The organism is Subtercola endophyticus (genome assembly GCF_021044565.1).
In the GTDB taxonomy this organism is placed as follows: Bacteria; Actinomycetota; Actinomycetes; order Actinomycetales; family Microbacteriaceae; genus Subtercola; species Subtercola endophyticus.
In genome coordinates, this window is record NZ_CP087997.1 from 1,089,327 (window position 1) to 1,146,997 (window position 57,671).

Genomic DNA, 57,671 nt, shown 5'->3' on the forward strand with positions numbered 1-57,671 from the left:
GCGGTGAAGGCCGCAACAGCTCCGGCCTCGTTGATGCCGACGTGCACGATCTGGCCCTGCGGGCTCTCTTTGTACGCCAGCAGCAGGTCGCGGTCGACACTGGTGTAGTGCTGGCCGTTCGGGTTGTAGATCTTCGCACTCGGGAAGAAGGCATCCATACCGAAGGTGCGGGCCTCGTCGGGGATGACCGGAACCACGCGGTTGCCGAAGTCTTTCGACCGCGTCATCTCTTTGAGCAGACGCACGAAGGCCATGGTGCTGGCGATCTGCTGCGTGCCCGAGCCCTTCTTCATGATGGCGTATGCCGAGTCGTCGGGCAGCGTGATGGCCGTGTGCTTCGTGCGGCGCTCTGGCACGTAGCCGCCGAGCGCGCGGCGGCGCTCGTGCATGTACTCGATGGCCTCGTCGCCCTCGCCCGGGTGGTAGTAGGGCGGGCTCCAGTGGTCGTTCGCCTCGAGCTGCGCGTCGGTGATCGGCACGCGCATCTCGTCGCGGAACGCCTTGAGGTCAGGCAGCGACATCTTCTTCATCTGGTGCGTCGCGTTTCGGCCGGCGAACGACTTGCCGAGGCCGTACCCCTTGATGGTGTGCGCCAGGATGACCGTGGGCTGGCCTTTGTGCTCGCTGGCGGCTTTGAACGCGGCATACACCTTGTTGTAGTCGTGGCCGCCGCGCTTCAGGCCCCAGACCTGGTCGTCGGTGTAGTTCTCGATGAGCTTCAGCGCCCGCGGGTCGCGGCCGAAGAAGTTCTCGCGAACGTAGGCGCCGTCTTCGGTCTTGTAGGTCTGAAAGTCGCCGTCGGGCGTCTGGTTCATGAGGTTGAGCAGGGCGCCGTCTTTGTCGTTGGCGAGCAGCTCATCCCATTCGCGGCCCCAGATGACCTTGATGACGTTCCAGCCGGCTCCGCGGAAGAAGCTCTCGAGCTCCTGAATGATCTTGCCGTTGCCGCGCACGGGGCCGTCGAGACGCTGCAGGTTGCAGTTGATGACGAAGTTGAGGTTGTCGAGGCCTTCGTTCGCGGCAACCTGCAGTTGACCGCGGCTTTCGACCTCATCCATCTCGCCGTCGCCGAGAAACGCCCAGACCTGCTGGTCGCTCGCGTCTTTGATGCCGCGGTTGGTGAGGTACTTGTTCGACTGCGCCTGGTAGATGGCGTTGATCGGGCCGATGCCCATCGACACGGTAGGGAACTGCCAGAACTCGGGCATGAGGCGCGGGTGCGGGTACGAGCTCAGCCCGCCGCCGGGATGCGACTTCTCTTGGCGAAAGCCGTCGAGCTGGTCGGCGCTCAGCCGGCCCTCGAGAAAGGCGCGGGCATAGGTGCCGGGGGAGGCGTGGCCCTGCACGAAGATCTGGTCGCCACCGCCCGGGTGGTCTTGGCCGCGAAAGAAGTGGTTGAAGCCGACTTCGTAGAGGCTGGCGCTCGACGCGTAGGTCGAGATGTGGCCGCCGACGGCGATTCCGGGGCGCTGGGCGCGGTGCACGAGCATCGCGGCATTCCAGCGGATCCAAGCGCGGTAGCGGCGCTCGATGTCTTCGTTGCCGGGAAACTCGGGCTCGTTCTCGGGGGCGATGGTGTTGATGTAGTCGGTGGTCGGAACCATCGGAACACCCAGGTGCAACTCTTTGCTGCGCTTCAGCAGGCTCAGCATGATCTCTCGTGCGCGCCCGTGGCCGCGTTCGGCCACCAGTGCGTCGAGAGACTCTGACCATTCGGCGGTTTCATCTGGATCGGAATCGATGTTCGTGACCGAATACGGGTCTTGGTCGTTGACAGCCAACGTCAACCTCTCTCTTTGGGGTTGTAGAGATCATTCAACTTCAGTGGCTCCGGTTCACGGATTCCACACCGTCGTCCAGCCTACTGAATCCCACTGGCCACAATCGCCCGCGGGGGGAAGTCACGGTCTGTTGGAGGAATACACTAGCTACTTGGGTCTGACGGGCACGGTACTCGCAGACCGAAAGGAAACCGCCACAATGGCACTCGAAAACGACACCTGGGCTCCCGACTTCGAACTGTCGAACCAGTACGGCGAGAAGATTCGCCTCAGCCAGTTCCGCGGAGTCAAGCCCGTCGTACTCGTCTTCTACCCCCTCGCCTTCTCCGGTGTCTGCACCGGCGAGCTCTGCACGCTCGAAGACAACATCGCGATGTTCCGCGACAAGAGCGTCGAGCTCATCGGCATCTCGGTCGACTCGAAGTCCACGCTGCGCGCCTGGAGCGAGCTGAAGGGCTTCGACTTCAACCTGCTCGCCGACTTCTGGCCGCACGGCGACGTCGCCAAAGACTACGGCGTCTTTCTCGAGAGCAAGGGCTTCTCGAACCGCGCGACGTTCGTCATCGACACCAAGGGCATCATTCGCGCTTCGTTCATCACTGCACCGGGCGAGCCTCGCTCGATCGAGGCGTATCGCGCGGCTCTCGAAGAGCTCGAGCCGCTCGCCGTCTGACCCGCTGGCCGTCTGAGCTCGGGGCGATCGCGGCGATCGCGATCAGTGCCTTATGACGAAAGTGTGACTAGCCTCGAGGCTTAGTAACGCTTTCTGAAGTAAGTGTTACTAAGATAGAGGCGTGGTCACACATCGAGAGGATCGGATCGCCGTCACTCCTGTCGCGGGTGTCCCGAATACCTGGCGGACGCACGATCCGCGGCTGTTCTCGAATGCCGAAGTGCGTCGGCAGACCGGTTCATACGAATCGATCTCAACACCGACAATCGCCGACTGGGTACCTATGCTCGGCAATGCCGTGATCGCCGACGTCATCGAGGCGTCAAGTGTGCTCGCTGCCTTCGATGAATATGCCCTCGCTCGGCTCGGAGCCGAAAACCCAGCACTCGGCCCGATGTCTGCCATTCTGCTACGAACCGAAAGTGCGTCGAGTTCGCAGATCGAGCAGCTGACCGCGTCGGCGAAGCAACTCGCGCTTGCCGAATTAGACGAGGGTGGCAAGGCGAACGCGACGACTGTTGTGGCTAACGTTCGCGCAATGGAAGCAGCGATTCGGTTGTCAGATCACATCGATGAGCAGAGCATCCTCGAAATGCATCGCCAGCTGCTGTCGAGACAACCGGGCTGGGAACACGAAGCCGGGCGTTTCCGCGAGGAATTGGTGTGGATCGGCAATCGTGACACCGCTGGGCCGATCGGGGCAGCCTTCATTGCTCCGCAACACGGTCTCGTACCCGGAGCGATTGCCGACGTTCTGACATTCGCGCGACGCGACGACATTCCTGTACTGGTGCAGATTGCCGTCGCCCACGCTCAGTTCGAGACGATTCATCCATTCGTCGACGGCAACGGTCGTACCGGTCGCGCGCTCGCACAGGCGATGTTACGCAACAAAGGATTGGTGACTCACACGACGGTTCCTCTCTCGGCGGGCCTACTGGTCGATACCGAAGGATACTTCGGGGCCTTGGCTGAATACCGTGCCGGAGACGCGGGCCCGATCGTACGACGATTCACCGATGCGGCCCGATTCGCGTCGGTCACAGGCAAGAAACTTGTCGACGATCTCGACGTCGAGCTTGAGCGATCACGCATCAAAATGACGCGAGTTCGCTCGCAGTCAGCTGCATGGCTCGTTCTGCCGAGGCTGGTCGGCCAGCCCGTTGTGAACGCCCAATACCTCAAGAAGACCCTTGGGCTGAGCACCGTGACGGCTCTGCGCGCCATCGACGCGCTTGTCGAACACGGGGTGCTGGTCGAACGCACTGGGCAGGCGCGCAATCGCGTGTGGCAGCATCCAGGCATTCTCAGTGTGCTCGATGGCTACGCCGACGGTATCCGGCGTGCGACAGCACCGAAGGGGGTTTCAGCATGAGCGTGCTGGTGTGGGTGTGCTTCGGTGTCGGCGCGGTCTGCCTGCTCGCCACGTGGGCGAGTGTCATCGGATCGCTGATCGTGCCCCGCGCGCTACACAGCAACCTTTCGCGGCTCACGGCCGGCGCCACCTCTGTCGTGTTCGGGCTGCTGACGAAACCGAAGCTGTCGTATGTGGCGCGCGACCGTATTCTCGCGTGGCAATCGCCGATGTCGCTCTTGGTTCGGCTCGTCGTGTGGGTCGCGCTCTTCGACTTTTCGTTTACGCTCATGCTGCTGCCGTTCGTCGACGGCGATCTCTGGCGCGCCGGCAGCGAGGCGGGGTCGGCGATGTTCACGCTCGGCTACGCGGCCCCGACCAACCTCGGCAACACCATCCTCGTGTACGCCGCCGCCTACACCGGTCTCGTCGTGGTCGCGCTGCAGATCGGATACCTGCCCACGCTCTATGCTGCGTTCAACAAGCGCGAAGAAGAAGTGACGCTGCTGGTGTCGCGCGCCGGGTCACCGTCGTGGGGGCCGGAGCTGCTTGTTCGCACCCGCTTCGGCATGGCCACTCAAGACAGCTCCAACGAACTCGCCGAGCTCTACCAGCACTGGGAGCGCTGGGCCGCCGCGGTGGCCGAATCGCACAGCGCGTACCTCACGCTCGTGTGGTTTCGTTCACCGGCACCGTATTCGAACTGGCTCATCTCGCTGATCAGTGTGATGGATGCTGCCGCGCTGCAACTCTCCCTCAGCCCGAGCACGGTGCCGAACACTCGGGCCCGGCTCGTGCTGCGCATGGGCTTCACCTGCCTCAACCAGGTAGCCCGGGCCGTGGGAATCGCCGTCGACGAAGACGCGGATCCCGATGCGCCCCTCGACATCACCTTCGACGAATTCGCGGCTGCCGTGGTGTTACTCGAGTCCGTCGACTTTCCGGTCGAGGTGACCGCCGAGCAGGCGTGGCCGCACTTCCGCGGCTGGCGTGTCAACTATGAACGGGTCGCCTACCAGCTCGCCTACGCCATTGACGCGCCGCCGGCGAAGTGGAGCGGATCCCGCCGGTTCGCTGCAGAACCGATCGTGCCGTTCCGTCCTCAGAACCGCACTGCTTCGGGTGTTCGGCCCGACGACCCGCAGATGATCGGTCGCCGCACCCGTGCGCCAGATGCTGACTCCGGGTCGGCGGGGTCGACGGGGCAACCGGAGTCCGCGGGGCAAGCGTCGGGGCCGGCGGGGCCGGGGTCAGCGGCGGCGTCGGGGCCGGCGTAGGGCTGAAGGATGCCCGGCGGGGCTGTCTGGCCCGGGCATCCGTTCTGGTACTGTTGTGACGCGCCGTTGGGCGTGAGGGGCCTTTAGCTCAGCTGGTAGAGCGCCACGTTTACACCGTGGATGTCATCGGTTCGATCCCGGTAGGGCCCACTCACAAAGACGCAGCCGCCGTTTATTCGGGCGCACTCACGTCGATTCCCAGAAATGCGTGGGGATCGTCCGGGCCAACGAAGAAACCGTGGACGATTCCGTTGTCGACGAAGGGGCAGCCCTGCAGCGCACGCGAAACCTGAACTTTCTCGCTCGCATTGCTCAAGTACACATCCACAACCGCCCCTTGATCGCGTGGGCAGAAGTAATTCTGGCCGTACGGTATGAGTTCTATCGAGAGATTGAGGCTCGTCGCAAATTCCTCCACTTGAGAACTTCCCACGCGCGCGAACGAAACAAGGCTTCGATCTGGAAATGAGCCGTATCTGCAGATCAGCGCACTCGTCGGAGCGAACGGTACCAGCTGTTTCTCGGTTGACGGCGCCTTCAATGGTGCCGTTGAGAAGGGGACAGTAGGGCAGGTGGAGAGAGCGACTACCGAATTGAACGGAGGATCGCTGACCGTTCCCTGGCATGCACTCAACAGCACGATTGACAAGAGAGCGAGCACGAACGCCGCGGCCTTGCGAGGTCTGCTCACCGCCGGTTTCCCTTCTCGGAGTGATTTTTCCTGCCCACAACGATAGTGCTACAGAGCGCCTCCTCCATCGCCGGACTGGTGCCGATTGAGCCGACCTAAGTGCTCGTTCACAACGACTCCGATGTCTGCCGGCGCGCGGCCTAAGAGCTCGGCGAGATCAGGGCTCTCGAGCGTGAACACGCCGCGCCGAATGAGCGGAAAGAGCGTGGCGAACGGGTCCGGTTATCGCTCCGCCTGCGCTGGCCTGGGTGATTGCACGGTCGACGAAAGCATCCGTGTAGAGCGCGTTTCGCAGAACTACATGACGGATACCGCTTTCGGCGAGCGCGTCTTCGGCGGCGGAATGTCCCGGATCGTGCCGCGCTCCTGTTGCGCTCGTGTATACCATGTGACGCACCCCGGCGGTGACGGCCGACTCGACAACGGTGCGATGCTGCTCGGTGCGCACCGAAGGATCCAGAACCGGGCTCGATACGAAGATCGCACGGTGCACTCCCGTGAGGGCGGCGACGACGGAAGTTGTCATTACACACTCCAGGTGAGGGATTTTGTGCGGGTCGAATCGAACGGGAACCCGAAGCCGGGCTCCCGTTCGATTGCACACAAAATCGCCATCCCGGGGCGGTGTAGCGAATTACTACTGCGAGAGAGGATGCCGGTCAGGCAATACGAAGAAAGAGCATTCGCCTCACTCTATGGCCTCTGCAGTCCCGCCGGGGCGCCCGATCCTCTCGGCGCGCCCCACTTCTGTTCCCTCCGCCACAGTGAGACGTTCGGCCGCGGGCGTTAGGCGACGTAGATGAAGGAACTCGTTGCGGTGGAGTCGGCGCCTGTTTGGAGGACGCCTGGGGAGACGTTGTTGGTTCCGTCTGTGTCGCCGAGCATGACGGTTTGGTATGCGCCGTAGGTGATGAGCTGTATCCCGTTGGGTCGGCCGCCTGGGATGGTTGTTCCGGTGTAGCCTGGCTGACCGATCGGGCCTGTCTTGAGAGTCAGATCGATGGTCACTCCAGCGGGGATCTCGGCTGGGAAGGTGATTGCGTTGACGGAGTGAATCTGATTGCTCGTCGAGCTGTAGGAATCGTCGTAGGTGAAGGGATATGCCGCTGGGCCGGTGATGGTGAAGGGTTCTGACCATGCGCCGGTGGTGTTGCCGTAGCCGGGTAGCACTTGGATCAGAACGGCGAAGAGGGCGCCGGCGGGGATGGGGTCTGGTCCGTGGTTGCCGAGCTGGAATGTCGCGGTGAGTGTCGTTCCGGGGTAGTAGGCCGGGGAGCTGTAGGGGTACCCGTTCGACGGCGGGAGGGTTGTGTCCGGGGGCGTCACGAAGGTGACGTCGGAGAACCAGGCATCCCACGCGGCGGCTGGTGGCGTGGTCGAAGCTGCCGCGGCAGGTGCTGCGATGGCGATCGCGACGATCGGTGCTGACCAGGCTGCGCCTTTCACGATCGTGCGACGGTCTATGCCTTTTTTCAAGAGTTCTTCGTTCATGTGCTGGTATCCATTTCGGGTAGAGACGTGTTTTCGGGTGTTGTGGAGTTCAGACACGTCCGCGGCGGAATCCGTGCGCGAGGGTCAGGTCTGAAGAGTCGCGTCACTAATAAATGAGACGGATGATCGGTCAGAAAGTGACGCGACCCAAAGCGTGTTCACCCGATAAATCACCCTGATCGCGTTCGATGACAGGCTCGCGCCCGCCGCGCAGATCAGCCGTGCTCGCGACCCCCGATAGGCACGTTCCCGCCCGTGGCGTAGCCGTCGACGTCGAGCAGATGCCCCATGTGCTTGACCGTGCGGAGCACCACCGAACGGTCGACGATCACCACACCGGGCATGCGCTCCTCGATCGTGGCCTCGAGCTTCTGCACGTCGCCCAGAGTGCGGAGCCAGACGGACATCATCATGTTGCTCGCGCCGATCGTGTTCGCGAGAAACCGCACCTCCTCCATTCGGCCCAGTTGGGCCGCCACCCGCCCCACAGCGCTCCCCGGCACCCGGAGGAAGTACCAGGCGGCGATGGGCCACGCCGTGCGGGAACGGGCGACATCCACGCGGATGACGAGGTTTCCCGACGCTCGCATCGCCGAGATCGTCTCGCGCACCTTCCGCACCGGGATGCCCGTCTCGGCGGCGATCGCGGCGGCAGAAACGCGGCCGTCGGCACCGAGCGCCGCCAGGAACGCCGACATCTGTTCGGGAAGCAGCCGCGGCGCCGGTGCCGTCGAGGGCGAGTCGATCGCCTGAACGGCCGCCACCTCACCGGCGGTGAGGGAGCGCATCCGCCAGTTCCGAGCATCCGTGATCACCTGGGAGACGATATTGGTTCGCATCGAACGCACGCGGTGCAGAGGCTGCACCCGTTCGAACGTCCACTCGGCCAGCGATTTCAGATCCGCTGCGCCCAGCGTCACCACGATGTCCCGCCCACCGGCCGTGAGCTCGATCGTGAACGCCTCGCGATCGAGCGCGAGCTCGTCGGCGAGCGCTGTCGTCTCTCCGGGAGCGCACTCGATCTCCACGAAGGCCAGGGTCGCGCCCACGATGGAATCGCGGTGTCCGGTGACATAGACCAAGCCTTCCGCCCGGAGTCTGTCCCATCTCCGGGCGAGCGTGACGGAATCGGCGCCGACGATGGGCGCGAGCGCCGACCAGGAGGCTCGTGGGCTGATCTGGACCGCGTGCACCAGTCGTTCATCGATCGGATCAAGCACCGGATGCTGCACGTTCATGATCATTCGTGTCCCTTTGCTGCATGTCGGACATCCTAATCGGCGGAATCCATAACATCAGAACACATTTCCGCACACCTTCCGTTTTCCTCCTCGACCCAGGGACGTCTCCTTATGGCATCGACTGCACCAGCCGCATCTGCAAGCAGCACCCGACGCGGTGTCGTCGGCTTCCTGGTGGTGATGGAGTTCGGCAGCGGGATGCTGCAGGGCTGGTACCCCGTACTGCTCACCGGCATCGGCACCGAATTCAGCGTCAGCGCCGCCCAGCTCAACTGGGTGAACGTGATCTATCTGCTCACCACCGTTCTGTTCGTGCCGATCGTCGCCAAGCTCGGCGACCGTTACGGCCACAAGCGGATGCTCACTATCGCGGCCTCCGTCGTGGCGGCCGGATGCATCATCGTCGCGCTCGCCCCCGACTTCACCTGGCTCCTTGTCGGCCGCGCCCTGCAAGGAGCCCTGGCTTCCTTTCTGCCGCTCGAATTCGCCATCGTGCGCGACCGCGACGAGAAGAGGGCGGGCCGCTCGATCGGCAAGCTGATCGGCGCGCTCACCTTCGGCGGCGCCGTGGGGTCGCTGTCGGCCGGCATCCTCTACTCCGTCATCGGCTCGCTGCGGCCGGTGCTCTGGGTTCCCGCCGTGTTCCTCACCCTCTGCGTGCCGGTCGTCGCCTTCCTGGTGCCCGAGTCGAAATCCCGGGCGCACGGCCGCATCGACTGGCTGGGGGCGGGCCTGCTCGGAGTCGGACTGCTGATCGCCCTCGTCGGTATCTCGAACGCGGCCACCTGGGGCTGGGGCAACCCCATCACCTGGGCCGCGATCCTCGGCGGCATTGCCTTGCTGTTCATCTGGCTGCAGGTGGAACGACGCGTGAAGGCGCCCCTGATCGACATCGGATTCCTGCGGCACGGCGGCGTGGGCCTGCCCCTGGTCATGGCCGTGCTGCTCGGCGCCCAGTTGTTCGGCAGCCAGACTGCGTCGATGCTCTACCTGCTCACCGACCCGGCCGTGGCCGGATTCGGACTGGGCGTGCCCGCCGGAGCCGTGGGCGTGATCGCCTTGGTGGCGGCCCTGTCGATGTTCGTGGCCTCCGTCTTGTCGGATCGCATCGTGCGGCGGATCGGCATCCGTGCGACCCTCCTCGTGGGCGGCTCGCTCACGACGCTCGGCTTCCTGGTGCTGATTTTCGCAGCGGCATCGTTCCCCGCTGTGCTGGTGTCTCTGGTGGTGTCGGGCCTCGGCAACGGGCTCCTGATCTCGGTGCTGGCGACCCTCATCGTGAACCGCGCGCCCGCCGATTCGGTGGGCATCGCCTCGGCCATGTACAACACCTCCCGCACGGTGGCCGGAGCGGTGGCGGGAGCGGTCTTCGCCCTCGTGATGGCGAGCTTCGTGGTGACCATCGGCACCGGCGAGGCCCAGACCACGGTCACCTCCTTCACCGGCTACCTCGTGGTGTGGATCATCTGTGCCGCCGCCACGCTCGCCCTGGTCGTGGTGGCCTGGCTCTTCACGTCTTCGCCCGCTCCGACCGAGACCATCCGAACCACAACGACCGAACCGACGACATCCGACATCGAACTGAGAGAAACCCGATGACCCTGACCGATCCCACCCCGACCACTCCCGCGACGACAGCCCCGACTTCGGCGGCACTGCGCGCCGGTTCGTTCTTCGACGACGCCCAGAGGCTGCTGCCCGACCTGGTGCGCCTGCGACGCAGCATCCACGCCGATCCCGAGGTCGGCCTCGATCTGCCGCGCACCCAGCGGCGCGTGCTCGACGCTCTCGGCGGCCTCGGGCTCGAGATCAGCACCGGCATCCGCACGACCTCGGTGATCGCCGTGCTGCGGGGCGGACGCCCCGGCCCTGTCGTGCTCCTGCGCGGCGACATGGATGCACTCCCCGTCGTGGAGCAGACAGGGCTCGAGTTCGCCTCCACCAATGGCGCCATGCACGCGTGCGGGCACGACCTGCACACTGCGGCGCTGGTGGGCGCCGCACGACTCCTGGCCGACCGGCGGGAGGAACTCGCCGGAGACGTGCTCTTCATGTTCCAGCCCGGAGAGGAGGGTGCCGGCGGCGCCCAGGTGATGCTCGAGGAGGGCCTGCTCGACGCGGCCGGGCAGAAGCCGATCGCTGCCTACGCCCTGCACGTCGGGCCCGGTCCGCGCGGCCTCTTCGCCACGAAGCCGGGGGCGTTCATGGCTGGCTCCAGCGAGCTGAGGGTGGCGGTGCAGGGGCGTGGCGGCCACGGTTCCCAGCCGCAAGCGGCTCTCGACCCGGTGCCGGTTGCCGCCGAGATCGTGCTCGCACTGCAGACCTTCGCGACCCGACGGTTCAACGCCTTCGATCCGGTGGTGATCACGGTCACCCAGCTCAACGCAGGATCGGAGGCGATCAACGTGATCCCCGAGACCGCGACGCTGGCGGCCACCATCCGCACCATCTCGGCGGCCTCGGTCGAGGTGATGCAGGCGGAGCTGCCGCGACTGATCGGCGGCATCGCCGAGGCCCACGGATGCAGTGCGACCGTCGAGTTCGAGGTGCACTACCCGGTTGCCGTCAACGACCCGGCCACGACGGCCGGCACCGTCGAGGTGCTGCGGGAGGTGTTCGGTGACCAGCGGGTGATTGTCGCTCCCACTCCGGCTATGTCGTCGGAGGACTTCGCCTACGTGCTCGACGAGGTGCCGGGGAGCTATGTGTTCCTCTTGGCGAGCCCGGCGGGTCTGGAGGCGTCACCGGAGATCAACCACTCGCCCCGCGTGATGTTCGATGACGCCGTTCTCGCCGACGCGGCCACTGCTCTCGCCCAACTCGCCTGGAGCAAGCTCGGCACCGCCTGAACGGACCGGGCGGTAGCTCGTTGCCGCCCGACGGCAGATCATCGTGGGCGACGTTCTGCGGCCGACGTCTCGGCGTGCCACGATGATCGGCGCTGGCGCAGTAATTTCCGCCGTCGTAATACGGGGCGTTCATCTCGGCGATGCCGAAAGGCGATCCGGCTGACCGAAAGGCGACCCGGCTGACCGAGAGGCCCTCGGCATGATCCGGCTACCGAACGCAATCGAATCACCTAAGAGACACGTGTTTGTTAATGGGCGATTCCGGCGTAGGATCTCACCGGAAGGAAGGCGAGGTGGAGATGTCGGCACGCGCAGCAATGGTGGAGAACGACGATCCACGGGCAGTGCGAACCCGGCAGAGGCTGACGGTGGCCTATCGCGACCTCGTCGCAGGCGGTGCCGCTCCGAAGAGTGTGAGCGACGTCACGGCGCGGGCGAAAGTGAACAGGCCGACCTTCTATGCGCATTTCGCGAACATCGACGAGCTCGCTCTCTATTCGCTGGATTCGTTCCTCGCTGAGCTGGTGGAACGCGACCGCATCATCCGCGAGCAGTTGTCGGCCACAGCGGCCGTCCGTGCATCCATGAGCGAGTTCGTGGCGCACGTAGAAAAGGAGCGAGCCACGTACAGCCACGTGCTCGACATTCGAAGCGGCGGAGTCGCTTATGCCAGCATCGTGGAGTTGCTCACGTCGACGTATCGAAACCTGTTCGCCGAGATCGCAGTCGACGCTCAGCCCGTCGTCTTAGAGATGACGGCACGATTCACGGCCGCCGGCATTTGTGGTGCACTCGCTGCCTGGCTCGCCGACGACCCTCAGTCGCTGTCGGCGGAGGGTGTGGTCGATCGACTTCTGACACTTCTACCCGACTGGGCGACTTCTTCCGCGGCATCCGCAGCGGATCCTGATCGCGAACCGCGATCGACATCAGGAAAGTAGGAAATACCGCAATGGGAAAACTCGAGGGCAAGGTCGCCGTCATCACCGGGGGAGCCAGCGGAATGGGAGCCGCGCACGCCAAGGTCTTGCATGACGAAGGCGCAAAGGTCGTGATCACCGACGTTCAAGACAACGAGGGAGAAGCTCTTGCCCTGGAGATCGGGGCGGGTTCTGTGTACCTGCACCACGACGTCACCGACCCTGAATCGTGGGCTTCCTTGGTCGCACAGGTGACCGAAACATTCGGGCCGATCACGATTCTCGTGAACAACGCCGGGGTCGCCGGTCCAGAGGCGACCACCGTCAGCATGACGTCCGACGCGTACCTGAAGACGATTGCGGTCGATCAGCACGGCGTCTTTTTCGGCATGCAGGCCGTTATTCCGGGAATGGTCTCGGCCGGAGGCGGATCGATCATCAACATCTCTTCGGTCGCCGGATTCGCCCATGTTGTGGGAGTTCCGAACCCTGCCTACACGGCAGCAAAGTTCGCGGTTCGAGGGCTCACGAAGGCGGCGGCGGCCGAATTCGGCCCAGACAAAGTGCGTGTCAATTCGATTCATCCCGGTACCGTGCTGACGCCGATGGTCGCGGCATCGGTGCCGGAGCACGTCTTGACTCAGGTCACTTCGACTGTTCCGCTTCGTCGGGCCGCGCAGCCAGAAGAGATCTCTCAGCTCGTCGTCTTTCTCGCCTCCGACGACGCCGCGTTCATCACGGGAGCCGAGCACGTCATCGATGGCGGTCAGCTCGCCGTCTGAGCGTCGAGACTGCCGAACATCCCGTTCGGCCCTAGGCCCTGCACTCCGTGGGGCCCGATTCAGTGCAACGAAGTGTTAGGAAGCATCATGCAAGCCTGGAGAAAAATGGAAGCCGGCGGAGGCCTGGTTCTCGAGAACGTGCCGGAGCCCGTGGCCGGTGCCGGAGAAGTCGTGGTCGACGTCGTGAACGTCGGCCTGTGCCACAGCGATGTCGGCATCGTCGAAGGCCCGGGGGAGGCCTGGGTGTCGCAGATACCGATCACGCTGGGCCACGAAGTCGCCGGAACCATCTCTTCCCTCGGCGCGGGAGTGACCGATTTCGCCGTCGGTGACAAGGTGTCGATTCTCTGCTTGGACTTCGACAATTGTCCCGGCATCTCTCGCGATGGAGGGTATGCCGCGAAGACCATCGGCCGGGCCGACAGTCTGGTGAGGATTCCCGACGGCATCTCTTTCGCGCAAGCAGCGGTCGGAACAGACGCGGGCATGACGTCGCACCACGCCGTGAAGGTAGCCGCAGGAGTGACGGAAGGCACCCGACTCGGAATCATCGGACTCGGTGGGCTCGGTGCCCTGGGCGCCCGCATCGGTGTTCTCCTCGGGGCAGGTGTGTACGCGGCAGAACCCCGAGAAGAAGCACGAGAAGCCGCCGCCGCCCTCGGCATCATCGAAACCTTCGAAGACGCATCCGGATTCGCCGGCCTGAACCTCGACGTCATCATCGACTTCGCCGGATTCGGAACCACCACGGCGCAAGCGATCGAGACGGTTCGCCGGCGCGGCCGCGTGGTGCAGGTAGGCCTCGGAAAGCTCGAATCGTTGATCTCCACCAACACGATCGTCACCAATGAGATCACCCTCGTCGGATCTGTCGGCGGGGTTCGAGAAGACGTTGAGGCGGTGTACGCCCTGATGGCTGAAAAAGGGCTCGAATCCGCGGTCGAGATGATCTCCTTCGACGGCATCGGAGCCGGCATCGAGAGACTGCAGGCCGGAGATGTGCGTGGCCGCCTCGTCGCCGCCGTGCGCGAATAGCGTACTCACCCGCCTGAATCCGCGCCTACGGGCGCGCACGACTACGCGCCTTCGGGCGCGCACCACAAAAGGAAAGAAGGAAGAACAATGGGACGTTTAGACGGAAAAGTCGCCCTTATCACGGGCGCCGCAAAAGGCATGGGTGCCCGGCACGCTGAAGTCTTCGTGCGGGAAGGGGCCAAAGTCATCGTCGCCGATCTCGACGTCGATGCCGGCACCGCCCTGGTCGAACGGCTCGGAGAAGCGGCCATCTTCGCGAGGCTCGATGTCACCGACCCCGGGTCGTGGGCATCCGTCGTGGCCGACGCCACCGAGCGTCTCGGCCACATCGATGTGCTCGTCAACAACGCGGGAGTCTCGGGAACGGCGACGCAGACGGCGGAGCTGACGGATCGGGAGTGGGACACCACGATCAACATCGACCTGAACGGCACCTTCTATGGTGTGCGGGCGGTCATCCCGCAGATGATCGAGAACGGTGGCGGATCCATCGTCAACATCTCTTCCGCTGCGGGGCTCGTCGGCACAGCCGGGGTCAACGTCGGCTACGTGGCGGCGAAATTCGCGGTACGAGGCATCGCAAAACAGGTCGCAATCGAATACGGCGGGCAGGGCATCCGTGCAAACTCGGTGCACCCTGGCGCGGTTCGTACCGACATGACGCAGGCGCTCATCGATCAGCTCGGGCCAGAATGGGAAGAGGGGTTCTACTCCGGCGTGCCCATGCACCGCATCGCGGAACTCGATGAAGTTTCGAACGCCGTGCTGTTCCTCGCCTCAGACGAATCCTCGTTCATCACGGGCACCGAACTCGTCGTCGACGGCGGTCTCGTCGCGCAATAGCGCGCTGACGCACTCACCCTGGACTCGGTTTCGCGGCAGGCGCTCACCTATTCGTCGGCGCACTATCCGCGACCGTCGTGCTGGACCCGGCCTGGTCGGTCGGGTCTGGCGGGTCGGGTGGCTCACCTACTTCGCGGAGGGGTCAGGGTCGCCCTTGTTGACAAAGGTGACCGAGCCGTCGTCACGGGAGCCATCGGCGCCGACCGCAGCGAAACTGTAGGTGTGCGGGCCGTAACAGCTGAACGGCACCACAACCGATCCTGTCGCGGGCAGAGGCCCCTCGAATGGGTTCGCCACAGGATCGTCGGTGTCGACGCCGATGTACACCGCAGTGGTATCGCGTGCCGAGTAGTCGAACGAGAGATCAAAATTCAACTGGGCAGGCACGGCGTCGGTGCCGGTCACGCAGACGACCTGAACGCCGTGGGTGTTGAACACCTGCATCAACGGCTTTTTCACCTCGGTCGGGGTCGGAGATGGCGCGCTCTCGCCTGAGCCACCTGCGCTGGAGCCGCCCCCGTCGGAGCCGCCCGCTCCGGAGCCGCCTCCCGAGTTCGTGCCGGAGTCGGTACCCGAATCCACTCCGGATGCAGCGCCGCTCGACTCCGTCGATGAAGACGTCGCGCGGGGTGTCGCCGTCGGGGCAGACGTCACCGTACTCGACGGCGTCGCGGTCACAGGTGCGCTTGCGGTCACGGTCGACGGGCTGAAGAGGATGAACGCCAGCAGCACGACTATTGCGAGCAGCAGAACCCCGATCGCGCAGAGAACCACCAGCAGCGGCACGTTTCGTGAGCGGGGCCCGGGTTGGGTCGAGTAGGGCTCGCTCACAGGCGACTCCTTGCACAGATCACGGTCGATGTCGGCAGAATTTGCAGGATGCACGGAAGGTCGTGGGTTCCCGCCGGAAGAGCGTCATCGATCTATCTGATTCGCAGATTACCAGTCGACCTGGTGCGGCGAAAGCTCGGGTGTCGGCAGCGCAAGCGGTAGCGGTAGCCTTGAGGCACTCATGGCAGACAACACCGAACACCCCGTCTCTACGACCGATTCTCTCGAAGCCCGGCTCGACGCCGAACAGGAGCGTTCGGGCGCAGCCAGCGTCGTGCGCCGGGCGGTGTCGCTGCTCTCGGGCGGGTACGAAGGCGAAGACTTCTTACGCGTGGTGGGCGGCGACCACGCTGAGGGCATTCTGGGTGGCGCTCCCGCGCTGTACTGGCCCGAGGTGTGGGGCGCTCGTGCTCTGCTCTACGTGTGGGACGACTCGGCGGCTCCGGCCGTGATCGCCGGCCTACGCAACCAGGCGTGGCGTGTGCGCGAGATGTGCGCCAAGGTCTGCGCTGAACGCAGAATCGGCACAGCCGCAGAGCTTTCCAGGCTCACCACCGACGAACGCCCTCGGGTGCGCTCGGCCGGCGCACACGCCCTCGCCGCGGTCGGCGACGCCGGCACCGGCGACGGCACTGCAGAGAGACTCACGGCCATGCTGCGAGATCCCGACAAGAATGTGCGCCGATCCGCGCAGCAGGCCCTGGCCGCCTTCACCGAACGTTCTGCGTGATGGCGTGCGGCAACGCCGGGGGCTTTCGTCGGAGCTGACGCCGCATCCCTGCAATACGCGGCCATGACGCGTCAGCTCCGACCGGAGCGACGAGAACTCTCCGCGAGCAGCTTCTGCCGGGCCGCCTACGTCGACCGCTGGGCTTGTCGACCGCTGAGCTAGTCGACCGCTCGGCTTGTCGACCGCTGGGCTACGTCAGCGGCTCGAGCTTGGTCGCGCCCACGACCAGAGTCACGCGGTCGAGTTCGCCATCGGGCGTTATGGCGAGAACCCTCGTCTGCGTCTCCTTCTTGCGGGCGCGCACCGCCCAGGCGATCGTCCAGAGGAAGGCCGTCATGAAAACGAGCAGCACGTTCAGGCACAGTGGTATCGAGTTGCGTTTCTCGAGCACAACCTGGCGTGAGTCGGCCACGGTCACGACCCAGCCGCGGCGTTCCCACGACTGCATCTCGGTGCGCACCGAATTGCTATAGACGGGAAAGCCGGTGGCAGGCACGTCGATCGCCTCCGTCTTCAGAAAGACACAGGAGCAGTGCGCGGCGAATCGGCACGAAGCCGCTCGATCCGCGTGATCCGATCTCGCAGCCTCAATCGACCGCTCGGGATGATTCGACCGCCCCGCATCGTTCGGCCGCCCAGCATCGTTCGGCCCCTCAGACAGATCTGGCTGGTCGCGCTCCGACCGACGAGTGGGGCTGAGAACGAGCTGCGTCTGACTCATGGTGTCAGTCTATTTCACCGAAGCAGACTCGTTCGGCGGTCACGAGACAACACTCGACTCACAGATGGCCATGGCGCTACGGTGTCGTCATGGCCTCATCAGCACACAACTCAGACGCCCAAGCCCGCGACGACGAGGTAGCCGGCCTCCGACCCGGTGTAGAACGAAAACATCTGCGTACGACACTGCCCGCCAGGGTGGTACTGCGCGGCATCGGGCGCGAGCACAACTCCGAAGACGGGGAATACGAGGAACCCGAGGTGCGGCTGATCGGCGAATCGTACGTCGTGGCGGTCGTAGACGGCGGCACCATCGACATCTACGCGGGAGCCTCGCCCGTGCATCACACCGCATCGATTCCCACGGATCGCGTCGTGGGCGTCGAGACGGCCCGTAATTTCGACTACACCCCGCCGCGCATCAACCCCACTCTGCGGCTGAAGCTCGCCGAGGAGGGCACCGAGCCCCTCGACCTCGACCTTGAGATTTTCGACCTCGAGGGTGGCGAGCTGCAGCAGAAGACCGACATCACAGCGGATGTCGCGTGGTGGGTTTCGGCGACCGGTTCGCCGTCGGCCGGCACCGAGTAGCGTACGAGAAAGGTTGGAGCCCGTAATGTCGAACAAGACGCCCGAAGAAGAACGCATTCAGAAAGAACAGGAAGCCCGCGACAGAGAGAAGGCGCGCGAGGAGGAGGCTGAAGAGCGCCGACTCGAATAGATGACGTGGATGAGGTCTGGGCCGCCCCGGCTCAGCTGTTGAGCACGTAGGCCTGGTCTGACCAGCCGCTGCCGACGCCGACGTTGACGAAGATCTGCTGGTCGGCCTCCAGAATCTGCACAGTGAACGTCTGCAGATATCCGGTCGCAGGGTCGACGCCGACCGACGACGGCCCGCTGACGGAGCCGATGGGGTCGTAGGTGACCGGCAGGGTGGCGGGAAAGTCGCTGGGATCTCGCGACGTGCTGACGGAGTTGGTGCTGCTCGGCGTCGAGTTCAGCGTGAACGGGCCGACCGGGATGACGTGTCCGAAGAAGTCGTTGATCACGACCTGACCGAGATTGACCTGAAAGACGGTTGCCACGCCCATCGTGTAACCCGGCGACGTGGCGGTGATGACGGCACTCTCGCCGAGCGCCAAGAAATCGCTGAGTGCGTTGCCGGTACCTGTTCCGTCATCGAGAAAGAAGGTGCCGTCGGGGTAGAGCGAGATCGTCGAACTCGTTGTGATGCCGTTCGGCGCCGTGATGCTGATGAACGACGGGTACGAGCCATCCGGTGCCGCGCTCACCTCACCGCTGATGTCGACCACGATGCCGCCGTCGGTGCTGTAGGGGGAGTGGTCGAAAGTGATGGCGCCGAGCACGGTCGAGGCGGCTGCGGCGGGCGCAGCGAGAGCGAGACCGACAACAGGCGCCGACCACGCCGCACCTTTGACGACGGAGCGACGGCTGAGGCGCGGTCGGGCTTCGGGGGCAGAGTCGACGGCTTCGTTCTGAGTCACGGCGGGTACCTTGCGCTGGGCGATGCGGGAACCGCTCGTCAGGAGTCTGAGCGACGTGATGCACGGCACCGTTACGAATGGTGCACTGAATTGCTGTCGCACCACGTGCGCGCCAACGAACTCATGATCAGACTACAGGCGCGCGGGAGCGGCTGAGGTCGTCGGCGGCTCCACGTCGTTGCACCGACGAAGGGCTGCCGCACGTGTACCAACTGATGCTCGGCTGAAGAAGCGTCAAAACGCAAGCGTTCAGTTCTTGCGCCAGAACAGGAGCTGAGCTGATGATTCCGCATCCGCATCCGCATCGGCGTCACCGTCGCATCGATTGCCCGCGATCTCCGACTCATCCTTCGGCATCGTGGGCGGCCTCTGGCTGTCAGTCGCCCTGCTCGCGGTCGCCGGCATCGTCGTCTTGTTTCAGCGCCATCCGGGGCGCGGCGGGTGACACGACGCGCGGTGCCGCCGTCGGGCCGACGGTCTTGCCCGCAACGCTCCCCGTGCCGGTGCCTGACGACAGGCCCCAGCGGGTGAGCGGCAGAAAGCCGTCGATCTCCTCGTCTTCGAGTTCTTCGTCGGTGAACGGCTTGCGTGCACGCTTACGCATGCGTGCGGATGCCCGCTCCCTCTCTTCCGGGTCGTCGGAGTTCAGCTCGCGGTGCACTTTGCGCGCGGCCAGACCGAGCGCAAAGAAGCCGAGCAGCGCGAAGAACAGCCATTGCACCATGTACGAGATGTGTGTGCCCACGTCTTCGACGGGCATCGAGGTCTGCGTATTCGTGAGCCCAGCTTCAGCGGCAGGAGCCTGGCTGTTCAACAAGCCGTAGGCCCCGGTATAGAGGTCTCCGCCCGTCGTCTGCTGAATGCGGGGCAGCGTGATCGACTGGATCTGGTTTCCCGTCGTCGAGCCGGTACCGAGCGGTGCCTCGCTGGGCCTCAGCTGCACGACCACGCTCACGGTGCCCGACGTCGGTCGAGGTATCGAATCCGGATTCAGCGCGTCGGTGGGCGACGGCTGCACCCAGCCCCGGTCGACGAGAAAAACGGAGCCGTCGCTCAGCTGCAGGGGAGTGACCACCTCGAAGCCATTAGTTCCGCTGTTCGAACGGTTGCGCACGACGAGTTCTTCGTTCGCGAGGTACACGCCCGTCACGCTGACCCGCTGCCAGTTCTGGCTGGCGTCGTAGGAGCCGAGGGTCGGCAGCGCCAGCTCGATCGGTACCGGCTCAGCCGAGAAGTTCGCGGCGACGACGGCGTTGTCGGCCGACGCCTGCTGGCCGCGGTCGAATTGCCAATTCGCCAGAAAGAGGCAGATGATCGCGAAGAGAATGGCGGCCGCGGTATAGGCCAGCCAGCGACCCGTGCGCAGAAACTGCCACCCGGTCATGCCGTCGGTGACGGTGTCGTACACGGCGATCGGACCCGCAGGCCGGGTGAGGGGTCGCGCGAGCTCACCGGCGCGCCGACGTTCGACCTCAGCCGAACGCTGAGTCGTCGTCGGTGGCTCTTCGATCACCCGTACAGCTTATGACGCGGCGCCTGAGGAGTCGGTCAGCCTTCCGAAACAGAGGGATGCCCAGCCTTCAGCCGGTAGAACAAGAACGGCACCGCCGACACGAGACAGCTGATCGCGGGCACGATCGTGATCGAGAGAAAAATCGTGTTCTGCATCGCGGGAGTCACTGTGACGCCGTCTTGGTACCCGGCGAGAACGACGAAGAACCCGAACACGAGAACGGCCAGCGCATTCATGATCTTCGAGACGAAGGTCAGCGACGCGAACGAGATGCCGTCGTTGCGCACACCGGTGCGCGCCTCGGCATCGTCGACTGCGTCGGCGATCATGGTCGCCTGCACCACGCCGAAGATTCCCAGCGTCAGCCCGGTCAGAAAGATGAAGACAGCAAGGGCGACGAGGCTCTGAAATCCGACGAGATACATGGCCACGTAGAACACCGCGCCGGCGATGGAGCTGCTCACCATCAGGCGCCGGGCCGACATCAGTCGCAGCAGTCGTGGCGTGAAGAACGACGCAATGACAAGCCCGAGGATGATCGCGGCCCCGATGAACGTGAAGTACCCCGCGTTTCCGTACGCGATGACGACGAACACCGCCCCGCCCGCCTGCACGATGAACCGCCCGAAGCCGAGCACCGAGCCGATCAGCACCATCAGCAGGGGAGTGTTGTGAAAGAGCTCGCGGAACAGCTGCCGGAACTTCAGGCGCGGCTTGCCGATCTCTTGCGGCCGCTCGCGCCCGAATACGAACGCGAACAGATACAGCCCCATGCCGACGATGGCGATCGCGAACACCGCCCGCGACCATCCGCTCGCCGTGGTCTGTTCCGCCGCGCCCGCGGGCGCGAAGCTCAGCGCCTGGGCCAGCCAGGGCATGCCGAGCGTTGCCAGCCCCAGCGAGATGGCTCCGAAGGCGCGAACCCGCGAAATGACGCGGTTGCGGGCGACAGGGTCGCTGAACGCCGAGCCGATGAGCCCCCAGAGCGGCACGTCGCACACGGTGTAAGCGAATCCCCAGAGCACGTAGACGACCCCGAAGTAGACGAGCTGTGTCGACTCGTCAGCGGCCGGAACGGTGAACAGCAGCCCGGTCAGCAGGGCGACGGGTGCTGCGGAGAACAGGATGAACGGGCGCATCTTGCCCCAGCGCGTGCGGGTCATGTCGATGATGCTGCCCATCACCGGGTCGCTGATCGCATCGAGAATCTTCGCGAGCGCGATGATCGTGGTGACGACCGCGATGCCGGCGGTGGAAAGGTGCGCGTACTGCAGCAGGTACACCAGCAAGAACGTGGTGACCGTGGTGAGAATCGCGTTCTGCCCGAAACCCGCCGTCACGATGGCCCTGCTCTGCGTTCGAGCGGAGGGGGTTCGTGTCGCCGGCGGCGGTGCAGACGGCGCTGTCTGCGTGCTCATGGCTCAGCCTCTCTGTGTCTTCATCGGTCAGCGCTCCAGCAGAATCGTCTTGATCTCGAACGGTGTGAACTCGAGGCGGTCGAGATCGGCCGGCCCGGTGGCTCGCTCGATGAGATCTGTCTCGCTCGCCCGGGAGTGTTCGAGAGTAGTTCGGAGCGCGGTCGTCGTCGGTTCGCCCAGACTCTCGTACAGGCGCACGATAACGCCGCGCCCGCCTTCGGCCGGCTTGAGGGTTTCGATGACGACGCCCGGGTGGTCGACTGACGCGACGCTGTCGAACGAGACACCGGCCGTGGTGAGCAGAGGGTTGTTCAGGCGGTATCCGTCGCGGATCACGTCGGTCAGAGCATCCGGAGCGAACGGACGGAACGCGTAGGTGAAGCTGTGCGACCCGCGGTCGGCGGTCTTGTCGGGAAAGGTGGGGGAGCGCAGCAGGTTCAGGCTGATCAGACCGCTCTTGGCCCGGTGCCCGTATTTGCCGTCGTTGAGCAGCGCGAAACCGCCGCTCTCGTTCGAGGTGGCCAGCCACTTGTGCGCGCACACCTCGAACTGGGCCGTCGAGGGAGCATCGAGCTCGGTCGTGGCACGCTCGATGTGGCCGAACTGGATCTCGCACGTGGCAACGGGCCCATAGTGCGCGGGCCAGAAGTCGGCACGCAGCATGTGGTGCTTCTCGTGCCAGTCGATTCGGGTCTCGAACCGAACCAGTTCGCTGCCGCTCTCGAGCACGATGCGTTGCTCGATCTCACCGTGCTTCCAGGTGTAGGTCTGGCTCCGGATGATCTGGGGTCCGTCGATCGTGGTGGAAACGTGGCTCGGGGTGAGCACGCGCGGCGCGCGCGAGGTGTACTTCTGGCCGATGTCCCAGGCGTCGAACGGCCACTGGTAGGGATCGCGGTGCAGCGTGAGCCGGTTCAGCCCGCCGGCGGAGTGCTCGACTCCGGCCGCGTCGCGGCACGAGGAGATCGAGCCGTCGGCTGCGAACCGCAGGGTGAGAATGCCGTTCGTCATCGTGTCGGAGGTGAAGTCAAGCCGGTTGAAGTTGCTCGTGTCGTCGGGCGTCAACGGCGACAGGGCCGCTGCCGCATACGGAGCGACGTCGGCGCGGTACCAGCGCCCGTGCAGTTGGGTGAAGTCGTGCCGGGCAAACGATGTCAGATTGATGACGGAAGGTGGAGCATCCGGGGTCGTGGTAACGACGCGCGGCAGGCGGTCGACGAGCTCGCCGATATACGTGTCGGCGGCCGTCTCGACGCCTTCGTACGCCTCGACCGCCTCGCGGTTCACGCGGGCGATCGAGGAGCCGGGCAGAATGTCGTGAAAGTTATTCAGCAGCAGCGCACGCCAGTGCGGCTCGAGAACGACGGTGCTGTCGTCGCCGGCGATCGCGGCCAGCGCCTCGGCCTCGTGCAGCTTGCGGCCGGCGATCCGGTCGTGCTTCTTGATGAGGGCTTGGGTCGTGTAGGTTCCCTGATGCGTTTCGAGGTAGAGCTCGCCCGTGTGCGTGTGGGGGAGTTCGTCGACCTTCGTCTCGAGACCGCGAAAGAAGTCTCCGGCGCTACGGTATTCGACACGCGGCAGCCCGCGCAGGTCGTGCTCGCGCCCGGTCACCTCAAGATGAACCTCGTTCGGGCCGCCTCCGCCGTCGCCGGAGCCGTAGACGAGCAGCGCGGTGTTGATCGCCTTCTCGGGGTACTGCGCGAGGCCCCGCAGCAGACCGTCGGCCGCGCCGCGGCTGTTGTAGTCACCCTCCGGTGGCATGTGCACGAGCACGCTCGAGCCGTCGATGCCTTTCCAGACGAAACTGCGGTGCGGAAAGACGGTGACCTTGTTCCAGGCGAGCTTGATGGTCTGAAACCAGTCCATGCCGCTCTTGGAGATGATCTGCGGCAGGTTTCCGCTGTAGCCGAAGGTGTCGGGCAGCCAGCACAACCGCAGGTCTTCGTCGCCGAGCCCGAACTCTTCTTTGAGAAACCGGCGCCCGACGAGCGACTGGCGGATGAGCGCCTCGCCGCCCGCGAGATTGGTGTCGGTCTCGACCCAGAACGAACCCTGCAGCTCGATGCGTTTCGCCGCGACCGCTTCTTTCACTCGCTCGTAGAGGGCGGGCTGCTCCTGTTTCATCCAGAACAGCTGCTGCGGCTGAGAGGTGCCGTAGAGATAGCCGTCGTGCTCTTCGATCGTGTTCACCGCACGCACATACGTGCGGGCCGCCTTACGGTGCGTTTCGCGCAGCGGCCAGAGCCAGGCCATGTCGAGGTGGCCGTGGCCGATGGCGCTGTAGACGAAGTCGCTCTCAGAGCGAGCTTCGAGCGAGGCCGCCAGGGCGACTCGTGCTCCGCGCAGATCGTGGGCTGCGAAGCGTTCGTACGAGGTCGCGAGCGCCCGGCGAAGCGAACTTTCGAGCGTATGGTCGTCGGTCGCCCGGGCCAGCACCAGCAGCGTGAGGTAGTCGTAGTAGAGAGCGAAGGCCTCGTCGTTGCGGGTCGCCACGTGAGCGCCGTGGTAAACGCCGCGTCCGATGGCGTAGAGCAGAAAGCCGTTATAGCTCACGTCGGCGAACAGTTCGATGTTCCCGTGCTCGTCGGGCTCGACGTGGTGCATGGGCCGGTACTGGGCGCCCGCGTGCGGCAGGTCGCCCTGCAGGAAGACGGTGCTGACCGAGTCGATGACGCCGCCCCGCGCGTCGTGCACGAGGGCCTCGCCGCGAATGCCGAGCATCACGACCGTGTCGGGTTCGCCGAGTATCCGTTCGGGAATCGTGCCCGTCAGTCGGATCCAGGCGCAATCGTGGGTGCGGCCCCACGAGGTGCCGGGCTTGGCCGGGGTGAAGGCGCTGCGGTCGAGCGAGCCGAACGGTATCGGCTCGGGCGAGCGGATGATCTCCGCCTCCACCGGCGCGACGACACGGTAGATGCGGCTGCGCAAACGGCGGAGTCTGCGGTACTCCAGCGGCTCTTGCGCAGCGATACCGAACAGCCATGTTGCGAAGTTCGCCATGACCGCCACCTTACATGCCAGCAATTGGCGATGTGCCCCGGCCGGTACCGTCGTTGCCGCGAACCACGGGCCGACCTGAGACGAGCCTCCGGCCGCCGCGCGTGCACAAGGGTCAGGGCACGATGACGGCGCGGCCGCGGATGGTGCTGGCGGCGAGGGCCTCGTAAGCCTGGGGGCCGTCGTCGAGGGAGTAGGTCTGAATCTCGACGTCGATCTTGCCGGCGCGGGCCAGGTCGAGCACTTCGATGAGTTCACTGCGCGAGCCCCAATAGGGAATGCGTACGGCTGCGTCGTAGGCGATGGCGCCGAACCCGAGAGTCATGCTGCCGCCGCCGATTCCGACGATGGTCACGTCGGAATCCAGCGCGGCGATGCTCTGCGCCAGAGCCATAGTGGGGGTCGCGCCCACGAAATCGAAGACCGCGTTCACGCCGAGTCCGTTGGTCAGGTCGCGAATCTTCTCCGCGGCGGCTGCGTCGCTGATGATGACGTGATCGGCACCGACGTGGGTCGCCAGCTCGAGCTTTTCGTCACTCACGTCGAGCGCGATGATGGTCGCTCCCGAGAGCGCCTTGAGAATCTGGATGCCCACATGACCGAGCCCGCCCGTACCGATGACCACGGCGAACGTACCCGCGCCGAGTTTCGGCAGTGACCGCTTGATGGCGTGGTAGGGGGTGAGCCCGGCATCCGTCAGCGACACGTTCTTCACGGGGTCGAGCCCGTCGAGCGGAACGAGGTGACGAGCATCGTCGACGATCATGTATTCGGCCATCGAGCCCTGGCTGCCGAGGCCGGGCGGGCGGATGCCCTCGGCTGCGGCATTCGTGCAGTAGTTCTCCATACCCATCGAACAGTTGTGACACCGACCGCACCCCCACGGCCCGTACACGGCCACAGCGTCGCCGACCTTCAGCGTCGAGTCGACGCCTTCGCCGAGCTCGTGCACGATGCCGGCACCCTCGTGGCCGAGCGTCATCGGCAGCGGATAACCCTGTTCGAGGTACTCCTTCTCGGGCAGCCCCATGACGAAGTCGTCGGAGTGGCAGACGCCACCAGCGGTCACCTTCAACAGCACCTGGCCGGGGCCGGGCTTCGGAATCGGAATCTCGACGACTTCAGGAGCTTGGCCGACGGCGACATAACGCAGTGCTTTCACGAGAGGCTTCTTTCTTCTAGACGAACCTCGCTCTAGCGTACTCCTCGCTACACAACACCTGTCGGTTACTGCTTCCGCTGGCTGCTTCCGTCGGTTACTGCTCTGTCTCGGCGCCTCCGCGAAGGCTCTCGGTGATGATGCGCATGGCCGAGGTGTCGGCGAGCGTGGCGACATCGCCGATGGTGCGGTTCTCCGCGACGTCGCGCAGCAAGCGGCGCATGATCTTGCCGGAGCGGGTCTTCGGCAACTCGGGCACCACGAGAATGCGTTTGGGCCGGGCGATCGGCCCGATCTCGGTCGAGACGTGCTTCATGAGCTCGGCGATGATCTCGTCTTGGCTGATGCCGAGATCTTCGCTCGAGCCGCGCAAGATCACGAAGGCGACGATGGCCTGGCCCGTGGTTTCGTCCGCCGCCCCGACGACGGCCGCCTCTGCGACGGCGAGGTGCGACACCAGAGCAGATTCGACCTCCATGGTGGAGATGCGGTGCCCGGAGATGTTCATGACGTCGTCGACCCGGCCGAGCATCCAGATGTCGCCGTCGTCGTCGTACTTGGCACCGTCGCCGGCGAAGTAGTACCCCTGCTCGGCGAACCGTTCCCAATAGACTTCGCGGGCCCGCTCGGGGTCGCCCCAGATGCCGCGCGTCATCGCGGGCCACGGCTTGTCGATGACGAGGTAGCCGCCCTCGCCCGGCTCGACGCGGCGGCCGTTCTCGTCGACGATCTGCACCGAAATCCCCGGCAGGGCGCGCTGCGCCGAGCCGGGCTTGGTGGCGGTGACGCCCGGCAGCGGAGCGACCATGATGCCACCGGTCTCGGTCTGCCACCAGGTGTCGACGATGGGCGTGTTGCCCCGGCCGATGATCTCGCGGTACCACATCCACGCCTCGGGGTTGATCGGTTCGCCGACGCTGCCGAGCACGCGCAGCGTCGAGAGGTCGTATGACGCGGGCACGTGGCGGCCCCACTTCATGAACGTGCGAATGAGGGTCGGTGCGATGTAGTAGATGGTCACGCCGTAGCGTTCGATGATCTCGAAGTGCCGGCCCTCGTGCGGCGTGTTCGGCGTGCCTTCGTACATGACCTGGGTGACGCGGTTCGCCAGCGGGCCGTAGACGATGTAGCTGTGGCCGGTGATCCAGCCGATGTCGGCACCGCACCAGTACACGTCGGTGTCGGGCTTGAGGTCGAACACGGCACGGTGCGTGTAGGCGGCCTGCGTGAGGTACCCGCCGCTGGTGTGCAGAATGCCCTTGGGCTTACCGGTCGTGCCCGAGGTGTACAGAATGAACAGCGGATGCTCGGCGTCGAAGCCTTGCGGCACGTGTTCTTTCGACTGTCCGCCCACCGCTTCGTGCCACCAGAGGTCGCGCCCGGCCTGCATGTCGACGGGGTCGCCGACCCGGCGCACCACCAGCACGTGCTCCACCGTCTCGGCCCCGGCCAGAGCCTCGTCGACATTCGCTTTCATCGGCGCACCGGTGCCGCGCCGGTACTGCCCGTCTGACGTGATCACCAGGCGTGCCGCGGCGTCGTCGACCCGGGCGCGCAAGGCGGCGGCCGAGAACCCGCCGAACACGACGCTGTGCACCAGGCCGAGCCGCGCGCAGGCGAGCATCGAGATGACCGCCTCGGGAATCATCGGCAACTGGATGACCACCCGGTCTCCGGCGACCAGCCCCAATGCCGTCAGAGCGTTCGCCGCCTGCGAAACCTCGTCTTTGAGCGTGGCGTACGTGATGTCCCTGGTGTCACCGGGTTCTCCCACCCAGTGGATCGCGACCTGGTCGCCGTAGCCGGCGAGCACGTGCCGGTCGACGCAGTTGTAGGCGACGTTGAGGGTACCGTCGGCGAACCACCGTGCGGTGGGTGCTCCACTCCAGTCGAGCACCTCGGTGAACGGCTTCACCCAGTCGAGCTGCAGGGCCTGCTCTCGCCAGAAGCCCTCGGGGTCGGCCTCGGCGCGCGCGTACGCCTCGGCCGTCACGTTCGCCTGCGCGGCGAATGCCTCGCTGGGGGCGAACGTGCGTGTCTCGTGCAGCAGATTGTCGAACACGGCGATGTCGTGCAGCTCGATGTCGTGCACGTCGACGTCTTTCACTTCGATGGAGGCACTCGAGTCGGGCGTCGACACGTCGGGGGTAGTCACTTCATCAGGCACGGAGATCTCCTCATTGAAACTCTTGCGATCGCTGCAGGATGCTCGGCCAGTCACGCTCGTGACTAGTGCATTTGCATCCGGTGCCAGTATCCTGTCACTCAGTGCCACGGGTGCGCAACTCGCCCCGCCTGCAGTCGACAGAGAAAGTTCCGTATGAGCGAAGATCGAGACGGCCGCATAACCGCGCGCCCGGCGGCCGCCCAGGGAACGCAGCTCTACGCGCCGCTGAGACGAGCGGCACTGGAGCTGTTCGAGTCGAAAGGTTTCGAGGCGACCACGGCCGAAGACATCGCCCTTGCGGCAGGAATCAGCCGGCGCACGTTCTTTCGTTACTTTCCGGTGCGTGAAGACGTGCTGTTCTCCGATCACGCCGACTATCTGCTTCTGGTCGAAGAGCGCCTGCGATCGCTCGGTGCTGGCGGTGGTGGCGGTGGCGCCGAGCCGATCGCCATCGCTGGAGCGGCTCTCGCACCCGTGATCGACGGTCAGCTGGCCGATGTCGACTTCGTGGTGCGCCGCTCGGCACTGGTGCGCAGCAACCGCGCCCTGCGCGACCGCGAGGTGCTCTGGCTGCGCGAATACCAGCAACTTCTCGGCGACTTCTTGACCCGGCAGGATCTCGGTTCGCGCAGCGAGATCTACGCCCAAATCGTGGCTGCCGCGCTGCTCGCCGCGCTCAGCCAAGTGTTCGAGCGCTGGTTCCGGTCGCCCTCGACCGAAGACCCTCGGGCATTGTTCGCCGAACTGCTCGACGAGATCGGCGAGTCGATGGGCGATTCGGGCCCGCGTGGCCAAGGCCCGGGCCGGGAGCATCCGGAGCGCCCTGGCGTGGTCGTGATCAACTCGGGCCTGTCGGCGAATGAGATAGCCAAGCTCATCGAGGGGGCAGGCTCGCGGCCATAGGGCGCAGGGTGCCGAGACGCGCTCGATTCGGCACGGAAGCAGCAGATGTGGCACGGTTGGGCAGATGGAGCAGTTCGCGTTCGACCGGTTACGGCGCTGGCCCGATATCGAGGCGCCGAACCTCTTCGCAAGCGACGCCAGCGACCGCCTCATCCTCGACGAGGCTTCCGAGCTGCTCGACACCCTGCAGGGACGCGACGTCGTCGTGGTCGGCGACCGGTACGGCGCACTCACGCTGGGCGCCGCCGCCGCTCACGGGCTGTCGGGCATCCGCGTTCACCAAGACGCCTACACGGGCGAGCTCGCCCTGGCTGCGAATGCCGAAAGGTTCGGCCTCGCCGGCTCTTTCGACTCGCACCCGCTCGACGCGTCGCTCGTTTCTGGCGCTCGAGTCGTGCTGCTGCAGTTGCCGCGCTCGCTCGCCGAGCTCGACGAGGTGACCGACCTCATCGCGAGGCACGCCGACGACGACGTGGTGGTCTTCGCGGGCGGCCGCATCAAGCACCTCACACTTGCCATGAACGACGTGCTCGGCCGCTCGTTCGCCGAGGTTTCTGCCACACGTGCTCGGCAGAAGTCGCGGGTGCTGATCGCTCGCGGGCTCGCCCGGCCCGCGGATGCTCCGCGGTACCCGCGCGTCGACGAGAACGCAGAGCTGGGCCTGACCGTGGTGGCGTACGGCGGCGCCTTCTCGGGCACGACGCTCGATATCGGCACGCGGTTTCTGCTGTCGTTTCTCGACCAGATCGTGCCGCCGCAGGCGACGGCACCGCCATCGGCCGCCGTGGGGCAGCCGGCACCTGCCCGACTCACTGCCATCGACCTCGGCTGCGGAACGGGCATCCTCGCGGCCGCCCTGGCGCGGCAGAACCCTGACTGGAACGTCATCGCCAGCGACACCTCCGCGGCCGCCGTCGCGTCGGCCCGGGGCACCGTGGCAGCGAACGGCGTGGATGATCGGGTGAGCGTGGTTCGCGACAACCTGCTCTCGAAACAACCCGACGACAGCGCCGACGTGATCGTCTGCAACCCGCCTTTTCACGTGGGCAGTTCCGTGCACACCGGAGTCGCGCTGGAGATGTTCCGCGATGCGGCGCGCGTGCTGCGGCCGGGCGGGCGGCTTTTCACGGTGTTCAACTCGCACCTCGCCTATCAGGCCGATCTGCGCCGGCTGGTCGGGCCGACCCGCGAGCTGGGACGCAACACGAAGTTCGTCGTGACGGAGTCGGTGCCGCGGTGACGCCCGCCCCCGTAGGCTGGAGTCGTGTCAGTTACGGTTCGTGAAGTCAACGCAGTGATCGAGGGGCTCTGGCCCGTCGAGCATGCCGAGCCGTGGGATGCGCCCGGGCTGCTCTCGGGCGACCCGCAGGCCGAGGTCACGAGCATCCGTCTCGCCGTCGACGCCGTCGCCGAGACGGTCGACGAGGCTGTGGCTGCCGGAGACGATTTGTTGCTCGTGCATCATCCGCTTCTGTTGCGCGGGGTGACGACGGTCGCAGAGACCACCTACAAGGGGTCTATGCTCGCGCGGCTGATTCGCGGCGGCTGCGCCCTGGTCGCGGCGCACACGAACGCCGACATCGTCGACAACGGCGTCTCGAGCGTCATCGCACGCAGGCTCGGGCTGGCGAACGAGGTTGCGCTGGTCGCGGGCGCGGTGCCGGGAACCGGCCTGGGCCGGGCGGGCGACCTCGCCGAGCCGGTCACCCTCGGGCGGCTCGCACTGATTCTGGCCGAACTGCTGCCGGCCACGGCCACGGGCATCCGGGTTTCCGGCGGGTACGACACACCGATCTCGCGCGTCGCGCTGTGCGGCGGCGCCGGCGACTCGCTGCTCGGCAACCCCGAGGTGCGGTCGGCCGATGTGTACATCACGTCTGATCTGCGGCACCATCCCGCTTCCGAGGCCCGCGAACAAGCCCTGCTCGGCCGAGGGCCCGCGCTCATCGACGTGTCGCACTGGGCGAGCGAGTGGCTCTGGCTCGACGTCGCAGCAGCCCAGCTGCGGGATGCCCTGCCGGGCGTCACCGTGAGCGTCAGCGACATTCGTACCGACCCCTGGGAGTTCGTCGTCACGCAGTGACTCTGACCTGACTCAGTACTCCGGCCCCGATCATCCGTTTCACCGAAGGAACCAGCACCCATCATGAAAGCACCCGTCGCAGAACAGAGGTCGCTGCTCGACCTGCAGGCGGCCGACACCCGCCTCGCCCAGCTCGGCCACAAGGCTAAGACGCTGCCGCAGCAGAAAAGGCTCGACGAGTTGGCCGGGCAGACGTCGGAGGTCTCGCACCGGCACGCCGCCGTGCGCGGTGAGCTCGAAGACGCCGAGCTCGAGATCTCGCGGGTGGAATCCGACGTGGAGGTCGTGGCTGCGCGCCTGAAGCGCGACCGCGACCGACTGCAGTTGAGCTCATCGGCGAAAGACATTCAGGGGCTCGAGCACGAGATCACCTCCCTCGAGAAGCGCCGCTCCGACCTCGAAGACATAGAGTTGGCGGTCATGGAGCGGCTCGACGACATCAACGCGAGACTCGCCGTCGTCACCGAAGAGCTCGGCGTCTTCACGGCCGAGCGCGACGAGTTGGTGGTCTCGCGCGATGCTGCTCTCGCCGAGATCAACCACGAGCGCGCCGGAGTGCAAGTCTCGCGCGACCTCATCGCCGCGGGTGTGAGCGACGAGTTGCTCGCGCTCTACAACCGGCAGCGGGAGCGGTACGGCATCGGCGCCGCACTGCTCACGCGCGGAATCTCGATGGGCAGCAACGTGAAGCTGCACGAATCCGACCTCGCGAAGATTCGCCAGGCCGAGCCCGACGACGTGGTGCTCGACCCTGACAGCAGCTGCATTCTCGTGCGCACGGAGGAGTCGGGGCTGTAGGGGCCGCTCTGGCTGCTCGGGCCGGTCGGGCTGGTCGGGCTGGCGTGGAGAAAGTCGATGTCAGAGGTTCGTGATCTACTTCAATCATGACCGAGCAATATTCAACCCATTTTGTTCGCCGGTCGCGACCGACGACGCTGTGAGCGTCTGGGTGACGTCTGAAGTTTTCACTGCGGAGCCGTTCGCAGCGGATCCTTTCGCTGCGAAGTGTTTCGCTGGTGTCCGGTTCATCTGCGAAGACGACGTCGTCGAGTCGGTGCCCGTCGAAGAGCTGCGCGACGTGCTCGCCTTGGCCGTTCGAGAGGTGATCGACGGCGCGCGCGCAATCGCCGAGGCACAGGCCGACCAGGCGGTTCGAATCGAGCGAGTTCGTCGCGCGCGCCTCGAACTCCGCCCGGTCGACCGTTCGGCCGGTGGCACGGCCGGTACAAGCGGCACGGGATGGTCGGCCGAGGCCGTGGCAGAGCGTGAGGTCGTGACCGAACTCGCCGCCGCCCTCCACCTGAACGAGCCAGATGCTCGCCGGGCTGTCGAGACCAGCTCACGCTTGACCGCAGATTTCCCCGAAACCCTCGACGCGCTCCGGCGGGGCATGATCTCCTATCGTCACGCTGAGAAGATCGTTCAGCACAGCTTTGTGCTGGCAGACGACGTTCTCGCCGACTACGAACGGCGCGTCCTTCCCGTCGCCGAGACGGTCTCGGTGCAACGGCTCGAACGCGAAGCCCGTGCCGCGGTGGAATCGGCCCAGCCAACGACGGCGATCGAGCGCCACCTCGAAGCCGCGAAGACCCGACGGGTGTACGTCGAGCCGGGCGCCGACGGCATGGCGTACCTGACTCACTATCTGCCCGCTGTCGAAGCCCTCGCAATCTACAATCGCGCTACAGAACTCGCCCGATCGCTCAAGAATGCCGGCGATCCACGCACGCTCACCCAGCTGCGGGCCGATGCTCTCACCGACCTCATGCTCAACGGTGAGACCTCGATCCCCGGTGCGACGCGCGGAATCCGGCCCCACGTTCGCCTCACGGTTCCCGTGCTGACGCTTCTCGGTGCGGTGCCCACGCAGATCGGCCCTCAACGCACAGCGCCAGCTGATCTCGACCCGACTCACTGTGATCCGACCTATCTCGACCCGGCCCAGCTCGAGGGTTTCGGCCCGATCGACCGACTTACGGCCCTCGAGCTGGCACGCGATGCGCCATCCCTCGTGCGTGTTCTCACCGATCCCATCACAGGTTGCGTGCTGAATTACGGTCGACAGCGTTACAAACCACCGGCCGAACTCGATGAACTAGTGCGATTGGCTTACCAGGAATGCACTTTTCCGATCAGCTGCACTTCATCAGCTGTCGCCGAGCTCGACCATACTCGCGCGTGGAGCGAAGGCGGTGAAACCTCGTTCGGCAACATCGCGCCGCTGTGTTCCACACATCACAAAGTGAAGCATCACACCGAGTGGAAGGTCGAGCAAGACCCGGGAGGTTCGGGCATCATCACCTGGACCTCTCCCGCTGGCTTCGCCTATCGCGTCGAGCCGACGCCGATCGTTCGGCCGAAGCCGCGGTTCACCGAGTGGCACCCAGCACGATCAGCCGACAGCAGAGCACCGCTTGTGACTTCGAATCCGCACGGTGTGCAGACCGATCCTCCGTTCTGAGCGTCGGGCGACGGTGAGACAGATCGTGCTCATCGAAACGCTCCGGCTTCAGTAGGGCGTATATCAGTAGTGCGTATATGCAGTCGACGACGGCTGCGGCGCAGGCGTGGTAAGAGATACCGACGAGGGTGTGCGGTGCGTAGCGGTAGACTCGGGGCTGCGAATGGGTCGGCAAGACGGTCGCGTTGGCTGGAGCATCCGCGAGTCTCGTACTCGCAGAAGTGAGGGCCACCGAGGAACGTCCGGGCTCCGCAGAGCAGGGCGGTGGGTAACACCCACCCGGGGAGACCCGAGAGAACAGTGCCACAGAGAACAGACCGCCACGATTTCCAGAGGTGCCTCCGGGTGCCTTCGGGCCTCGGGGTAAGGGTGAAACGGTGGTGTAAGAGACCACCAGCTGCCATGGTGACATGGCTGGCTTGGTAAACCTCGCCCGGAGCAAGGTCAGACAGAAGGCGATACGGCTGCTCGTCGTGTCTTCGGGTAGACCGCTAGAGGCGTGCGGCAACGTACGTCGTAGATAGATGGCCGTCCATGGATGAGCGCCTCGCGGCGCCCGCCCAAGACAGAACCCGGCGTAACAGCCGGCCCACTCGCCCCACCCGCTGACATCGAACTACGACTTTGTGCGAGCGACGCGCGCGACGACCCGCACAAACACGCAGTTCGATCGGGCTGAACCCTAGTCGGCCAGCTTCTGGGGGTAGATAGTTTCGTGGCGGCCGAGCATCAGCACGTAGTCGGCGATCTTGCGTGCGCGGGTTTCGGCACGCTTGACGTTGTTGATGCGGAACAGAATGGCGTAGCGGTTGGTGGCCGAGAGGGTCGCGAAGAAGGCGGCGGCGTCGGGATTCGCGGCCAGGGCGGCGGAGAGATCATCCGGAACCGCGATGCTTTTCGACCCGGCGTAGGCCGCGGCCCAGCGGCCATTCGCCTTGGCGCGCTCGATCTCGGCGAGGCCGGCGGCCTTCATGCGACCGGCTGCGACGAGCGCCTCGGCCTTGTCGACATTGATCTTCGACCAGAGGCTCTGCGGGCGGCGGGGGCCGAAGTTCTGCAGAAAGTGGTGCTCGTCGAGGCTGCCTTTCTGGCCATCGATCCAGCCGTAGCACAGCGCCTCGTCGTGGGCTTCGGCGTAGCTCACGCTCGAGTGATCGCCGCCCTTCTTGGCGATGGCGAGACGGATGCCCGGCGACGACTCGTGGTGCGCGGCGAGCCACTCGGCCCACGTCGCCGCATCGGAGCAATACAGCGTCTCGCGCTCGATCGCCATTGCCATGCCCTCCGACTCAGACTCTGCCTATTTCGGCGTCGGAGTGGGTTCGCCGACGAGCTGGTTCACGTTCACGAGCACCTTCGGCTGCACCGCGAGCGACGCGGCGCCCAGGATGCCCGCGTTGTTGCGCAGCGTGGCGACGACCAGCGGCGTGCGAATCGACACCATGGGCAAGAACTCTTCGTAGCTCTTCGACACGCCGCCGCCCACGATGAACAGGTCGGGCCAGAGCAGGTTCTCGAGCTCGGAGTAGTAGGTCTGCAGGCGAGCGGCCCAGTGCGTCCAGCTGAGCTCTTCGCGCTCCTTGGCCGCGTATGAGGCCTTCTTCTCGTAGTCGCCGCCGTCGATCTGAATGTGTCCGAGCTCGGCGTTCGGAATGAGTACACCGTTGTAGATGAGCGCCGTGCCGATGCCGGTGCCGAGCGTGGTCATGATGATGAGGCCGTTCTTGCCCTTCGCGGCGCCGAACTTCACCTCGGCATAACCGGCGGCATCCGCGTCGTTCACGAAGGTGATGTCGCGCTTCAGCGAGCCTTCGAAGAGCTTTTCGGCCTCGAGGCCGATCCACTTCTTCGACACGTTCGCGGCCGACATGGTGCGGCCCTGCTGCACCACGGCCGGAAAGTCGATGCCGATGGGAGCGTCGGCCGGGGCATCTTTCAGCGCTTCGAGCAGCTTGTCGACCGTGTCGACCACGTCTTTGGGCTTTCCGCCCTCAGGGGTAGCGAACTTGATGCGGTCGCTGAGCAGCTCGCCGGTCTCGGTGTTGACGATGGCGCCCTTGATGCCGGTACCGCCGATGTCGATGCCGATGGCGATGGTCGCCTTGGTGTCTGACGACGACCCGGCGGGCTGCTGCGCTGCGGCGGATGTGGTGGCGGCCTCGGTGCTGTCTGTCATCGTCGTCTCTTTCGATCGCTCGCCTCTGCTATGAGGCACTGAGAGAGAGTCTATTCTGGCAGCGTCAGTACCTCGGCGCCACGCTCGGTGACCACGAGCGTGTGCTCGAACTGCGCGGTGATGGAGCGGTCGCGGGTGACGACGGTCCAGTCATCGGCCCACAGCTCCCACTCTTGAGCGCCGAGCGTGAGCATCGGTTCGATGGTGAACACCATGCCGACTTCGATCACGTCGTCGAACCGTGGCGCGGAGTCGTAGTGCGGAATGATCAAACCCGAGTGGAACACTTCGCCCACGCCGTGACCGGTGTAGTCGCGCACGACTCCGTAGCCGAACCGCTTGGCGTACGACTCGATGGCGCGCCCGATGACGTTGACCTGCCGGCCAGGGGCCACGGCCTTGATGCCGCGGTTCATCGCCTCACGAGTGCGCTCGACCAGCAGCCGCACCTCCTCGCTCGGCTCGCCCGCGAAAAACGTGGCGTTCGTGTCGCCGTGCACGCCGTTCTTGTAGGCGGTGATGTCGACGTTCACGATGTCGCCGCCCTGCAGCACGGTGTTGTCGGGGATTCCGTGGCAGATGACCTCGTTCACGCTCGTGCACAGCGATTTCGGAAAGCCGCGGTAGCCGAGGGTGGACGGGTAGGCGTCGTGGGCGACGAGAAAGTCGTGGCCCAGAGCATCCAGTTCGTCGGTGGTCACCCCGGGCGCGACGTGCTCGCCCACGAAGGCCAGAGCCTGCGCGGCGATGCGCGACGACTCGCGGATGTCGGCGATGCGAGCGGGGGAGTAGACGTCGCCGAACCCGGATTCGTTGGGCTCTCTCTTGCCCACGTATTCGGGCCGTTCGATGGTGAGCGGCACGGCCCGCAGCGGGGAGACCCGGCCCGGGGTGAGGTGGCCGGCGGAGTCCTTTGGCATAGGATCAATCGTAGTTCAGGCTCCGGCGATGACTGCCGGTGCGACGCTTCTGCCAAGGAGAAACACATGTCGGGCGACCCGTCGAAGCAGTACTGGTACAACATCAACACCGGCGCGGTGGAGTTCGGTTACGTGTCACCGGCACCCGAGCGTGTGGGCCCGTTCGAGACCAAGCTCGAGGCCGAGCACGCTCTCGAGACGCTGCGCGCCAACTCGGCGAAGTGGGCCGAAGAAGACGCCGCGAACGACTAGTTCTTGCCCTCTCGGCCGGTGAAGTCGCTCATGGTGGAGTAGAGCCCGAACACGTTGTCGGCCATCTTGTCCCAGATGACGGTCGGCAGCAGGCCCTTCGCGACCTTCGCGATGTGCACGCTCTTCGGCAGCAGCAGGAGCGGCTTGCCGGCGAGCATGGCCCTCCAGACGCGATCGACCACGTACTCGGGCGTCATGATCGGTGTCATCACCGGGCCCTTCGCGCCCTCGAACATGCCCGTCGAGATGTAGCTCGGGGCCACCGTGGTGACCTTGACGTGACCGTGGCCCTGCTGCGTCAGCTCGAGGCGAACCGAGTCGCTCCAGCCGATGACGGCCCACTTCGAGGCGGCGTAGACGCTCATCCGGGGGTTCGAGATCATGCCGGCCGCCGAGGCGATGTTCACGATGCGACTCGGGCGGGGGCTCTCGATCATGGCGGGCAGAAACGCTCGCGTCACGATCATCGGCCCCAGCGCGTTGATCTTCATGGTCTCGATGGTGTCGTCGACGGTGTCGTGCTGCCAGAAGTACTTGCCGCGCACGATGCCCGCGTTGTTGATGAGTACGTCGGGCACGCCGACCTCGGCGAGCACCCGCTCGGCGGCGCCGGCGATGCTCTCGGGGTCAGACACGTCGATGCGGTACGGATGCACGCGAGTTTGCCCGGGCTGTGCGTTCAGCCGCTCGGCCAACGCTTCGATCTTGTCGGCGTTGCGATCCCACAGCACGACGTCTGCGGCGCCTTCGGCCACCGCTCGTTCGGCGTAGAGCAGCCCCATGCCGCTGCCCGCACCGGTGATGAGCACTCGTGCCCCGGCGGCCGTGCGATTGCGGCTCATCCTTCGAATTCGTGCTCGGGAGCGGGGTACGCACCTGACGCCACATCGGCGCGGAACGCGGTGACCGCGTCGGTCAGTACCTGGGTGAGGTTCGCGTACTGCTTCACGAAGCGCGGCACGCGGCCCTGCGAGAAGCCGGCGAAGTCGGTCCAGACGAGCAGCTGCCCGTCGCAATCGGGCCCGGCGCCCACCGAGATGGTCGGGATGCGCAGTTCTTCGGTGACCCGTTTCGCAACGGAACTCGGCACCATCTCGAGCACCACCGCGAACGCCCCCGCATCCTCGACCGCGTGCGCGTCGGCGAGCAACTGCTCGGCGCCCTCACCACGGCCCTGAATGATGTGCCCGCCCAGCCCGTGCTCGCTCTGCGGCGTGAAGCCGATGTGCGCCATCACCGGGATGCCCGAGTCGACGATGCGCCGGATCTGCGGCGCGCTGCGCACGCCGCCCTCGAGCTTGACGGCGTGCACATTCGCCTCTTTCATGAAGCGTACGGCGGTGTGCAGCGCATCGTCGGGGCCGCCCTCATATGAACCGAACGGCATATCTCCGACGACCAGTGCGCGCGAGGCGGCGCCGGCGACAGCTCGCGCCAGCGGAATGAGCTGATCGACCGTCACAGCGAGCGTGGTCTCGTTGCCGAACACGTTGTTTCCCGCGGAATCACCCACCAGCAGAAAGTCGATATCGGCGGCGTCGAAGATGGCGGCCGAGAGCTGGTCGTAGCTGGTGAGGCCGACGATCGGTGTTCCGTTCTCCTTCGCTATTTGAAAGTGCCGCGTTCTCACGCGCTTGCGAGGGGACTGCTCCGTCATGCCCCTATCCTACCCATCCGCGACCGCGACCCTTCCGGACGAGATGAGGCGCCGAGGCGGTCGCTCTCGTCCGCACGTGTCGCTCTCGCCGGTGTCAGCTGACGTCGGTGGGGCGGTAGGTGATGGGCAGGCGACGGTCGCGGCCGAAGGCCGTGCGGGAGATCTTGGTGCCGATCGCCGACTGGCGGCGTTTCCACTCCGAGTGGTCCACGAGCGAGACGATGCGGTCGACCGTCTCGGCATCGAAGCCGCGCTCGACGAGCTCGGTGCGCCCGAGTCCGCCGTTGATGTACTCCTCGAGCAGAGCGTCGAGCACCTCGTATTCGGGCAACGAATCCTGGTCGGTCTGGTCGGGGCGCAACTCGGCCGAGGGGGGTTTGGAGATCGAGTTCTCGGGGATGGGCGGCGTTTCCCCACGGCGTTCTGCGAACAGGTTGCGCCAGCGCGCCAGCTCCCACACCAGCATCTTCGGAACGTCTTTCAGTGGAGCAAAACCCCCCACCGAGTCTCCGTAGATCGTCGAGTAGCCCACGGCGAGCTCGCTCTTGTTGCCCGTCGTCAGTACGAGGTGGCCCTTCTGGTTCGACAGCCCCATCAGAATGATGCCCCGGATGCGCGCCTGCAGATTCTCGGCCGCGATGCCGTCGAGCTGCAGCTGGTCTTCGACGGGAGTCACGAGGTCGGCGATGGCTTGCGTCTCGTAGTGCACCCCGATTCGTTCTGCGAGGTCATCGGCATCGGAGCGCGAGTGATCCGACGACCACCGGCTCGGCATCGACACACCGTACACCTTCGACGCCCCGATGGCGTCGGCCGCCAGCGACGCGACCACCGACGAGTCGATGCCGCCGGAGAGCCCGAGGATGACCGACTGAAAGCCGTTCTTACGCACGTAATCGCCGAGCCCCAGCACGAGAGCGTTCCAGATCTGCTCGAGCTCCTCGGGCACCACGGCGATATCCGAAGTGATCGCTGCGGGCGCGGCGCTCTCGGCGGTGGGCGCGGCAAGCTCCACCAGCGCGACATCCGCGGGCAGCTCGTGCTCCGTGGCATCCTCGAGGTCGAGGTCGACCACGAGCAGATGCGGCACGAACTGCGGTGCGCGCGCGACGATCTGGCCCGACCGGTCGACGACGACGCTGTCGCCATCGAAGAGCAGATCATCCTGACCGCCCACGATGTTCACATAGGCGACGCAGGTGTCGTTCTCCACAGCCCGCCGCGTCACCAGCGGCAGCCGCACCTCGTTCTTGTCGCGCTCGTACGGCGAGGCGTTGATCACCAGCAGCAGCCCGGCGTCGGCCGACGCCACCCGGTTGACGGGCCCCCCGTCTTGCCACATGTCTTCGCAGATGATGAGCGCAACATCCACCCCCCGCATGCGCAGCACGAGCAGCTCGTCACCGGGAATGAAGATGCGGTACTCATCGAACACCGAGTAGTTCGGCAGGTGGTGCTTGGCGTACCGAGCCACCACTTCGCCGTTCTGCATGACACTGGCGACGTTCTGGGCGATCGCCGTCGGTGCGTTGCTGGTGGTGAACCGGCGCGGCTCGAACGGGCCGTCAGGATGCCCGACCACCACCACCACGTCGCCGAGCCCCGCCTCACCGAGCTCCGCGGCCAGAGCGGATGCCCGGCGGCGGCAGGCGGCAAGAAAAGACGGCCGTGACGCCAGGTCTTCGATCGGGTACCCGGAGAGCGCCATCTCACCGAACGCTACGAGGTCGGCTCCGGCATCCCGTGCGCGCCGCACCGCGGCGACGATGCCTCGCGAGTTGCCTTCGAGGTCTCCGACAATGGGGTTGGTTTGGGCCAGCGCTAAGCGAAGTCTCGGCATAGCCACTAGCCTAATAGCGGCAGCACCACTCGCCAGAAAGAGGTACTCACCGTCGATGGATAAGCAGCGTGACTTCGTTCTTCGCACCATTGAAGAGCGCGGCGTCAAGTTCGTCAGGCTCTGGTTCACCGATGTGATCGGTACCCTCAAGTCGGTCGCCATCGCGCCGGCCGAGGTCGAGGGTGCCTTCGCCGAGGGGCTCGGTTTCGACGGGTCGGCCATCGAGGGGCTCACGCGGTCGTTCGAGGCCGATGTGCTGGCGCATCCAGACCCCACCACTTTTCAGATTCTTCCGTGGCGGGGGGAGATCGACCCCACCGCACGCATGTTCTGCGACATCACGACGCCCGACGGGCAGCCAGCTGTGGCCGACCCGCGCAACGTTCTGAAGCGCACGCTCGCCAAGGCCGGCGACCGCGGCTTCTCGTTCTACACGCACCCCGAAGTCGAGTTCTACCTGCTCAAATCGTCGCAGTACGGCCCCGACGGCCCCGAGCCGGTCGACAAGGCGGGCTACTTCGACAACGTTCCCGGTGGCACGGCGCACGACTTCCGGCGCCGGTCGGTACGCATGCTCGAAGACCTCGGCATCTCGGTGGAGTTCAGCCACCACGAGGCCGGCCCCGGTCAGAACGAGATCGACCTGCGCTACGCCGACGCGCTGACCACCGCCGACAACATCATGACGTTCCGCACGGTCATCAAAGAGGTCGCCATCGAGCAGGGCGTGTACGCCACGTTCATGCCGAAGCCGCTCTCGGGTCAGCCCGGATCGGGCATGCACACCCACCTCTCGCTCTTCGAGGGCGACGCAAACGCGTTCTTCGAGGCGGGGGCCGAATACCAGCTCTCGAAGATCGGCCGGCAGTTCATCGCCGGCCTGCTGAAGCACGCGCCCGAGATCACGGCCGTCACGAACCAGTTCGTGAACTCCTACAAGCGGCTCTGGGGCGGCGACGAGGCTCCGAGCTTCGTCTGCTGGGGCCACAACAACCGCTCGGCGCTGGTTCGCGTTCCGCTGTACAAGCCGAACAAGGGCCAGAGTTCGCGCATCGAATACCGCGCCATCGACTCGGCAGCCAACCCGTACCTCGCCTACTCGCTGCTGCTGGCGGCCGGGCTCAAGGGCATCGAAGAGGGCTACGAGCTGCCGCCCGAGGCCGAAGACAACGTCTGGGCGCTCAGCGACTCCGAGCGCAAGGCCCTCGGCTACAGCGCGCTGCCGGCGAGCCTCGACGCGGCCATCGTCGAGATGGAACGTTCCGAGCTCGTCGCAGAGACGCTGGGCGAGCACGTCTTCAACTACGTGCTGCTCAACAAGCGTCAGGAGTGGGCGGCCTACCGCGACCAGGTGACCCCGTTCGAGCTGAAGAGCAACCTGGAGATGCTGTAGAGACTGGGTGCTCGAGGGCCGCAGCGGGCATCCGTCGGCCGAGCATCCGCTGCGCAGCAGTATGAAACGTCGACGATGACACGCGAACAGACAACCCTCACCGAGCTCGCTCGGGTGGGGTTCTCTGAACTCACCCGCGCGCAGACCGAGCTCGAGATCGCTGCCGACCTCGGGCAGGTCGGCCTGCCCGAGCTGCTCGCGTCGCTGCAGCTCACCGCTGACCCCGACCAGGCGCTGGACTACCTCGTCAAACTGCTTCGCCTCCCCGCGACGCCGACCGTCGAGCTGCTGCAGCAGGAGCCCTCGCGCACACGGCTGCTGCGGGTGGTCGGCATGTCGAGCGGATTCGGCGACTTCTTTCTGCGGCACCCCGAAGAACTCACCGCACTCGAATCGCGCGTCGCCACGCTGCCCACGCTGAGCGAGCTGCAGGATGCCCTGCTCAACTCGGTCGGCAGCGTCGACGGTTTCGCCACCATCGCCGGCGAAGGCGCCTGGACGCTGCTTCGCGTGCGGTACCGCCGCATCCTCGCGCAGATCACGGCGTTCGACCTCGAGCAGCGTGACCCGGTGGCCGGAATCGGACTCATCGCCGATACGCTCGCCGACCTGGCCTCTGCCGCGCTCGACGCGTCGCTGGCCTGTGCTCGGGCACGGGCATCCACTCGCGGGCAGAGCCGCTGGTTCTTCGCACGGGAGGAGGTGGCGGCGACACGGCTGGCCATCATCGGCATGGGAAAAGCCGGCGCGCAAGAGCTCAACTACGTCAGCGACGTCGATGTGATCTACGTCGCCGAGGGCTGCGAAGCCGAGGGGCTCTCGACGGCTCGTGCCATCGACATCGCCACGGCTCTGGCCATGCTCACGATGCACGGCATCATGGAGACGGCGATGGAGCCGCCGCTCTGGGAGGTCGACCCGAACCTGCGGCCCGAGGGCAAAGCGGGCGCGCTCGTTCGGTCGCTCGAGTCGCATATCGCCTACTACGACCGTTGGGCGAAGAACTGGGAGTTTCAGGCCCTGCTCAAGGCCAGACCGCTGGCGGGCGACCTCGAGCTGGGCGAGCGTTACGTGCAGGCCGTGCGCCCGCTGGTGTGGAGCAGCGCGGCACGCGACGGGTTCGTCGAGTCGGTGCAGGTGATGCGGCACCGGGTCACCGACAACATTCCGGCCGACGAGATCGACTACCAGCTGAAACTCGGCCCCGGCGGCCTGCGCGACGTCGAGTTCACGGTGCAGTTGTTGCAGCTCGTGCACGGCCAGAACGACCCGCTGGTGCGGCAGGCGGCCACGCTCGAAGCGCTGGCGGCCCTGGCTGACCAGGGGTACATCGGGCGCGTCGAGGCGCACGACTTCTCGCACGACTACCGCGTGTTGCGGCTGATGGAGCACCGCCTGCAGTTGCGGCGGCTTCGCCGAACCCATCTCGTGCCGCGGGACGAGTTCGAGCAGCGCGTGCTGGCTCGCGCCACCGAGCTTGCACCGAGTGCGCCGGCCCTGCTCGAGCTGTGGAACGACATCAAGGTGCGCGTGCGCACCTTGCACGAGCGGCTGTTCTACCGGCCCCTGCTCGCCGCGGTTGCGGCGCTCGGCACCGACGAGCTCGGGCTGACGAGCGAGCAGGCCGTCGCGCGCCTCGCGGCCATCGGCTTTCAAGACCCTCGCGGCGCTCTCGGCCACATCGCGGCGATGACGGCGGGGGTTTCGCGCCGCGCCGCCATTCAGCGGCACCTGCTGCCCGTGATGCTGCAGTGGTTCGCGAACGGCGCCGACCCCGATTTCGGTCTGCTGGCGTTCCGCCGGTTGAGCGACACGCTGGGGGAGACGTACTGGTACCTGCGCATGCTGCGCGACTCGTCGGGGGCCGCGTCTCGGCTGACGCAGGTGCTCTCGGGCTCACGATTCGCGGCCGAGCTGCTCGAGCGCATCCCCGAGTCGGCCGCCTGGCTCGAGAACGACAGCGACCTCAGACCTCGTTCGTTCGAGACGCTCTCGCTCGAGACGCAGGCTATCATCGGCCGGCACGACACTCCGGATGCCGCCGCGGCCGCGCTGCGAACGGCTCGCCGGCGCGAGGTGCTGCGGCTGGCGCTCGCCTCTGTACTCGAATTGATCGACGTGCAAGACCTCGCGCGGGCCCTCACCGACGTCACCACCGTGTTCTTGCGCGGAACCCTCGGCGTGATCCGCCAGTCGGCGGCGCTTGCCAACGGTGACGGCATCGAATTCGCAGTGATCGGCATGGGCCGGTACGGTGGCCGCGAAATCGGCTTCGGCTCCGACACCGACGTGATGTACGTCTACCGGGCTCGTACCGTGAGCCAGGAGACGGCACAGTCCGTCGCCCGTTTCATCGTCAACGAACTGGTGCGGCTGACCGAAGACCGTCGGCTGCCGCTCGAACTCGACATCGATCTGCGGCCCGAGGGCAAGAACGGCATCGTGGTGCGGTCGCTCGACTCGTACCGGGCGTACTACGAGCGCTGGTCGCTCACCTGGGAGGCGCAGGCGCTGCTGCGCGCATCCGGTGTCGCGGGCGACGAGTCGCTCATCCGGGACTTCGAGGCCCTCGCCGATGAGGTGCGATACCCTGCGGCGATCACGGCTCAAGAGGTGCGCGAGGTGAAGCGGCTGAAGGCCCGGGTCGAGAACGAACGGCTGCCGCAGGGCGCCGACCCGGCGCGGCACCTCAAGCTCGGGCGCGGCTCGCTCAGCGATGTGGAGTGGTATGTGCAGCTGCTTCAGCTCGAGCACGGCCACGATCATCCGTCGTTCCAGACGACGTCGACACTGGATGCTCTGGCCGCCGAAGTGGCGGCGGGCTACGTCGATCCGGCCGACGCCGACCGGTTGCGCGAGGCGTGGATCTTCGCCTCCCGCGCGCGCTCGTGCATGACGCTCTGGACCAACCGCACCGCCGACGTGCTGCCGCTCGACCGCCGTCAGCTCGAAGGCGTCGCACGCCTCATGGAGTACCCGCCGGGGTCGGCGACGGCGCTCGAAGAGGACTATCTCGCGGTGACGCGGCGGGCGCGGGCGATCTTCGAGCGGGATTTTTACGGGGATCTCTAACTGAGGTATACTCGAATACACATTCGAAAGAGGTTGACATGACTGATCCGGCGCCGGTGCGTCAATCCGTGCTGAGCGGGCTGAGTGGCAACGAGATGTACTGCATCGACCTGCTGGGGTACCACCCGGGCAATCTGCTGGTGGGCAACAGCGTCTTCTCGCGCGGGTTTCTCGGGTCGATGAGCGCGGGGTTCCGCGGCATGGTCGGTGGGGAGATCACCGCCATCACCGAGATGATCACGCAGGGCCGGCACCTCTCCATGCAGCGTCTCATCGGCGAGATGCAGCAGCACGCCGGGCACGGCGCCACCAGTGTGACCACCGAGCTCATCTTTCACTCGCAGAACATCGAGTTCCTGTCGGTCGCATCGACGCTGCACCAGAAGGTCGGGGTGCCCGCCACCGCCTTCACCTCAGCGAGCGACGGCCAAGAGCTGTTCTGCCAAGTCGATGCCGGCTACGAGCCCGTCTCGTTCGTGATGGGAAACGTGGCCTACTCCATCGGGGTAGGCCGAGGCATCACCGGCGCGTTCAAGCAGATGGCGCGGGGTGAGGTGACGCAATACAGCGACCTGTTCGCCCAGACCCGCAACCTCGCCCTGCAGCGCATCGTCGACGAAGCACGGTCGGTCGGGGCGAACGCCGTGGTCGGCATCACCACGAACATCCTGCCGTTCGGCGGCGCCGCCGTTCAGGAGATGCTCATGGTGGGCACCGCCTCGCGGCACGACATCTCCGACCCCGCGCTGGCCGCGATGGGTGTGGTCACGAGCGACCTCACCGCCGAAGAGATGTGGAGCCTGGCCCGCATCGGCTACGCCCCGATGAAGCTCGTGATGGGCACCTCTGTCTACTCGCTCGGCTTCGTCGGCGGCATCACCTCGGCCTTCAAGAACTTCGTGAAGGGCGAGATCAACGAGCTCACCCAGCTCATCTACGGCGCCCGCGAAGAGTCGCTCGGCAAGGTGCGTCAGCAGGCCACCGCCGTCGGCGCCGACGACGTCATCGGCATCAAGACCTACGTCTACGACCTCGGCGGCGGCCTCATCGAGTTTCTCGCCATCGGCACCGCCGTTCGCCGCACCACCGCGGCCCACACCCGCTCAGAGCAACTGCCGCCCCAGGCCATCGTGCGCGACCGCGACACGTTCTTCAACACCGCCGAGCGCTCGTACGGCGTCACGCTCACCGAAAACCAGCAGTAGCGGCAACTCCCGAGTGCGTCGTCTGACGCGTGCGTCGTCTGGCGAATGCGTCGTCTGACGAACTTGTCTTCTGGCGCATGCGTCATCTGGCGACACGATAGGGTCGACTATTCGCCATCTGCTGCCCAGGCGCTCCGAGAGGGCTGCCTCCCGAATAGCATGCAGTATGGCGTCCAAACCGTTCGAGCGACCGGAGCTGACGACGCCGTGGCGGCGGTTCTCGGGCAACCTGGCCGTGCGTATCAGCCTCGTGCTCGTGCTTCTCGCCGCGACGAGCGTGCTGGCGATCGTGGCGCTGTCGCGCTGACGCCGCGCTCGTTCGCCCCGTTGTAGGGCGGGCGCTTCGCTGAGCCGATCGTCGCGCTGAAGCCTCGTCCGGCCCGTTGTAGGGTGGGCGCTTCGCTGAGCCAACCGTCGCGCTGACACGGCGCTCGTTCGCCCCGCGTTGTCGCGCACCGCTGAGCCGATCGTCGCGCGTTATCGCGCCTCGCTGAGCCGACCGTCGCGCTGGCGCCGCGTTGGTGCGACTCGTGTTATCGCGCCTCGCTGAGCCGACCGTCGCGCTGGCGCCGCGCTCGTTCGCCCCGCGTTATCGCGCACAGCTGAGCCGACTATCGCGCCAAGCGCGCAGTCTTGACCCTGGCACGTGCCCGGCGTCAAACTATGCGGGTGACGACTTCGATCTACGACGCGATGGGCGGTTCGGAGTCGGTGCGCGCTCTCGCGCAGGCGTGGCACCGTCGCTGTCTCGCCGACGAGGTCGTCAGCCACGCCTTCAGCCACCCGGGCCAGCACCCCGACCACCTCGAACGCTTGACCGCCTATTGGGGTGAGGCGCTCGGCGGCCCGCCGGTGTATACCGAAACGATGGCGAACCAGCAGCACGTCGTGGTGCTGCACTCCGGCAACGGCATCCACACCGAAATGGATGACCGTGCGATCGCCTGCTTCGTCACTGCACTCGACGACGTCGGAATCACCGACGAGCTACTGCGCACGACCTTGGCCGATTACTTCCGGTGGTCGACCCATGCCCTGGCCGAGCATCCTGATGCCGCCGCCGATGTCCCCGACACCGTCCCCGTGCCGCACTGGTCGTGGTCGGGCCCCGTCGGCTGATTCTCCGCCAGCTGCGCCCCCGTCGGCTGAGAGCCCACCGGCCGAGCCCCCGTCAGCTGAGAGCCCACCGGCCGAGCCCCCGTCAGCCGAGCCCGGCGCCGCGGTGGGAGAACCGTCGGAGCTGACGCCGCATCCCCGCAATACGAAGCCATGTGGTCTCTCGTCCGACCGTTCTCCCTGCAATACGTGGACGGGTGGTCACTTTCCCGACCGTTCTCCCCAATTACGAGTTCCAACGGTTCTCCACAGTTGCTGCCCCGAGTGACGCCCGCGCGATCCGTATTGGCGAGACTGTTGCAATGAATATCGAAGACGTCGTCGGGTCATTCGGCGGCATCACCAACCTCGGTCGGCTCCGGGCATCCGGATTCACCGCCAAACAGACGGAGCGTGCCGTCGACAACGGGCGCCTCACGCGCATTCGTCGCGGCTGGGTGGCGACGGCGAACGCACCACCCTCTGCCGTCAGGGCCGTTCGAGTCGGCGGGAGCCTGACCTGCGTGTCTGCGCTGCGAGAACTCGGGGTGTGGTGCGTTGCGGATGATCTGCTTCACGTACGCGTGAACCGACATGCCAACCACCTGGCGTCACCCGATAACCGCTCGGTCGCGCTGACGAACGCCGCCGTGCAGGGAGTGAAGCTCCACGGAACGCATTCGGCACACCACCCGCGACCGCACTGGCACACCGATCCCGTCGATGTCGCGCTGATGCACGCCATCTCGTGTCAGCCGCGCGATTACGCCGTTTCTCTCTGTGACAGCGCGATGAACCTCGGGCTGACGAGCAAGCAGAACCTGGAACAGGTGGCGGGATTCATCGACAAGCGACATTGCGCGATCATCCGGCTCACCGATGCGAGTGCGCAGTCGGGTCTCGAGACGATCGCCAGGTTGCGGCTACGCGCCCGTCGCATTCCGTATCGCCCCCAAGCGCAGATCAAAGGCGTCGGTCATGTCGACCTGCTCATCGGGGAGCGGCTCGTCGTCGAACTCGACGGCAAGGAGTGGCATTCATCGCCCGAGGCATTCGCCGAAGACCGGCGCCGCGACCTGATTCTGCACGAACGCGGTTACTTCGTCATACGTCTCACCTACGCGCAAGCCATGTTCGGGTGGGGCCGAGTCGAGGCGCTGGTTCTCGACCTGGTGGCGCACGGCAAACACAACTGGCCGCGGTCACGGGTCGGGGAGGCGCGGCGTGTGGCGGAAGCTGCGTTCACGGTTGAGGCTGCGGCCGCGGCCGCAAGCGGGGCTGCATCCGCGGCCGCAAGCGGGCCGGCATCCGCCTTTGCGGGCGGTGCCGCAGGCTCGGCTCGCGGACTCTCGGCGGACTTCGGTGGAGCTGAGCCGCCGCCACTGTCGCCACTGCCGCCGCTGCCGCCACTGCCGCCACTGCCGCCGCTGTCGTCGTCGCCACTGCTGCCGCCGAGGGGAGATTCGTCGGAGCTGACGCGGTATCCCCGCAATACGTCGGGATAGCGCGTCAGCTCCGACCGAAGCGACTCCGCCTCCCGCCCCGCGCGCGAAAAGGGCCGCACCCAGAAGGATGCGGCCCGTTCGCTCAGGCTTTGCAGACTCGCGGCGCGCGGTTCCGCAGAGCTTTATACGTCGCGCCCGACAGGGGCGGGCGCGACCATCAGCTCAGACGCCGTAGTAGAGCTCGAACTCGAAGGGGTGCGGGCGCTGGGCGATCGGCTTGATCTCGTTCTCACGCTTGTACGAGATCCAGGTCTCGATCAGGTCGGGCGTGAAGACGTTGCCCTTGGTGAGAAACTCGTGGTCGGCTTCGAGCGCGAAAAGAGCGGCCTCGAGCGACGCGGGCACCTGGGGGATGTTCGCGGCCTCTTCGGGCGGCAGCTCGTAGAGGTCTTTGTCGACGGGCTCGTGCGGCTCGATGCGGTTCTGGATGCCGTCGAGGCCAGCCATGAGCTGGGCGGCGAACGCGAGGTACGGGTTGCCCGAGGCATCCGGAGCCCGGAACTCGATGCGCTTCGCCTTCGGGTTGGTACCCGTGATGGGGATTCGCACCGACGCCGAGCGGTTACCGGCCGAGTAGACCAGGTTCACGGGAGCCTCGAAGCCCGGCACGAGGCGGTGGTACGAGTTCACCGTGGGGTTGGTGAACGCGAGAACCGCGGGGGCGTGCTTGAGCAGGCCGCCGATGTACCAGCGTGCAACGTCGCTGAGCCCGCCGTAGCCGGCCTCGTCGTAGAACAAGGGGGAGCCCTCGTTCCACAGCGACTGGTGCGTGTGCATGCCCGATCCGTTGTCTCCGAAGAGTGGCTTCGGCATGAACGTGGCCGTCTTGCCCCACTGGGTGGCCGTGTTCTTCACGATGTACTTGAACTTCAAGATGTCGTCGGCCGCGTGCACCATGGTGTCGAAGCGGTAGTTGATCTCGCCCTGGCCTGCGGTGCCCACTTCGTGGTGGGCGCGCTCGAGGATGAGTCCGGCGTCGATGAGCTTCAGCGAGATGTCGTCACGAAGGTCGGCGTGCTGATCGACGGGGGAGACGGGGAAGTAGCCGCCCTTGTAGGGCGTCTTGTTGGCGAGGTTGCCGCCTTCTTCTTCGCGACCCGAGTTCCAGGCGCCTTCGCTCGAGTCGACGGAGTAGAAGCTCTTGTTCTGCTTCACTTCGTAACGAACGTCGTCGAAGATGTAGAACTCGGCCTCGGGGGCGAAGAACGCGGTGTCGGCGATGCCGGTGGAAGCGAGGTAGCGCTCGGCTTTGTGCGCAACCTGGCGCGGGTCGCGCGAGTAGATCTCGCCGTTTCGCGGGTTGTAGATGTCGAAGATGATGATGAGGGTGCGCTCGACGCGGAAGGGGTCGATGTATGCGGTCGAGACGTCAGGAATGAGCTGCATGTCTGACTCGTGAATCGAGGCGAAGCCTCGAATGGATGATCCGTCGAACATCTGGCCGACGGAGAAGAACTCCTCGTCGACAGTGGATGCGGGAATGTTGAAGTGCTGCTGAACACCGGGAAGATCGGTGAACCGAATATCAAGGAACTTTACATCGGTGTCCTTGATGAACTTGAGCACCTCGGAGGAATCACTGAACATTTGAGAGGCTCCAAATGGCTTGGTACGTGAACAGTTGCAGTCGCAACTAACCCTGAGCCTACGGGCGAGCGATTACCCCGCAGTGTCGCCATTGTTTCGCGCATGTTACAGGCGGGCGCGCCGAAGGCGGTGACCGGTCAGAAGCCACCCACACATGGATGCTCGTTAAGACCGGTCACCGGCCGCTGGCGCGTATGCGCGAAAGCCGTCCCCGCGGCTCGCTCTCGTTAGAGCATGAACAGCATTTCCTGGTAGGTCGGCAGCGGCCAGAGGTCGTCGGCGACGAGCTCTTCGAGCGTGTCGGCGGCGGCGCGCACAGCCAGCATCGCGGGCAGCAGTGACTCGCGAGCGTGCTCGGCTTCGGCGAGGGCCGAGTGGCCGACGTCTTCACCGAGAGCGGCTTTCAGAGCGGCGAGGCCGGTCTTGAGATCGGCGATCGGGCCCGAAACGGCGAGCAGGGCATCCGTGTCGGCCTCGACGCCCGCGGCCTTCAGCGCGGCGACGTTGGCGGCGAGCTCGGTCTGGTAACGAACGGCGGCGGGCAGCACCGACGTTGCTCCGACCTCGAGAGTGATGCGCGCCTCGACACCGATGGTGAGCGTGTATTGCTCGAGACCGATTTCGTAGCGGGAGTGCATCTCGCGGTGGTTGAAGACCTTGTACTTCTCGAACAGCGCCATGGCGGGTTCGGTGATGAGCTCTGGCAGGGCATCCAGAGTCGTCTTGAGGTTGGCGAGCCCGCGCTTCTCGGCCTCGATCGGCCAGGAGTCGGCGTAGCCGTCACCGTTGAAGACCACCGCGCCGTGCTCGGTGATGATCTCGGTGAGCAGCTTCTGAACAGCCTCGTCGAAGTTGTCGCCGTCGGTGACCGCCTTCTCGAGAATGGTCGCCATGTAGTCGAGCGAATCCGCCATGATCGTGTTGATGGTGGTCATCGGGCCGGCGACGCTCTGCATCGATCCGGGGGCGCGGAACTCGAAGCGGTTGCCGGTGAAGGCGAACGGGCTGGTGCGGTTGCGGTCGCCGGGGTCGGTGGGCAGCACGGGCAGGGTGTCGACACCGATGATCATGGTGCCCTTGCCCTTCGAGCTGGTGGCGGCACCCTTGGCGATCTGAGCGAACACGTCTTGCAGCTGGTCGCCCAAGAATATCGAGATGATGGCCGGGGGAGCCTCGTTCGCACCGAGCCGGTGGTCGTTCGTGGCCGAGGCGACGGATGCCCGCAGGAGGCCCGCGTACAGGTGCACTGCGCGAATGACTGCGGCGCAGAACACCAGGAACTGGGCGTTCTCGTGCGGGGTGTCGCCGGGCACGAACACGCTGCCCACCTCGGAGTTGCCGAGCGAGAAGTTGACGTGCTTACCCGATCCGTTGACGCCGGCGAACGGCTTCTCGTGGAACAGACACTCCATGCCGTGCTTCTTCGCGATGGTCTTGAACGTGGTCATGAGCAGCTGCTGGTGGTCGGCCGCCAGGTTGGCCTTCTCGAACATCGGGGCGATCTCGAACTGGCCGGGGGCGACCTCGTTGTGACGGGTCTTGGCGGGAATTCCGAGCTTGAACAGCTCACGCTCGGTGTCCATCATGAAGCCGAGCACACGCTCGGGGATGGCGCCGAAGTAGTGGTCGTCGAACTCCTGGCCCTTGGGCGGCTTGGCGCCGAACAGGGTGCGGCCGGCATTCAGCAGATCGGGGCGGGCCAAGAAGAAGTGGCGGTCGACCAGAAAGTACTCTTGCTCGGGGCCGCAGAACGACACCACGTGCTCGGGGTCGGTGTGGCCGAAGAGCTTCAGAATGCGCTCGGCGTGCTCGCCCATCGCCTGCTGGCTGCGCAGCAGAGGCGTCTTGTGGTCGAGCGCCTCACCGGTCATCGACACGAAGACGGTGGGGATGCACAGGGTGTTGCCGTTCGGGTTCTCGAGCACGTAGGCGGGGCTGGTCGGATCCCAAGCGGTGTAGCCGCGTGCTTCGAACGTGTTGCGCAGACCGCCGTTCGGAAAGCTGGAGGCGTCGGGCTCGCCCTGGGTCAGCGTCTTTCCGGCGAATTCGGCGAGGGCGGAGCCGTCGGAGACGGGCTCCAGAAAGCTGTCGTGCTTCTCAGCGGTGAGGCCCGTCAGCGGGTAAAACACGTGGGCGTAGTGGGTCGCGCCCTTTTCGAGTGCCCAGTCCTTCATGGCGCTGGCGACGGCGTCGGCGACCAGCGGGTCGAGCTTCGCGCCGTGATCGATGGTCGCGATGACCGACTTGTAGACCGACTTGGGCAGACGCTTCTGCATGACGACCTTGTTGAACACGTTCTCGCCGAAGATCTGGCCCGGGGCCTCGGACTCTTCGAAGCTGGCCGACGGTGGCACATAGGCTTCGACGTCACGGATCGCTTGCAGGCGGACTCTGTTTCCACTCATTTTTACCCCTTATGCGCGGTTCTGACTCGCATCATTAACGACATGCGACGAGCCAAATATAGAGAGGGGCTGTGGCGGGCATGTTTCGGCAGTGTGACGGTCGTGTTCTCAGATGATTCCCTTAGAATCGCGGGGTGACCAACCCGAATTCTGCTGCTGGGCCGACGTCTCCATCTGTGCCCCCCAAACGGTGGTCAGGGGCCGCGCCGAGTGAATGGCCGGGTGAACGCCTCGGTTTTCCTGAAGAGGGTCGGGGGTCGGTCGCTCGACCCGGGCGACGGATGATCGCGCTCATCCTCGACTGGGTGATCTGCTTCGTGATCTACGCCGCGTTCTTCTTCGGCAACGCCTGGGCGTCGACCATCATCTTCTTCGTCGAGCAGGTCGTGCTCATCACGCTGCTCGGCGGCGGCTTCGGGCACCTGCTGCTGGGCTTGCGGGTGGTGCAGGTCAACGGCACGTATGCGGGGTGGTGGCGGCCGATCATCCGCACGTTCTTCTTGATTCTGACGGTGCCGGCGCTCATCTGGGATTCAGACCAGCGCGGGCTTCACGATGTGTTCGCGGGTACGGTGCTCGTCAGGCGGTAGTCGGTGCGGCGGCGGGGCGCTGGTTCTCGGCGCCGGTGTTTCTCAGCGCCCGCGTTGCTCTGCGCCCGTGTTTCTCAGCGCCCGCGCTGGGGGCGCGCCTTCAGGGGGTCGACGCCCTTCGGAATTGGCAGGTTCGCTGTTCCGAGGGAGGTGAGGCGATTGTCGACGGCCAGAACCTCGGGCTTGGTGAGCGTCGGCTTGATGCGAGCGAGCTTGCCAGAGATCTTCTGCAGCTTCATGGAGTCTTCGTCGGGTCCGACGAAGAGCAACGTCACGGGAACGTTCGGCAGCACACGCAACACCTTGCGGCGCTCGTCTTCGAGCATGCGGGTCGTTCGAGACTTCGGGCCTTCGCCGATGAGTACGACACCGCCCCGCCCGACTGCGCGGTAGACCGCGTCTTGCGTCTTTGCATTGACCGCGACGGGCATCTCGCTGCCGCGCCAGGTGCGCTTGAGCGAGCTGCGCAGCACGGCGCCGACAGCTCCTGGCTGGCCTTCGATCTGACCGTACGCGGCGGTCTCGGCACGGCGGCTGAGCACCATGAGGGCGACCAGGATGCCCGCGAGCAGACCCGCGATGATGCAGAGCACGATCGTGAAGACGTTGCCGTCGCCGATGATGAGCGCAACGATCAGACCGATCGCGACCGGGCCGAGCAGGCTCAGCAGAAGCAGGGGCACGACGTTCTTGTCGTACCGGCGGGTCATCTGCAAGACCTGCCACATCTGCTTGAGGCGGCCGTCTTCTTTCGGCTTCTTCGGGGTCTTCTCTTTGGTGCGTGCCATACGTCAATGGTACCGAGTCGACCGACGGCTGAACGCCTCGGTAGGGCACCGATTGGGGCCGAAGTTCTCCACAACACAGGCCCTGAGCGAACTCTGCACAGATCGGCACCTCGGATGCCCGCCGAAGGTGCTGGCGAGCGACGCTGGTCGGGTGCCTCACTTCACCTCTCTCAGCTCACCTTCCCGTCGATCATCCACCTCTCAGGGCGCTCGGCGCCCGTCACGCAAATCCGTGCGCCGCCGTGACGTCTCGGCGTCGCCTCTTGTTCCGGGTTACGACCTGGTCGAAACTCTCGGGCCCGGGCCCGGTTGGGCGCCGGATTCGGTGCTGGGTTCAGTACTGGGTTCGCCACCGGTTTCGCGGTCGTTCTCGCCGCCATTTTCGTCGCCTGGTTCGACGCGGCGCTCGACGCGGGGCTCGGCGCCTTCGGTCGCGCGCTATCTCGCGGCGCCCAGCGGCAGTCCGCATCCCCAAGCCGACCGCGTCGTCGTCAGCGTCTACTCGCCCGAGGCCGCGCCGGCTGCGCTCGAGCGGGCGCGGCTGTGGCAGCGCCTGGAATCCGCCCATTGCCCGGAGTTTCTCGACGAAGTCGACCTTGCGCCTGGCTTCGCCGTCGTGACGCCCTGGCTGAGCTGTGGGTCGCTGCAGGCACTGCTCGAGCGACGACGGTTGCGCGTGGGGGAGGCGGTCACCATTCTGGTTCCTCTCGCGCAGCTGCTGGCTCGCCTCCATACGCTGGGCGCTACCCACGGCGACGTGCGGGCGAGCGCCGTTCTCTTCGACGAGCGCGGCACGCCCGTGCTCGTCGGCTGGGGCGGCCTCGTTGCCGGGCCAGAGGTTGTGCCGGACGATGTGGCGGACGTTGCGCGTGACGACGTGGCGGGCGTTGCGCGTGACGTTACGCGTGACGACGTGGCGGACATCGTGCGTGACGCCGGGTCGCGCCCTGCGCCAGGTGTCATGCCTCCGTTCGACAACGATGTGCGTGACTTCGTGCTCTTGAGCCGCGAGGTCTTCGGGCGCTGTCTGCTCGACTCCGAGCTGGTGCCCGGCTTCGTGACCGCTGGATTCGTGACCGGCACGGCTGAGCTGACTACGCAGTTCTTCCACAAGGCAGAGCAGCAGCTCTTCAGACTCGCCGAGGCGCGCGCGATCGATCCATTGGTGCCCTATGACTGGGGCGCAGAGTCCTCGCAGGCTCTGGCGCAGGTCGACGCGGCGGTTCGCAGCGACGTCGAGCGGCAGCTGCTTGCGCGTAGTCCGCGTGCCCGCGTGCGGTGGGTGAGTGGTCTCGTGATGCGAATGGCCGTCGCATTTCCTCGGTCTCTCGTCGTCGCCTCCGCACGCGTACGGAGTGCTGGTGGCGTGCCGCTCTGGCCGGGTTCGCGAAGCACGGTGCACCTGAAGACGCTCGGCATCGCTGCCACCGTCTGCGCTGTTGCGGTGACCGGCGCGCTGGTGGCGACACCGAGCTCGACGCCACCGAGCTCAACCTCGACATCGAACTCCCTTTCGGCGTCGGCGGCGTCGGCGGCGGCGGAGCAGCCCCGCCCCGCGGCGTCTGACGGCTCACACCCTGTCGGCGTGCGTCCTTCCGGCACGTCCCCGAGTGGCACGCCGTCACCTGGAACGTCCCCGAGTGGCGCGCCGTCACCTGGCACGTCCCCGAGTGGCGCGCCGTCACCTCGCACGTCCCCGAATGGCACGCCGTCACCTGCCGCACTTCCGGCGGACGCACCCCCGGCCAGCATTGCCGCGGCTGACGGACCCTCGACGTCGATACCCTCGACGTCGGTACCCTCGACGGCCGCGCCCTCGGTGCCTCCAGGAGTTTCCGCACCCGCGGCGACTTCCGCGCCCACTCCACCGAGCACGATGGGTGTCGGCAATCCGGGTACGTCCAGTGGTGCAGTAGCCGACGTTTCAGACAGCGACGTCGTCGCAGCGATCTCCGGCGACGACCCAGCGGCAGCCCTTGCGGCTTTGCTTCTGCGACGGGACCGCTGCTTCCACCAGGCGTTCGCTGTGTGTTTCGATGAGGTCGACCAGCCGCAGTCCCCGGCACTCGCGACCGACCAGCAGGAGTTCGGCGACGCGGTGCGAACAGGCTCGAACCCCTCGCAGATCACCGTTGCTACAGGCTCGTCCGCGAGCAACGATAGCGTGGCCGGTAACGACGACGGCCCGGGCATTCAGCGAGTCGGAGATGCGGCCGTCGCACGCGTCTGGGTCGTCGAGCCGACCGCTCCGCCGGGCAATCAGCTGAGCAATCCGCCGATGCAGCCCGCCGGGGCCGTCACACCCCGGCCACCACTCGCGGCGCTCTCCGTTCCGCAACTGTCTCTCTGGGCGGCCACGCACACGACCTCGTCCAGTGGGTCAGCAGTGCTCGGCGCCTCGCCGACCTCGAGCGTCTCGCGTGCCGACGGTGGCGAGGGTGCCGGGGGTGCCGAGGGTGCCTCGACAGCTTCTGATCCGTCAGCTACTCTCTCGACGGGGAATGGGGCCGGCATTGGCAACGCGTCTGACACGACAGGCCAGGCGAGCAGCGGTGGCCGAAACGGGGTGGGCGTGGCGCAAAAACAGCCGGCCTCCACCCTTCTAGTGAAGGGGGAGGCCGGCTGGAGGATTCGTGCGGTGTTCGTGCCCGCCGGGTGAGGCGAGCGCCCTGGCGGGTTCAGCTACTGAGCCTCAGACTTCGAGCGTCGAATCCGAACTTCAGACTCCGCGATTCAGACCGCACGGTGCGGCCGTGGCGGTGTCAGATGCCGAGGTTGGCGGCGAAGTCGCCGGCCTCGAGGCGGTTCTTGACCGCGACGAGGAAGCGGGCGGCGTCGGCGCCATCGACGATGCGGTGATCGTAGCTCAGGGCGAGGTACACCGTCGAGCGGATCGCGATGGCGTCGGATCCGTCAGCGGTAACGACAACGGGCTTCTTCGTGACGATTCCGGTGCCGAGGATGGCGACCTGCGGAAGGAACACGATCGGTGTGTCGAACAGCGCACCGCGCGAACCGGTGTTGGTCAGCGTGAACGTTCCGCCGCCGAGTTCGTCGGGCTTGAGCTTGTTGTCGCGGGTGCGCGCAGCGAGATCGGCGATCTCCTTGGCGAAACCAGCCAGGTCGAGCTCGCCGGCGTTGCGAACGACCGGAGTGAGCAGGCCCCGCTCGGTGTCGACCGCGATGCTGATGTTCTCGTGGTCGGGGTAGACGATCGAGTCTCCGTCGATGGTCGCGTTGACGATCGGGTAGGCCTTGAGGGCCTCGGCGGCAGCGAGGGCGAAGAACGGCAGGAACGAGAGCTTCGTTCCGGTCTTCTCAGCGAACGACGCCTTCACCGAGTCGCGGAATGCCGCAACCTTCGTGACGTCGACCTCGACCACGGAGGTCAGCTGTGCGCTGGTCTGCATGGAGATGACGGCGCGTTCCGCGACGACCTTGCGCAGGCGCGACATCGGAACGGTTGTTCCGCGAAGCGGAGAGACCTCGAGCGGCGCGGGAGCGGCCGGAGCCGAGGCTGCGGGGGCCGACTGAGCGGCGACGGCGGCGAGAACGTCTTCTTTGCGAATACGACCACCGACGCCGGTGCCCGAGACGCTCGACAACTCGATGTTGTTGTCGTGCGCGAGCTTACGAACGAGCGGAGTGACGTAACCGGAGTTACTGGTCGAGCTGTCGCTCGCTGCAGCGGCGGCGGGGGCAGCAGCTGCGGGCGCGGCGGCAACAGGAGCCGGAGCGGCAGCGGGTGCCGGCGCAGCAGGA

General features: G+C 65.8%; 48 protein-coding genes, 1 tRNA gene and 1 other RNA gene (2 of these 50 cut by a window edge). 27 read left to right on the forward strand and 23 right to left on the reverse strand.

Going from position 1 to position 57,671, the window contains the following annotated elements:
* Positions 1 to 1,781: the 5' portion of a pyruvate dehydrogenase (acetyl-transferring), homodimeric type gene (gene aceE, locus LQ955_RS05245; protein ID WP_231028054.1), read on the reverse strand. 949 nt of this gene lie to the left of the window's left edge; only the first 1,781 of its 2,730 coding nucleotides appear in the window; it begins with the start codon at positions 1,779 to 1,781; its stop codon lies beyond the left edge, outside the window.
* Positions 1,782 to 1,980: 199 nt separating this feature from the next.
* Here aceE and LQ955_RS05250 point away from each other — a divergent pair, with 199 nt between their 5' ends.
* The 4 genes from LQ955_RS05250 to LQ955_RS05265 all read left to right on the forward strand — a co-directional run bounded on the left by LQ955_RS05250 (position 1,981) and on the right by LQ955_RS05265 (position 5,235).
* On the forward strand, positions 1,981 to 2,454 hold the full coding sequence (locus LQ955_RS05250; RefSeq protein ID WP_231027141.1) for a peroxiredoxin: 474 nt from the start codon (positions 1,981 to 1,983) through the stop codon (positions 2,452 to 2,454).
* A gap of 220 nt (positions 2,455 to 2,674) precedes the next feature.
* Positions 2,675 to 3,829 carry a Fic family protein gene (locus LQ955_RS05255; protein ID WP_231027142.1) on the forward strand — a complete coding sequence of 385 codons (1,155 nt, stop codon included), beginning with the start codon at positions 2,675 to 2,677 and terminating at the stop codon, positions 3,827 to 3,829.
* Positions 3,826 to 5,085 (forward strand): hypothetical protein, encoded by a 1,260-nt coding sequence (locus tag LQ955_RS05260; protein ID WP_231027143.1) that lies wholly within the window; start codon positions 3,826 to 3,828, stop codon positions 5,083 to 5,085. Before LQ955_RS05255 ends, LQ955_RS05260 begins: the two co-directional genes overlap by 4 nt.
* Before the next feature lie 77 nt (positions 5,086 to 5,162).
* Positions 5,163 to 5,235: transfer RNA gene (locus LQ955_RS05265), tRNA-Val, on the forward strand.
* Positions 5,236 to 5,257: 22 nt separating this feature from the next.
* Here LQ955_RS05265 and LQ955_RS05270 read toward each other — a convergent pair.
* The 4 genes from LQ955_RS05270 to LQ955_RS05285 all read right to left on the reverse strand — a co-directional run bounded on the left by LQ955_RS05270 (position 5,258) and on the right by LQ955_RS05285 (position 8,511).
* On the reverse strand, positions 5,258 to 5,776 hold the full coding sequence (locus tag LQ955_RS05270) for a hypothetical protein (RefSeq protein ID WP_231027144.1): 519 nt from the start codon (positions 5,774 to 5,776) through the stop codon (positions 5,258 to 5,260).
* Positions 5,777 to 5,933: 157 nt separating this feature from the next.
* Positions 5,934 to 6,302 carry a Rossmann-fold NAD(P)-binding domain-containing protein gene (locus LQ955_RS05275; protein WP_231027145.1) on the reverse strand — a complete coding sequence of 123 codons (369 nt, stop codon included), beginning with the start codon at positions 6,300 to 6,302 and terminating at the stop codon, positions 5,934 to 5,936.
* Positions 6,303 to 6,562: 260 nt separating this feature from the next.
* Positions 6,563 to 7,267, reverse strand: a complete 705-nt coding sequence (locus tag LQ955_RS05280; RefSeq protein ID WP_231027146.1) for a hypothetical protein — start codon at positions 7,265 to 7,267, stop codon at positions 6,563 to 6,565.
* Between the two features lie 215 nt (positions 7,268 to 7,482).
* Positions 7,483 to 8,511, reverse strand: a complete 1,029-nt coding sequence (locus LQ955_RS05285) for an Lrp/AsnC family transcriptional regulator (protein WP_231027147.1) — start codon at positions 8,509 to 8,511, stop codon at positions 7,483 to 7,485.
* 108 nt (positions 8,512 to 8,619) lie between these two features.
* Between LQ955_RS05285 and LQ955_RS05290 the strand changes: the two genes are divergently transcribed.
* The 6 genes from LQ955_RS05290 (at position 8,620) to LQ955_RS05315 (ending at position 14,937) form a co-directional block, all read left to right on the forward strand.
* Complete coding sequence (locus LQ955_RS05290) at positions 8,620 to 10,107, forward strand: MFS transporter (RefSeq protein WP_231027148.1); 1,488 nt, start codon at positions 8,620 to 8,622, stop codon at positions 10,105 to 10,107.
* Positions 10,104 to 11,357, forward strand: coding sequence for a M20 metallopeptidase family protein (locus LQ955_RS05295; protein WP_231027149.1), 1,254 nt, complete (start codon positions 10,104 to 10,106; stop codon positions 11,355 to 11,357). Before LQ955_RS05290 ends, LQ955_RS05295 begins: the two co-directional genes overlap by 4 nt.
* Before the next feature lie 299 nt (positions 11,358 to 11,656).
* Positions 11,657 to 12,298: a TetR/AcrR family transcriptional regulator gene (locus LQ955_RS05300; protein WP_231027150.1), complete on the forward strand. Its 642-nt coding sequence runs from the start codon at positions 11,657 to 11,659 to the stop codon at positions 12,296 to 12,298.
* A gap of 11 nt (positions 12,299 to 12,309) precedes the next feature.
* The gene (locus LQ955_RS05305; RefSeq protein WP_231027151.1) at positions 12,310 to 13,059 is read left to right on the forward strand and encodes a glucose 1-dehydrogenase; all 750 of its coding nucleotides are present in this window, start codon (positions 12,310 to 12,312) and stop codon (positions 13,057 to 13,059) included.
* 87 nt (positions 13,060 to 13,146) lie between these two features.
* Positions 13,147 to 14,094, forward strand: coding sequence for an alcohol dehydrogenase catalytic domain-containing protein (locus LQ955_RS05310; RefSeq protein WP_231027152.1), 948 nt, complete (start codon positions 13,147 to 13,149; stop codon positions 14,092 to 14,094).
* A gap of 87 nt (positions 14,095 to 14,181) precedes the next feature.
* Positions 14,182 to 14,937 carry an SDR family NAD(P)-dependent oxidoreductase gene (locus LQ955_RS05315; protein WP_231027153.1) on the forward strand — a complete coding sequence of 252 codons (756 nt, stop codon included), beginning with the start codon at positions 14,182 to 14,184 and terminating at the stop codon, positions 14,935 to 14,937.
* A gap of 126 nt (positions 14,938 to 15,063) precedes the next feature.
* On the opposite strand, the gene LQ955_RS05320 is transcribed toward LQ955_RS05315, so the two are convergent.
* Positions 15,064 to 15,768 (reverse strand): hypothetical protein, encoded by a 705-nt coding sequence (locus LQ955_RS05320; RefSeq protein ID WP_231027154.1) that lies wholly within the window; start codon positions 15,766 to 15,768, stop codon positions 15,064 to 15,066.
* A 181-nt stretch (positions 15,769 to 15,949) separates the two neighbouring features.
* On the opposite strand from LQ955_RS05320, the gene LQ955_RS05325 reads away from it, so the two are divergent.
* Entirely contained in the window at positions 15,950 to 16,498 is a 549-nt protein-coding gene (locus LQ955_RS05325) for a HEAT repeat domain-containing protein (RefSeq protein ID WP_231027155.1), read from the forward strand.
* A 190-nt stretch (positions 16,499 to 16,688) separates the two neighbouring features.
* On the opposite strand, the gene LQ955_RS05330 is transcribed toward LQ955_RS05325, so the two are convergent.
* Positions 16,689 to 16,994: a hypothetical protein gene (locus LQ955_RS05330; protein ID WP_231027156.1), complete on the reverse strand. Its 306-nt coding sequence runs from the start codon at positions 16,992 to 16,994 to the stop codon at positions 16,689 to 16,691.
* Between the two features lie 314 nt (positions 16,995 to 17,308).
* Here LQ955_RS05330 and LQ955_RS05335 point away from each other — a divergent pair, with 314 nt between their 5' ends.
* Positions 17,309 to 17,809, forward strand: coding sequence for a hypothetical protein (locus LQ955_RS05335; RefSeq protein ID WP_231027157.1), 501 nt, complete (start codon positions 17,309 to 17,311; stop codon positions 17,807 to 17,809).
* Between the two features lie 161 nt (positions 17,810 to 17,970).
* Here the strand turns inward: LQ955_RS05335 and LQ955_RS05340 are convergent, their stop codons facing one another.
* From LQ955_RS05340 to acs, 6 genes are all read right to left on the reverse strand, one after another.
* Entirely contained in the window at positions 17,971 to 18,723 is a 753-nt protein-coding gene (locus LQ955_RS05340; protein ID WP_231027158.1) for a hypothetical protein, read from the reverse strand.
* Between the two features lie 376 nt (positions 18,724 to 19,099).
* Positions 19,100 to 20,236 carry an SURF1 family cytochrome oxidase biogenesis protein gene (locus LQ955_RS05345; protein WP_231027159.1) on the reverse strand — a complete coding sequence of 379 codons (1,137 nt, stop codon included), beginning with the start codon at positions 20,234 to 20,236 and terminating at the stop codon, positions 19,100 to 19,102.
* A 35-nt stretch (positions 20,237 to 20,271) separates the two neighbouring features.
* Complete coding sequence (locus tag LQ955_RS05350) at positions 20,272 to 21,654, reverse strand: MFS transporter (RefSeq protein WP_231027160.1); 1,383 nt, start codon at positions 21,652 to 21,654, stop codon at positions 20,272 to 20,274.
* 27 nt (positions 21,655 to 21,681) lie between these two features.
* Entirely contained in the window at positions 21,682 to 24,654 is a 2,973-nt protein-coding gene (locus LQ955_RS05355) for an alpha-mannosidase (RefSeq protein WP_231027161.1), read from the reverse strand.
* Between the two features lie 112 nt (positions 24,655 to 24,766).
* The gene (locus tag LQ955_RS05360) at positions 24,767 to 25,813 is read right to left on the reverse strand and encodes an NAD(P)-dependent alcohol dehydrogenase (protein WP_231027162.1); all 1,047 of its coding nucleotides are present in this window, start codon (positions 25,811 to 25,813) and stop codon (positions 24,767 to 24,769) included.
* Positions 25,814 to 25,907: 94 nt separating this feature from the next.
* Positions 25,908 to 27,917 carry an acetate--CoA ligase gene (acs, locus tag LQ955_RS05365; protein WP_231028055.1) on the reverse strand — a complete coding sequence of 670 codons (2,010 nt, stop codon included), beginning with the start codon at positions 27,915 to 27,917 and terminating at the stop codon, positions 25,908 to 25,910.
* Positions 27,918 to 28,130: 213 nt separating this feature from the next.
* Here acs and LQ955_RS05370 point away from each other — a divergent pair, with 213 nt between their 5' ends.
* From LQ955_RS05370 to rnpB, 6 genes are all read left to right on the forward strand, one after another.
* Complete coding sequence (locus LQ955_RS05370; protein WP_231027163.1) at positions 28,131 to 28,880, forward strand: TetR family transcriptional regulator; 750 nt, start codon at positions 28,131 to 28,133, stop codon at positions 28,878 to 28,880.
* Positions 28,881 to 28,944: 64 nt separating this feature from the next.
* A complete protein-coding gene (locus LQ955_RS05375; RefSeq protein WP_231027164.1) occupies positions 28,945 to 30,120 on the forward strand; it encodes a class I SAM-dependent methyltransferase in 1,176 nt (391 codons plus the stop codon).
* Positions 30,121 to 30,144: 24 nt separating this feature from the next.
* Positions 30,145 to 30,963: a Nif3-like dinuclear metal center hexameric protein gene (locus LQ955_RS05380; protein ID WP_231027165.1), complete on the forward strand. Its 819-nt coding sequence runs from the start codon at positions 30,145 to 30,147 to the stop codon at positions 30,961 to 30,963.
* 63 nt (positions 30,964 to 31,026) lie between these two features.
* The gene (locus LQ955_RS05385; RefSeq protein ID WP_231027166.1) at positions 31,027 to 31,761 is read left to right on the forward strand and encodes a zinc ribbon domain-containing protein; all 735 of its coding nucleotides are present in this window, start codon (positions 31,027 to 31,029) and stop codon (positions 31,759 to 31,761) included.
* Positions 31,762 to 31,831: 70 nt separating this feature from the next.
* Positions 31,832 to 33,424, forward strand: coding sequence for an HNH endonuclease (locus tag LQ955_RS05390; protein ID WP_231027167.1), 1,593 nt, complete (start codon positions 31,832 to 31,834; stop codon positions 33,422 to 33,424).
* A gap of 164 nt (positions 33,425 to 33,588) precedes the next feature.
* Positions 33,589 to 34,020, forward strand: an RNA gene (rnpB, locus tag LQ955_RS05395) — RNase P RNA component class A.
* A gap of 86 nt (positions 34,021 to 34,106) precedes the next feature.
* On the opposite strand, the gene LQ955_RS05400 is transcribed toward rnpB, so the two are convergent.
* The 3 genes from LQ955_RS05400 to map are packed head-to-tail and all read right to left on the reverse strand — an operon-like array spanning position 34,107 to position 36,520.
* Complete coding sequence (locus LQ955_RS05400; protein WP_313788387.1) at positions 34,107 to 34,703, reverse strand: YdeI/OmpD-associated family protein; 597 nt, start codon at positions 34,701 to 34,703, stop codon at positions 34,107 to 34,109.
* A 21-nt stretch (positions 34,704 to 34,724) separates the two neighbouring features.
* Positions 34,725 to 35,600, reverse strand: coding sequence for a polyphosphate--glucose phosphotransferase (gene ppgK / locus LQ955_RS05405; protein WP_231027168.1), 876 nt, complete (start codon positions 35,598 to 35,600; stop codon positions 34,725 to 34,727).
* A 50-nt stretch (positions 35,601 to 35,650) separates the two neighbouring features.
* Positions 35,651 to 36,520: a type I methionyl aminopeptidase gene (gene map / locus LQ955_RS05410; RefSeq protein ID WP_231027169.1), complete on the reverse strand. Its 870-nt coding sequence runs from the start codon at positions 36,518 to 36,520 to the stop codon at positions 35,651 to 35,653.
* A 66-nt stretch (positions 36,521 to 36,586) separates the two neighbouring features.
* Between map and LQ955_RS05415 the strand changes: the two genes are divergently transcribed.
* Positions 36,587 to 36,772 carry an SPOR domain-containing protein gene (locus tag LQ955_RS05415; RefSeq protein ID WP_231027170.1) on the forward strand — a complete coding sequence of 62 codons (186 nt, stop codon included), beginning with the start codon at positions 36,587 to 36,589 and terminating at the stop codon, positions 36,770 to 36,772.
* On the opposite strand, the gene LQ955_RS05420 is transcribed toward LQ955_RS05415, so the two are convergent.
* From LQ955_RS05420 to LQ955_RS05430, 3 genes are all read right to left on the reverse strand, one after another.
* A complete protein-coding gene (locus tag LQ955_RS05420; protein ID WP_231027171.1) occupies positions 36,769 to 37,614 on the reverse strand; it encodes an SDR family oxidoreductase in 846 nt (281 codons plus the stop codon). The two genes, LQ955_RS05415 and LQ955_RS05420, sit on opposite strands and share 4 nt — an antisense overlap.
* On the reverse strand, positions 37,611 to 38,429 hold the full coding sequence (gene panB / locus LQ955_RS05425; RefSeq protein ID WP_231027172.1) for a 3-methyl-2-oxobutanoate hydroxymethyltransferase: 819 nt from the start codon (positions 38,427 to 38,429) through the stop codon (positions 37,611 to 37,613). Before panB ends, LQ955_RS05420 begins: the two co-directional genes overlap by 4 nt.
* A gap of 94 nt (positions 38,430 to 38,523) precedes the next feature.
* Entirely contained in the window at positions 38,524 to 40,269 is a 1,746-nt protein-coding gene (locus tag LQ955_RS05430) for an NAD+ synthase (RefSeq protein ID WP_231027173.1), read from the reverse strand.
* Positions 40,270 to 40,324: 55 nt separating this feature from the next.
* Between LQ955_RS05430 and LQ955_RS05435 the strand changes: the two genes are divergently transcribed.
* The 6 genes from LQ955_RS05435 (at position 40,325) to LQ955_RS05460 (ending at position 48,539) form a co-directional block, all read left to right on the forward strand.
* Positions 40,325 to 41,662 carry a glutamine synthetase family protein gene (locus tag LQ955_RS05435; protein WP_231027174.1) on the forward strand — a complete coding sequence of 446 codons (1,338 nt, stop codon included), beginning with the start codon at positions 40,325 to 40,327 and terminating at the stop codon, positions 41,660 to 41,662.
* Positions 41,663 to 41,737: 75 nt separating this feature from the next.
* On the forward strand, positions 41,738 to 44,734 hold the full coding sequence (locus LQ955_RS05440; protein WP_231027175.1) for a bifunctional [glutamine synthetase] adenylyltransferase/[glutamine synthetase]-adenylyl-L-tyrosine phosphorylase: 2,997 nt from the start codon (positions 41,738 to 41,740) through the stop codon (positions 44,732 to 44,734).
* A gap of 38 nt (positions 44,735 to 44,772) precedes the next feature.
* Entirely contained in the window at positions 44,773 to 45,939 is a 1,167-nt protein-coding gene (locus LQ955_RS05445) for a heavy metal-binding domain-containing protein (protein ID WP_231027176.1), read from the forward strand.
* Positions 45,940 to 46,105: 166 nt separating this feature from the next.
* Positions 46,106 to 46,246, forward strand: coding sequence for a hypothetical protein (locus LQ955_RS05450; RefSeq protein WP_231027177.1), 141 nt, complete (start codon positions 46,106 to 46,108; stop codon positions 46,244 to 46,246).
* Between the two features lie 362 nt (positions 46,247 to 46,608).
* Positions 46,609 to 47,058 carry a group II truncated hemoglobin gene (locus LQ955_RS05455; protein ID WP_231027178.1) on the forward strand — a complete coding sequence of 150 codons (450 nt, stop codon included), beginning with the start codon at positions 46,609 to 46,611 and terminating at the stop codon, positions 47,056 to 47,058.
* 299 nt (positions 47,059 to 47,357) lie between these two features.
* Entirely contained in the window at positions 47,358 to 48,539 is a 1,182-nt protein-coding gene (locus tag LQ955_RS05460) for an endonuclease domain-containing protein (protein ID WP_231027179.1), read from the forward strand.
* A gap of 162 nt (positions 48,540 to 48,701) precedes the next feature.
* Here the strand turns inward: LQ955_RS05460 and glnA are convergent, their stop codons facing one another.
* A complete protein-coding gene (glnA, locus tag LQ955_RS05465; RefSeq protein ID WP_231027180.1) occupies positions 48,702 to 50,126 on the reverse strand; it encodes a type I glutamate--ammonia ligase in 1,425 nt (474 codons plus the stop codon).
* A gap of 227 nt (positions 50,127 to 50,353) precedes the next feature.
* On the reverse strand, positions 50,354 to 52,531 hold the full coding sequence (locus tag LQ955_RS05470; RefSeq protein ID WP_231027181.1) for a glutamine synthetase III family protein: 2,178 nt from the start codon (positions 52,529 to 52,531) through the stop codon (positions 50,354 to 50,356).
* Positions 52,532 to 52,665: 134 nt separating this feature from the next.
* Between LQ955_RS05470 and LQ955_RS05475 the strand changes: the two genes are divergently transcribed.
* Positions 52,666 to 53,121, forward strand: a complete 456-nt coding sequence (locus tag LQ955_RS05475; protein WP_313788388.1) for an RDD family protein — start codon at positions 52,666 to 52,668, stop codon at positions 53,119 to 53,121.
* Between the two features lie 74 nt (positions 53,122 to 53,195).
* On the opposite strand, the gene LQ955_RS05480 is transcribed toward LQ955_RS05475, so the two are convergent.
* Positions 53,196 to 53,909: a DUF4191 domain-containing protein gene (locus LQ955_RS05480; protein ID WP_231027182.1), complete on the reverse strand. Its 714-nt coding sequence runs from the start codon at positions 53,907 to 53,909 to the stop codon at positions 53,196 to 53,198.
* Positions 53,910 to 54,060: 151 nt separating this feature from the next.
* Here LQ955_RS05480 and LQ955_RS05485 point away from each other — a divergent pair, with 151 nt between their 5' ends.
* Entirely contained in the window at positions 54,061 to 56,568 is a 2,508-nt protein-coding gene (locus LQ955_RS05485) for a hypothetical protein (RefSeq protein WP_231027183.1), read from the forward strand.
* 103 nt (positions 56,569 to 56,671) lie between these two features.
* On the opposite strand, the gene sucB is transcribed toward LQ955_RS05485, so the two are convergent.
* Positions 56,672 to 57,671 carry the 3' portion of a 2-oxoglutarate dehydrogenase, E2 component, dihydrolipoamide succinyltransferase gene (sucB, locus tag LQ955_RS05490; protein ID WP_231027184.1) on the reverse strand. 494 nt of this gene lie beyond the right edge of the window, so the window shows 1,000 of its 1,494 coding nt (coding positions 495-1,494); the start codon falls outside the window, past its right edge; it ends in the stop codon at positions 56,672 to 56,674.

What these genes read in the sequence shown, in the direction of transcription:
- LQ955_RS05375 (WP_231027164.1), top strand. Translation starts at nt 28,945, where the DNA reads ATGGAGCAGTTCGCGTTCGACCGGTTACGGCGCTGGCCCGATATCGAG.
- LQ955_RS05480 (WP_231027182.1), bottom strand. Translation starts at nt 53,909, where the DNA reads ATGGCACGCACCAAAGAGAAGACCCCGAAGAAGCCGAAAGAAGACGGC.
- LQ955_RS05420 (WP_231027171.1), bottom strand. Translation starts at nt 37,614, where the DNA reads ATGAGCCGCAATCGCACGGCCGCCGGGGCACGAGTGCTCATCACCGGT.
- LQ955_RS05470 (WP_231027181.1), bottom strand. Translation starts at nt 52,531, where the DNA reads ATGAGTGGAAACAGAGTCCGCCTGCAAGCGATCCGTGACGTCGAAGCC.
- glnA (WP_231027180.1), bottom strand. Translation starts at nt 50,126, where the DNA reads ATGTTCAGTGATTCCTCCGAGGTGCTCAAGTTCATCAAGGACACCGAT.
- LQ955_RS05350 (WP_231027160.1), bottom strand. Translation starts at nt 21,654, where the DNA reads ATGAGCACGCAGACAGCGCCGTCTGCACCGCCGCCGGCGACACGAACC.
- LQ955_RS05295 (WP_231027149.1), top strand. Translation starts at nt 10,104, where the DNA reads ATGACCCTGACCGATCCCACCCCGACCACTCCCGCGACGACAGCCCCG.
- LQ955_RS05415 (WP_231027170.1), top strand. Translation starts at nt 36,587, where the DNA reads ATGTCGGGCGACCCGTCGAAGCAGTACTGGTACAACATCAACACCGGC.
- LQ955_RS05300 (WP_231027150.1), top strand. Translation starts at nt 11,657, where the DNA reads ATGTCGGCACGCGCAGCAATGGTGGAGAACGACGATCCACGGGCAGTG.
- panB (WP_231027172.1), bottom strand. Translation starts at nt 38,429, where the DNA reads ATGACGGAGCAGTCCCCTCGCAAGCGCGTGAGAACGCGGCACTTTCAA.
- map (WP_231027169.1), bottom strand. Translation starts at nt 36,520, where the DNA reads ATGCCAAAGGACTCCGCCGGCCACCTCACCCCGGGCCGGGTCTCCCCG.
- LQ955_RS05310 (WP_231027152.1), top strand. Translation starts at nt 13,147, where the DNA reads ATGCAAGCCTGGAGAAAAATGGAAGCCGGCGGAGGCCTGGTTCTCGAG.
- LQ955_RS05370 (WP_231027163.1), top strand. Translation starts at nt 28,131, where the DNA reads ATGAGCGAAGATCGAGACGGCCGCATAACCGCGCGCCCGGCGGCCGCC.
- LQ955_RS05285 (WP_231027147.1), bottom strand. Translation starts at nt 8,511, where the DNA reads ATGATCATGAACGTGCAGCATCCGGTGCTTGATCCGATCGATGAACGA.
- LQ955_RS05315 (WP_231027153.1), top strand. Translation starts at nt 14,182, where the DNA reads ATGGGACGTTTAGACGGAAAAGTCGCCCTTATCACGGGCGCCGCAAAA.
- LQ955_RS05305 (WP_231027151.1), top strand. Translation starts at nt 12,310, where the DNA reads ATGGGAAAACTCGAGGGCAAGGTCGCCGTCATCACCGGGGGAGCCAGC.
- LQ955_RS05325 (WP_231027155.1), top strand. Translation starts at nt 15,950, where the DNA reads ATGGCAGACAACACCGAACACCCCGTCTCTACGACCGATTCTCTCGAA.
- LQ955_RS05335 (WP_231027157.1), top strand. Translation starts at nt 17,309, where the DNA reads ATGGCCTCATCAGCACACAACTCAGACGCCCAAGCCCGCGACGACGAG.
- LQ955_RS05430 (WP_231027173.1), bottom strand. Translation starts at nt 40,269, where the DNA reads ATGCCGAGACTTCGCTTAGCGCTGGCCCAAACCAACCCCATTGTCGGA.
- LQ955_RS05440 (WP_231027175.1), top strand. Translation starts at nt 41,738, where the DNA reads ATGACACGCGAACAGACAACCCTCACCGAGCTCGCTCGGGTGGGGTTC.
- LQ955_RS05460 (WP_231027179.1), top strand. Translation starts at nt 47,358, where the DNA reads ATGAATATCGAAGACGTCGTCGGGTCATTCGGCGGCATCACCAACCTC.
- ppgK (WP_231027168.1), bottom strand. Translation starts at nt 35,600, where the DNA reads ATGACAGACAGCACCGAGGCCGCCACCACATCCGCCGCAGCGCAGCAG.
- LQ955_RS05260 (WP_231027143.1), top strand. Translation starts at nt 3,826, where the DNA reads ATGAGCGTGCTGGTGTGGGTGTGCTTCGGTGTCGGCGCGGTCTGCCTG.
- LQ955_RS05290 (WP_231027148.1), top strand. Translation starts at nt 8,620, where the DNA reads ATGGCATCGACTGCACCAGCCGCATCTGCAAGCAGCACCCGACGCGGT.
- LQ955_RS05275 (WP_231027145.1), bottom strand. Translation starts at nt 6,302, where the DNA reads ATGACAACTTCCGTCGTCGCCGCCCTCACGGGAGTGCACCGTGCGATC.
- LQ955_RS05280 (WP_231027146.1), bottom strand. Translation starts at nt 7,267, where the DNA reads ATGAACGAAGAACTCTTGAAAAAAGGCATAGACCGTCGCACGATCGTG.
- LQ955_RS05450 (WP_231027177.1), top strand. Translation starts at nt 46,106, where the DNA reads ATGGCGTCCAAACCGTTCGAGCGACCGGAGCTGACGACGCCGTGGCGG.
- LQ955_RS05400 (WP_313788387.1), bottom strand. Translation starts at nt 34,703, where the DNA reads ATGGCAATGGCGATCGAGCGCGAGACGCTGTATTGCTCCGATGCGGCG.
- LQ955_RS05435 (WP_231027174.1), top strand. Translation starts at nt 40,325, where the DNA reads ATGGATAAGCAGCGTGACTTCGTTCTTCGCACCATTGAAGAGCGCGGC.
- LQ955_RS05385 (WP_231027166.1), top strand. Translation starts at nt 31,027, where the DNA reads ATGAAAGCACCCGTCGCAGAACAGAGGTCGCTGCTCGACCTGCAGGCG.
- LQ955_RS05250 (WP_231027141.1), top strand. Translation starts at nt 1,981, where the DNA reads ATGGCACTCGAAAACGACACCTGGGCTCCCGACTTCGAACTGTCGAAC.
- LQ955_RS05355 (WP_231027161.1), bottom strand. Translation starts at nt 24,654, where the DNA reads ATGGCGAACTTCGCAACATGGCTGTTCGGTATCGCTGCGCAAGAGCCG.
- LQ955_RS05445 (WP_231027176.1), top strand. Translation starts at nt 44,773, where the DNA reads ATGACTGATCCGGCGCCGGTGCGTCAATCCGTGCTGAGCGGGCTGAGT.